Below are 55,413 nucleotides of genomic sequence, written 5' to 3'. Positions count from 1 at the left end.
GATCGTGCCCAGCGACGGCAGGGTCGAGCGGTCCGGCCACGTTTCCGGCTGCCACAGCGATGACCGCAGGAACGCCTTCGCGCAGTGCATGTACAGCTCTTCCACTTCGACGACCACGGCCAGCCGGGGCCGCTTCCCCTGCACCACCAGCGAGTCGAAGAACGGCGCGTCCGACACCAGCTTCGCGCGGCCGTTCACCCGCAGCGTCTCGTTCATGCCCGGCACCAGGAACAGCAGCCCCGCGTGCGGGTTGTCGACGATGTTGCGGAAGCTGTCGATCAGCTTGTTGCCCGGCCGGTCGGCGAGGACCAGCGTCTTCTCGTCGAGCACCAGCACCGAGCCCGCCGGGTCGCCCCGCGGGGAGACGTCGCAGCTGCCGTCCGGTGCCGAGGTCGCCAGCAGCACGAACGGCGAGTGCGCGATCAGGTTCCGCGCGTGCTCGTCGATCCGGTCGATGACCTTCTGCTGCGTCAGCTCGGCGGCCTCGCCGATCACCGCCCGCAGTGCCTCGTGCGAGTCGACGACTGTCCCCTCGATGATCCCCATGCGCCCAACCTAGCGCGCACCACCGGCGATCCGGCCCACGATGGCGGCGCGCGCGGCCTCCGAGGACTTCCGCACCACCAGGTCCGTCGAATAGCCGTGCTTCACGAAGACGCCGTCGAGCTGGAACGTGCCGTAGCCGTGGGCCTGGGTGAACAGCTGCTCCATCAGCTCCAGCGCGGTCGCCGGGTCCGGCGCGACCGCCAGGCAGCGCAGCAGGAACTCGTCGGTCAGCCGCCGGGTCTGGTCGTGCAGGCCGGTGTGCTGCGGGCCGTGGAGGCCCTCGGCGTAGATCACGTTCATCCCGGCCCGGCGCTCGATGAGGTAGCGCGTGTACGCGCCCGCCGCCGCGGCCAGGGCGTCCACCGGGTCTTCGTGGGCACCGGCCGCGGCGGTGACGCGGTCGGCCAGCTGGCAGGCGACGTTGCCCGCCACCTCGGCCAGCAGGCTCTCCCGGGAGGCGAAGTGCCGGTAGGGCGCGCCGGGACTGACCTTCGCCCGCCGCGCGACTTCCGCCACCGAGAAGCCTTCGAGGCCGTGCTCGGCGATCAGGTCCAGGGAGACGCGCACGAGCTCGCCGCGGAGGTCGCCGTGGTGGTACTTGCCGCCCATGACCTGGCTCATATCTTTCGCTCGGAATATGTAAGAGACCTCTTACGTAGGCATGTATGAGACCTCTTACCGACGGTACTTGAACTTGGAGGGTTCCATGAGCACGACCACGCACGCCATCGCCGTCCCGGCGCCGGGCGCGCCGCTGGCGCCGACCACGATCGAGCGCCGTGACCTGCGTCCCGACGACGTGCTGATCGACATCGCCTACGCCGGCATCTGCCACAGCGACATCCACCAGGCCAAGGAGGACTGGGGCCAGGCGATCTTCCCGATGGTCCCGGGCCACGAGATCGCCGGCGTCGTCGCCGCGGTCGGCTCCGACGTCACGAAGTACCAGGTGGGCGACCGCGTCGGCGTCGGCTGCATGGTCGACTCCTGCGGCGAGTGCGAGTACTGCCTGGCCGGCACCGAGCAGTTCTGCGTCAAGGGCAACATCCAGACCTACAACGGCGTCGGCTTCGACGGCGAGAACACCTACGGCGGCTACAGCAACCAGATCGTCGTGAAGGACGCCTTCGTCTGCCGCATCCCGGAGGGCATCGAGCTCGACGTCGCCGCGCCGCTGCTGTGCGCGGGCATCACCACCTACTCGCCGCTGCACCACTGGGGCGCCGGCCCCGGCAAGAAGGTCGCCGTGATCGGCCTCGGCGGGCTCGGCCACATGGCCGTCAAGATCGCCGCCGCGATGGGCGCCGAGGTGACCGTGCTGAGCCAGAGCCTCAAGAAGCAGGAGGACGGCCTGAAGCTCGGCGCGAAGGACTACTACGCCACCAGCGACGAGTCGACGTTCGACGTCCTGCGCGGCAAGTTCGACATCATCCTCAACACCGTGTCGGCCAAGCTGCCGGTGGACGCCTACCTCGGCCTGCTGCGCGTCGGCGGCGCGATGGTGAACGTCGGCGCGCCCGGCGAGCCGCTGGCCTACAACGCCTTCTCGCTGCTCGGCGGCAACAAGGTGCTGGCCGGCTCCATGATCGGCGGCATCGCCGAGACCCAGGAGATGCTGGACTTCTGCGCGGAGCACGGCATCGGCGCGGAGATCGAGACCATCTCCGCGGACAAGGTCAACGAGGCCTACGAGCGCGTCGAGAACTCCGACGTGCGCTACCGCTTCGTCATCGACGCCAAGACCATCGGCGCCTGAGGAACAGCACGGCAACCGGTCAGAACACCACTGTCCGGTTGCCGTGCACCAGCACCCGGTTCTCCAGGTGCCAGCGCAGGCCGCGAGCGAGGGTGACTTTTTCGATGTCACGGCCCTTCCGGACCATGTCCTCGACCGAATCGCCGTGGCCGACGCGGATGACGTCCTGCTCGATGATCGGGCCGGCGTCGAGGTCCGCCGTCACGTAGTGGCAGGTCGCGCCGACCAGCTTCACACCGCGGGTGTGGGCCTGGTGGTACGGCTTCGCGCCGATGAACGACGGCAGGAAGCTGTGGTGGATGTTGATCGCCCGGCCGGCCCACTCGCGGCACAGGTCCGCGGGCAGGATCTGCATGAACCGGGCCAGCACCACCGCGTGCGGGTCGTGCTCGTCGACCAGCTTCCGGACCTGCTCGAACGCCGCCGCCTTGTCGCCGGGCGGGAACGGCACGTGGTGGAACGGGATGCCGTGCGCCCGCGTGATGTCGCCGAGGCTCTCGTGGTTGCCGATCACCGCCGCGATGTCGACGTCGAGCTCCCCGGAGGCGACGCGGCCGAGCAGGTCGTACAGGCAGTGCCCGGCCTTCGAAACGAGGATCACCGCGCGGCGCCGCTCGCCGGTGTCGCTGACCTGCCAGCTCGACTCGGCGGACAGGTCCGCGGCCACCTCCGCGAACCGGGTGCGCAGCCCGGCGGCGTCGAAGGGCAGCGAGTCGGCCCGGACCACCTGGCGGGTGAAGAACCAGCCCGTGTCCGGGTCGGTGTGGTAGGCCGCCTCGACGATCCAGCCGCCGTGCTCGGCGAGGAACCCGGAGATCCGGGCGATGATGCCGGTGCGGTCGGGGCAGCCGAAGGTGATGACGTAGCGGCGTTCGGGAGCGGTCACCCGGACATTCTCCCTTGCGCTGGTCAGAGGGCCGGGAGCCGGGCGGGGTACCCGCGGCCGCACCCGGCCGGACCCGGCAGCACGACGGCGCAGACGATTTCGCCGGCACCCTGGGTGAACTCCGGGGGGAGACGGGTCTTCGGAGCTTCTTCGAGGGCGGATTCGGCGTCGAGGCGGTGGATCGCCGTGGCGTGGGCCAGCCGCGGGGTCCACGACGATTCCGGGTTGCGTGCCAGGGCTTCGCGCAGGGCGAGGCGCTGGCCGTCCCACCACCCCAGGACGTCTTCCCAATCCGCCGGCGGCACCGGCGGCACGGGCCGCTCCAGCACCAGGCCGATCGCCGCGCAGTGCACGGAAGCGATGTGCGTCACCAGGTCATGGACAGTCCAGTTCGGACAGTTCGGCACCGGTGCCGCCGGGCCGGCCGCCAGCGCCGCCCGCTTGAGCCCGTCGGCGTGGACGTCGATCGCTTCGAGCATGGGCCGACCGTAGCCGCCGCCCGGCCTCGATGGCGAACACCAAACCCAGGCCCAGGCTGAAGGACAGCAGCAGGCCCTTGGCCGGCTCGTCGGCGAAGGCCGCTCCGCCCGCGAGGCCGATCAGCACGCTGTAGACCGCCCAAATCGCCGCGCCGGCGGCGTCGAGCGGCACGAACCGGCGCAGCGGGTAGCCGAGGCTGCCGTTGGCCAGCGCGCTGGCGACACGGCCGCCGGGCAGGTAGCGGGCCGCGACGATCAGCAGCCCGCCGTTGCGGCGCACCTGGTCGAGGGCCCATTCGTAGCGACGGCGTCCCTCGGGCCCGCGCTGCAGCCGCGCGAGGGCCTGCGGCCCGGCGGCCCGCCCGACGGCGTACCCGAGGCAGTCGCCCGCCCACGCGCCCCCGGCCGCGACGGCGGCGAGCAGCACGAGCCGCGCCGGATCGGGCCCGAACAGGACGGCGACGGTGACGACGGTGGTCTCGCTGGGCATGAAGGGCAGCAGCGCGTCCAATCCGGACACCGCGAAGACGAGCACCCACAGCCACGGCGAGCCGAGCGCATCGCGCAGCAGCTCGGTGACGTGCCCCAGGAGTTCCACGGCTCAATGGTGATCACCGAAGGTCACCTGTGGGTGACGCAGCGGGGGTGACCCGGTGAACGTTCAGGCGGGGGCGACCGCATCCCACGGCACGGTCAGCTCGCCGAGGCGGATCCGGGACGGCGGGCCCAGCACCGGCCAGCTCCGCGCGGCCAGCAGCCGGACCGTCTCCAGCCAGCGGGACCGCACGCCGAACGCCTGGTGCGGCGCGGCCGTCGCCCAGCAGGCGTCCAGCTCGGACAGCAGCGAGTGGACGCGCTCACCGGGGACGTTCCGGTGGATCAGCGCCTTCGGCAGCCGCTCGGCGATCGTCGACGGCTTCTCCAGGCCCGCCAGCCGCATCGAGAGGGTCAGCGACACCGGCCCGGCCCGGGAGACGAGCACCCACGTCGACAGCCGGCCGATCTCGTCGCACGTGCCCTCCACCAGGAGGCCCTCGGCGGGCATCGAACCCAGCATCAGGCCCCACGCGCCGGGCACCTCGTCCTCCGCGTACTGCCGCAGCACGTTGAACGCCCGCACCAGCACCGGCCGCGTCCCGGCCAGCTCGAAGCCACCCCGGCGGAAGTCCAGCAGGGGCGGCGACGCGGCGGGCAACGCGGCGGCCACCCGCACCGGATCCAGCTCCAGGCCCAGCACGCGGACGTCGGGGCGGACCCGGCGCAGCCAGCGCGCCAGCTCGACCGTCGTCACCGGGGAAGCGCCGTAGCCGAGGTCGACGACCAGCGGCGAGGAAGCCGCCCGCAGCAGCCGGGACGTGGCCGGCGCGGACGCGATCCAGCGGTCGACCCGGCGCAGGCGGTTGGGGTTGGTGGTGCCACGGGTCGGCGCGCCGACCGGGGTCAGTTTGCTTCGGTGAGCCACTTCGCCGTGAATTCGGCTTCGCGCTCCAGCAGCTTCGTGACCTGCTCGGCGATCACGCTCTCCAGCTTCCCGCCGAACAGCGGGATCCGGACGGTCACCTCGCCGCTGGTCCGGTGCACGGTCGTGCCGCCGTTGGCCAGCAGCGCCGTCCGCGCGCTGATCTCGCCGGGGACGCCGCCGACCTCGACGGTCGCGTTGCCCTGGTGGCCGGTGCCGTCGTTGCTCACGCGCCAGGTCTGCGTGCGCGTCACCAGCAGGTCGCCCTTGTGCAGCGTCCGCACCGCCTGCGGCAGCTTGTCCGCGCTGATGCCCTGCCGCAGCTGGTAGCGCAGGTCCGTGCCGGACACCTCGTACGACAGCAGGGCCGCGTTGTCCCCGCCGAGCTGTTCCAGGCGGGCCCGCAGCGCGTCCTCGCCGGCGACGGCCGCGTACGTGGACGCGACGTCGGCGGCGAACTCAGCACGGTGCTCGATCCGGGATCCCATGGACCGAACAGTACCGTCAGGCGGGTGGACACCCGTACTTCCGAACTCCCGAAGCTCGCCGCGTACACCACGCTGCGCCTCGGCGGCCCGGCCCGCCGGTTCGTCAGCGCCGTGACCGGCGAAGACCTCGTCGCGGCGGTCCGCGAGGCCGACGCCGCGGGCGAGCCGGTGCTGCTGCTCGGCGGCGGCTCCAACCTGGTGGTGGCCGACGCGGGGTTCGACGGCACGCTCGTCGCGGTGGCGAACACCGGCTGGCGCCGTGACGGCGACCACGTCGAGGTCCAAGCCGGCCAGAACTGGGACGCCTTCGTCGCCGGCCTCGTCGAAGCGGGCCTCGGTGGCCTCGAGTGCCTGTCCGGCATCCCCGGCAGCGTCGGCGCGACGCCGATCCAGAACGTCGGCGCGTACGGCTGCGAGGTCGCCGAGTCGATCGTCTCGGTCGAGCTCTACGACCGCGTGACGCGCGAAGTGCGCACGCTCAAGGCCGACGAACTCGGCTTCGCCTACCGCACCAGCATCCTCAAGGGGACCGACACCGGTGTCGTCCTCTCGGTCCGCTTCGAGGTCCGCGAAGACGGCCTGTCCGCGCCCATCCGCTACGCCGAGCTGGCGCGCACGCTCGGCGTTGAGATCGGCGCCCGCGTCCCGGCCGCCGAAGCGCGCGAAGCCGTCCTCAAGCTGCGTCGCGGCAAGGGCATGGTGCTCGACCCGGACGACCACGACACGTGGAGCGCCGGCTCGTTCTTCACCAACCCGATCGTCCCTTCGGCCGACGCCGAAGCCGTCCTCGCGCGGATCACGGAGGTCGTCGGCGCGGAGGTGCCGCAGTACCCGGCCGACGGCGGCGTCAAGCTGTCCGCGGCCTGGCTGATCGAACGCGCCGGCTTCGCCAAGGGGCACCCCGGGCCGGGCCACCGCGTCTCGCTGTCGACCAAGCACACCCTGGCGCTCACCAACCGCGGCGACGCGACGACGGCGGACCTGCTCGCCCTCGCCCGTGAGGTCCGCGACGGCGTCCAGGAGCGCTTCGGTGTCCGGCTGCACCCTGAACCTTTGCTGATCAACTGCGTGATTTGAGCCGAATCGGGCAACCCGTCCGTGTCTGGGACGTCTTTGTCGACAAAGGCGGCGTCACCTGAGCGGTCGGGCTTTCCCGGCCGGCGGGTAACGTCAACCGGGCTACCAGCGCTAAAGGGCGTGTGCCCGCTGGTCGGCGGGGGATTTCGGGAGGTTGCGGTGATCGAACGGCGTACGGTCTTCAAGGCTGCTCTGGCGGCTGGGGCCGCACTGGTCGCCGCGGCGTGCTCGAGTGAGAACGGCGGCAACGCGCTGCCCACCGGGGCGGCAGGCGCCGACGGCGAGGGCGGCACACAGCCCGTGGCGAAGATCACGGCCGAGCCCGCCGCCGACGCCAAGGACGCCCCGGTCCTCAAGCCCGTCGTGCTGAAGGTCGCCGACGGCAAGCTGACCGAGTGCAAGCTCGGCGCCGAGGGCGGCAAGGATGTCAAGGGCGACCTCTCGCCGGACGGCCTCACCTGGACCAGCTCCGAGCCGCTCGGCTACGGCAAGACCTACACCTACGCGGCCAAGGCCACCGGCTCCGACGGCAAGCCGGTCGAGTTCAAGGGCAGCTTCACCACGGTCAACCCGGCCAAGCAGGTCCGCGCCACGCTCAACCCGGCCGACAACCAGACGGTCGGCGTGGCCATGCCGATCAGCGTCAAGTTCGCGTCGCCCGTCAAGGACCGCAAGGCGGTCGAGAAGGCCCTGTCCGTGAAGACGGACAAGGAGGTCGAAGGCGCCTGGGGCTGGCTGTCCGACAGCCAGGTCGACTACCGGCCGAAGGAGTACTGGCCGCAGAACATCACCGTGCACGTCGAGGCGAAGCTCTACGGCGTCGAGCTCGGCGGTGGCGCGTACGGCAAGGCCGACGTCACGACGAAGTTCAAGATCGGCCGCAACCAGGTGGTCAAGGTCAACACCCCCGAACACCAGATGCACGTCTACCGCGGCGGCTCGCAGGTCAAGAGCTACCCGTGCGCGAACGGCCTGGACGCCGAGGTCGACCGCAACACCCCGAACGGCACCTACATCATCATGAGCAAGGAGCCGACGGCCGTCTTCGACAACGCCCGCTACGGCTACACGAACGTCAACAAGAAGTGGGCCTGCCGGTTCTCCAACCACGGCGAGTACATCCACGAGAACCAGGACAACGCGGCCAACATCGGCAAGAACAACAACTCCCACGGCTGCGTCAACCTGCTGGAAGCCGACGCCAAGGACTACTTCGACTCCGCGCTGGTCGGCGACCCGGTCGAGATCACCGGCTCGAAGCTCGGGCCGCCGATGGCCTCGGACGTCAAGGACTGGAACTACAGCTGGGCGGCCTGGCAAGGGCTGGGTGCGAAGTAACCCGTGCGCACCGAAGTCGTCGGGCACGGCGGAGTCCGCCTCGGCCTGCGGGTCGCAGGAGCCGAAAACAGCAGGCCGATCGTGTTCGTGCACGGCTGGGCGCAGTCGGGCGGCTGCTGGGCCGCGCAGCTCGCCGATCCGGCGCTGACCGAGCGGTTCCGCCTGGTCGCGATGGACCTGCGGGGACACGGCGCCTCCGACGTCCCGGCTTCGGGGTACGACGACCCGCAGGTCTGGGCCGACGACCTCGCCGCGGTGCTCGACTTCGCCGGCCCGGACGCGATCGTCGTCGCCTGGTCCTACGGCGGCCTGGTGCTGACCGACCACATCCGCGTGCACGGCACCGCACGGCTGCGCGGGCTCGTGCTCGTCGGCGCGATCACCGAACTCGGCCGCGACCGGCCGGGTGGGCGCGTCGGCACGCTGATGCGCGAGCACATGCGGGCGATGCTTTCCGACGATCCGGACATCGCGGTGCCGGCGCTCACCGCGTTCAGCCGCGGGATGATGGCCGGCCCGGTGCCCGGCGCGCAGGTCCAAGCCCTGCTCGGCGCCTCTCTCAGCGTGCCCCCGTCGGTCCGCTCGGCGCTGGTCCGCCGGGACGTCGACAGCGAAGAAGTGCTGGTCAGCATCGACAAACCCACCCTGGTCGTGCACGGCACGGCCGACCGCGTGATCGAGCCCTCGGCGGCCGAACACGCCCTCGGGAAGATTCCGGGTGCCGTCGGGCGTTGGTTCGTTGACGGGGGGCACGCGCCCTTCGCCGAGTCCGCGGCCGAGTTCGACGCGGTGCTCCGGCAGTTCGCCGAGGAACGCTGAAGTACGCAGGAGACGTGACCAGGTGACCAGCAACATCCGGAGGTTCCGGGCTGTGCCGCGCCGGATCGCGGTGCTGTCCGTGCACACTTCCCCGCTCGAACAACCCGGGACAGGCGACGCCGGCGGATTGAACGTCTACGTCAGCCAGACCGCGACCGAGATGGCCCGCCGCGGCGTGGAGGTCGAGGTGTTCACCCGCGCGACCGCCTCCGGCCAGCCGCCGGTGGCCGAGCTGGCGCCCGGGGTGACCGTGCGGCACGTGCAGGCCGGCCCGTTCGAGCCGCTGGGCCGCGACGAGCTGCCCGCCCAGCTGTGCGCGTTCACCTCCGGCGTGCTGCGGACCGAGGCGTTCCACGAACCCGGCCACTACGACCTCATCCACTCGCACTACTGGCTCTCGGGCCAGGTCGGCTGGCTCGCCCGCGACCGGTGGTCGGTCCCGCTCGTGCACACCGCGCACACACTGGCGAAGGTCAAGAACGCCGCGCTCGCCGAGGGTGACAAGCCCGAGCCGCGCACCCGCGTGATCGGCGAGGAGCAGGTGGTCGCCGAGGCCGACCGGCTGGTCGCCAACACCGCGGTCGAGGCGCGGCAGCTCATCGAGCTCTACGGCGCCGAGCCGGAGGCGGTGCACGCCGTACCGCCGGGCGTCGACCTCGAACGCTTCACGCCGGGCTCGCAGCACGAGGCCCGCGTCGCCCTCGGCCTGGCCGACGACGACGTCGTGCTCGCTTTCGCCGGGCGGATCCAGCCGCTGAAGGCGCCGGACGTGCTGCTGCACGCCGCGGCCGCGATGCTGCGCCGGCGGCCCGAGCTGGCCGCCCGCCTGGTCGTGCTCGTCGTCGGCGGGCCGTCCGGGACCGGGCTGGAGCAGCCGCAGGCCCTGCGTGAGCTGGCCGTTTCGCTGGGCATCGAGCCGCAGGTCCGGTTCCTGCCGCCGCAGCCGGGCGAGGCGCTCGCCCGGGTGTTCCGCGCGGCCGACGTCGTCGCGGTGCCGAGCTACAACGAGTCGTTCGGCCTGGTCGCGCTGGAGGCGCAGGCCTGCGGGACGCCGGTGGTCGCGGCCGAGGTCGGCGGGCTGCCGGTGGCGGTGCCGCACGGCGTCTCCGGGCTGCTGGTGCCCGGGCACGGCGCCGACGAGTGGGCGGACGCGCTGGCCGCGGTCGCGCTGCGCCCCGACCGGCGGGCCGAACTCGCCGCCAACGCCGTCGTGCACGCGCGCCGGTTCTCCTGGCGCCGCACCACGGACGCGCTGCTGGACATCTATGCTCAGGCCACCAGCGCGTTCACCCGCGCGCTGGACCTGCGCACGGAGGTGGCGGTGTGAGCCTGGACGAGCTGATCCAGTCTACTTTGGACTCCGCGGAGCTGAAGTACGACAAGCGGGGTCCTGGCAAGTACTTCGTCACGCTGCCGGGCACGAAGAAGCTGCAGACGAACGCGTGGCTGGTCGACGGCGACCACGCGTTCTCCGTGGAAGCCTTCGTCTGCCGCCGTCCCGACGAGTCCCATGAGGACGTTTACCGGTTCCTGTTGCAGCGCAACGCCAAGCTCTACGGCGTGCACTACACAGTGGACAGTCTAGGGGACATCTACCTGGTCGGCCGGTTCGGCCGGGACACGCTGACCGCCGACGAGCTCGACAAGGTCCTCGGCCAGGTGCTCGAAGCGGCCGACGGCGACTTCAACACGCTGCTGGAGCTGGGCTTCGCGACGTCGATCAGGCGCGAGTGGGACTGGCGCGTCTCCCGCGGCGAGTCGCTGGCCAACCTCCAGGCGTTCAAGCACCTCGCCGCGCCCGGGCAGCCGCACGAACCGGGCTTGACCGAGTCGTGACCAGCGCCGTGCAACGGCGCTGAACCGCGCATCCGTCTCCTCGCCAGGCGAAACTGGAGGGAGACGCAGGATGCGGATTCGATGGAGAGCCGGGCTGGCGGTCGCGGCGGTGGCGTTCGCGCTGGCCGGGTGCTCGGCGGCGGGAAACGGCGCATCGTCCACGGCGGACAGTGCCGGGACGGGCCCGGTCCCGGCCGCGCCACAGCAGGGCAACGGCAAAGCCGGCTCGGAAAAGGTGGCCCCGCCGCAGGCCGGGGCCACCGATCGCAAGCTTTCGCGCAGCGCCCGGCTCGAACTGACCGCCACCAAGGTCACCGACGTCGTCGCGCAGGCCCGCGGGATCGCGCAGGGCGCCGGCGGCTACACCGGGCAGGAGAGCACCGGCGACGAGTCGGCGACGCTCAGTCTCGCGGTACCCGCGGACAAGCTCGACGGCGTGCTCGACCAGCTCTCGCACCTGGGCACGCGCCTGGTGAAGCGCGAGCTGAACACCCAGGACGTGACCGAGCAGGTCGTCGACGTCGAAGCGCGGCTGGCGACGCAGCGGGCGTCGGTGGAGCGGATCCGCGCGCTGCTCGGGCGGGCGGCTTCGGTGTCGGAGATCGCGTCGGTCGAGAGCGAGCTGACCAGCCGCGAGGCGACGCTCGAATCCCTGGAGCAGCAGCGGAACTCGCTCGCGGGCAGCGTCGCGATGGCGACCGTCGCGATGACCGTCCGCAGCGTCGCCGCGCCGCCCCCGCCCGGCGAAGACCACAGCGGGTTCTTCGGCGGGCTGGCCGGCGGCTGGCACGCGTTCCTGATCTTCGGCGGCGCCCTGCTGACCGTGCTGGGCGCGATCGCGCCGTTCCTGCTGTTCCTCGTGCCGCTGGGCTGGCTCGGCTGGTGGCTGCACCGCCGTCGCCGGATCGCGGCGCCGGAGCCGGGCGAGAGCTGAGCGGAACAGGCGGGACGGCTCGAGGGAGGGGGGAGTCGCGATCTCGAGCCGCCCCGCTGAAGTTCCCGCCGATCAGGACCCGGTGACGAGGGGGGTGCCAACGGGGCCGGGCGGGCCGCGGCTCGGCAGGGGGGAGACGAGCCGCGGTCGATGCCCGAATCCGGCCGGGGAGTGCGTGGAATCCGGCCGCTCGGGACGTAGTCAACCTGTCAGATCCCGCCCGGTAATCACAAGACTACTGGCTAGCCCGTTCGAGTGAATTTACCGGTGAGCGATAACAGTGTGCAGTCTGCGACCGGAATTTTGCGCGTTGTTGGCGAACGGACTTGTCGAAGAGTGAAGTGTTACTCCGGGGTAACACACTCTGGGTAGGACAGAGGTCACCAGTCGGCTCCGCGGTCCGTTCTGGCAGGCTAGGGCCATGGGCGAGATTGGGACGTTGGTGCTGCTGCGGCACGGGCAGAGCACGTGGAACGCGGAAAACCTGTTCACCGGCTGGGTGGACGTACCGCTTTCGGAGCAGGGCGAGGGCGAAGCCCGCCAGGGCGGTCAGCTCCTGGCCGGCGCCGGTCTGCTGCCGGACGTGGTGCACACCTCGCTGCTGCGCCGCGCGATCTCCACCGCGAACATCGCGCTGGACGCCGCCGACCGGCACTGGATCCCGGTGAAGCGCGACTGGCGCCTCAACGAGCGCCACTACGGCGCGCTGCAGGGCAAGAACAAGAAGCAGACCCTCGAGGAGTTCGGCGAGGAGCAGTTCATGCTCTGGCGCCGCTCGTACGACACCCCGCCGCCGGCGATCGACCCGAAGGACGAGTGGAGCCAGGCCGGCGACGCCCGGTACGCGAACCTCGGCGACAACGCGCCGCTGACCGAGTGCCTCAAGGACGTCGTCGAGCGGCTCCTGCCGTACTGGGAGTCCGAGATCGTGCCGGACCTGCGCGCGGGCAAGACCGTCCTGGTCGCCGCGCACGGCAACTCGCTGCGCGCGCTGGTCAAGCACCTCGACGGCATCTCCGACGCCGACATCGCGGGCCTGAACATCCCGACCGGCATCCCGCTGCGCTACGACCTCACCGAGGACCTGCAGCCGCTGAAGCCGGGCGGCGAGTACCTCGACCCGGAAGCCGCCAAGGAAGCCGCCGCCGCGGTGGCCAACCAGGGCCGCTGACCGAAGTCCGTGAAGGCCACCTCGGAATCCTCGGAGGTGGCCTTCACGGCGTTCAGGGTGCGGTGACCGGGTGGACGGCGGTCGCCTTCCAGGTGCCCCCGGTGCGGACGACGTCGAGCTCGGCCGTCAAGGGGCGGCTGGAGGTCTTGCCCGTCGCGTCGGTGACCTGCAGCGTCGTGAAGAACAGCACGATCCCGCGCTCCCCGGTGAGCGCGAGAACCCCGGCCATCGGTTGCGGGCCGAGCACGGTCTTCGTGCCGCTGCGGCGGACCGTGTCGACGAAGTAGGTCTTCTTCGCGAGGTAGGCGGTCAGCAGCGGGTCGGCCACCACCGCTTCGGCGCGCGCGTAGCTGCCTTCCGGGTCGGCGCTGTCGGCGGTGAACAGCCCGGCCGCCGCCGCGCGGGCGCCCGCCAGCGCCGCGTCGCGCGTCCCGCCCGCGCTGCCGTCGTCCGGCTGCGGCGCCGGCGCGGGCTGAGCCGGGTTCACCGCGATGTCCGACAGCCGCCAGTGCCCGCCGTCCCGGATCGCGGTGAACGCGACCGTGGCCACGCCCTTCGACGTGCCGCTGTCCTGGTCGAGCACGGCCAGGTCCCGGATACGGTCGCCGGTGAACTCCAGGGCCGCCGCCTCGCGCACCCGCGTGACCAGGTGCACCGGCTGCGGGCCCTTCCGGATCTGGTCGAACAACCGCGCCAGCTGGTCCTTCGCCGCGCCGGTGACGTTCGCCGCGACGGCCTGGTCGAAGGCGCCCGGGTTGCCGGAGTCGTAGCTGAACACCGCCTCGGCGGCCGCCTTCACCGCGTCGAGGGCCGCACCCGTCCGCTGGGCGTCGACCAGCGCGAGGTTGCCGCCGACCGGCACCGCCGTGCCGGTCACCGCGCACGCGGACGTCAGCAGGACCAGCGCCGGCAGCGCTCGCCTCACAGGAGCCCGGCTTCGCGGGCGCGGGCCCCGGCCTGGAACCGCGACGACGCCCCGAGGAGCTCCATCAGCTCCGCCACCCGCCGCCGGTAGGTGCGCAGGCCGACGCCGAGGGCGCGGGCCGCCGTCTCGTCCTTGCAGCCGGACGCCAGCTGCTCCAGGATCTCCCGCGCGCCCAGCTCGGTGAAGCGTGCCTGGTAGGACTCCAGCTCCGTCGCGCCGTGCCAGGCCGCTTCGAACAGCGATTGGATGCCCTGGACCAGGGCCGGGCTGCTGATCACGGTGTAGCCGCGGACCCCGCCGACGTGGTCGCCGGCCACGATCGCGATCCGGCGGTCGAGCAGGATCGTCTCGTTGATCTCGCGTTCGGTGATCCGGATCCGGGCGCCGTGTTCGGCCATGAACCGCAGGTGTTCGGCCAGCGCGGGGTCGAGCAGCACGCCGGGCTGGTAGATCTTGCGCACGGTCATCCCGCGCACGGACTGCTCGCGCTCGGTCGCGCTCGGGTGCGCCACCGACCACGTGTGCAGGTCCCGGGCGGCGCAGGAAATTTCCGTGGCGCTGTCGAACAGGTGCGCCGTCCGCTCGAACAGCTCGGCTTCACCGCGCACCATGACGACGTCAGTCACCTTCTCCACGCATTCCAGTGTGGCAGCAAACTGCCAAACCCGGAGGTCACCAGCGCTCCGCCGGAAGGCTGGAGGCATGACCACGAACACCGCCACCCCCGCCGCCGCGGCGGGCACCTGGAAGCTCGGCTCCTTCGAAGTCAACCGCCTCGGGTTCGGCACCATGCGCCTGATGTCCACTTCGGACGGTGGCATCCGCGCCCGCGAGACGTCGCTCGCCGTGCTCCGGCGCGCCGTCGAGCTGGGTGTCAACCACTTCGACACCGCCGCCTTCTACTTCGCCGGGCCGCGCTCGGCCAACGAACTGCTCAACAGCGCGCTGGCGCCCTACGACGACCTCGTCATCACCACCAAGGTCGGTCCCGGCCGCGACTTCACGGGCGAGTTCTACACCGCCCGGCCCGAGCAGCTGCGCGCCCAGGTCGAGCAGAACCTGCGCGAGCTGGGCCTCGACCACCTCGACGTCGTCAACTACCGGATCGGCCAGGCCCTCGACCGCGGCACCGGCTCGCTCGCCGACGGGTTCGGCGCGCTCGCCGAACTGCGCGAAGCCGGGTTGATCCGCGAGCTGGGCATCTCCAACGTCGGCCCGGAGCACCTCACCGAGGCGCTGGCCATCGCGCCGGTCGTCTGCGTCCAGAACCAGTACGGCCTGACCGCCCGCCGCGAGGACGACGAACTCGTCCGGATGTGCGCCGAGCGCGGGATCGCGTTCGTGCCGTTCTTCGCCGTCGCGAGCGGCACCGGCGAGGACGAACGGGTGGCTGAAGTCGCCCGCCGCCACGACGCCACCCCGGCGCAGGTGCGGCTCGCGTGGACCCTCCACCAAGGACCGCACGTGCTCGCCATCCCGGGCACCGGCGATGTCGGGCACCTCGAACAGAACGTCGCCGCGGCCGCGCTCGAGCTCACCGGCGAAGACCTGGCAGCCCTGGGGTGATTTCACCCGGAATGTCTCGCCGCGGAATCGATCGGGTGAACGCCGCCTGAAGCCCCGGCGAACATGTCCTCCGCAGGTGTCGCGGTGCTCACGACAAGGCGGACAACGCTAGGCCGAAGGGCCACTTCTCAGCTTACGATCGGCCCGTGACCACGCCTGTTTCACTCGCACTGGCCATCGGCGCACTGGTGGCCGGTGCGGTGGTCGGCTACTTCCTCGCGCGGGCGCGGTCCCGCCGCGAGGTGGCCCGGCCGCCGGGCCCGACCGTCGCGGAGCTCCTCGAACGGCTGGTCCGCTCCTCGGCCAACGGCATCGTCGTGCTCAACCGCTTCGGCGACATGGTGCTGCACAACCCGCGTGCCTACGAGCTGGGACTGGTGCGCGTCAACCAAGCCGACCCGCGCGCCCGCAAGGCCGCCGAGCAGGTCGTCGAGACCGACGAGCCGCTGGAAATCGACCTGTCCCCGATCGAAGCGCGCGGCCGCCAGCCGGAGGCGGTGCTCGGCCAGGTCCGGCCGCTCGGCGACGGCTTCACCGTCGTCGAGGCCGTCGACCACTCCGAAGCCATCCGGCTGGAGGCCGTGCGCCGCGACTTCGTCGCCAACGTCAGCCACGAGCTCAAGACGCCGGTCGGCGCGATCGCGCTGCTCACCGAAGCCGTGCTCGACGCCGCCGAGGACGTCGAGGAGGTCCGCCGCTTCGGCGGCAAGATCCTGCGCGAGTCCACGCGCCTGGGCCAGCTCGTCACCGAGCTGATCGCGCTGTCGCGCCTGCAGGGCGCCGAACGGCTGCCCGACCTCAACGTCGTCGAGGTCGACGCGGTCGTCCGCGAGGCGCTCGGCCGCACGACGCTCTCGGCCGAGTCGGCCGACATCCGGATCACCACCGACACCCCCAGCGGCCTGCTCATCGAGGGCGACCGGACGCTGCTGGTCACCGCGCTGTCGAACCTGCTGGAGAACGCCGTCGCGTACTCGCCGGCCGGCAGCCCGGTCTCCATCAGCAGGCGGCTGGCCGACGGGATGGTCGAAATCGCCGTCACCGACCGCGGCATCGGCATCCCCGAGGACGAGCAGACGCGCGTGTTCGAGCGCTTCTACCGCGCCGACAAGGCCCGCTCGCGGGCCACCGGCGGCACCGGCCTCGGGCTGGCGATCGTCAAGCACGTCGCAGCCAACCACGGCGGCTCCGTCGGGCTGTGGAGCCGTCCGGGCACCGGTTCGACGTTCACCCTGCGCATCCCCGCGCACGTCAGCCCCGAACCGGCCCCCGAGCCGGCCCGGGCGGCCAAGACCTCGCCGGCACCGCGGCAGGAGAAGACCCCCGAGCGCACCCCGAGGCTCGTGGTTACCGGGCAGGACAGCCCAGATCATGGAGGAAACCTGTGACCAGGGTTCTCATCGTCGAGGACGAGGAGTCGTTCGCCGACCCCCTCGCCTTCCTGCTGCGCAAGGAAGGGTTCACCGCGGCCGTGGCCGGCACCGGCCAGGCGGCGCTGGAGGAGTTCGACCGCAACGGCGCCGACATCGTGCTGCTCGACCTCATGCTGCCCGGGATGAGCGGCACCGACGTCTGCAAGCAGCTGCGCCAGCGCTCGGCCGTGCCGGTCATCATGGTGACCGCGCGCGACAGCGAGATCGACAAGGTCGTCGGCCTGGAGCTGGGCGCGGACGACTACGTCACCAAGCCGTACTCGGCCCGTGAGCTCATCGCCCGGGTCCGCGCGGTGCTGCGCCGCGGCGGCGAGCCGGGCTCGGAGGGCGAACTGGCCCCGCTGGTGCTGTCGGCCGGCCCGGTCCGGATGGACGTCGAGCGGCACGTCGTGACCGTGGACGGCGCCGAGGTGTCGCTCCCGCTGAAGGAGTTCGACCTGCTGGAGTACCTGCTCCGCAACGTCGGCCGGGTGCTGACCCGCGGCCAGCTGATCGACCGGGTGTGGGGCGCGGACTACGTGGGCGACACGAAGACGCTCGACGTCCACGTGAAGCGGCTGCGGTCCAAGATCGAACCGGACCCGGGCTCGCCGCGGCACCTGGTGACGGTGCGCGGGCTGGGCTACAAGTTCGAGACGTAAGTCCTGTTTGGTGGGGTATCGCCCGGGTATCGCCCCTCGTGGAGGCGCGCCGGGGCGGTACCGCACCGAGTGTTGTTGGTTACATGTTCGAGACCTGGCGCTCGGCCCGGTACCGTGGACACCCGTGCGCCTAGGGGTACTCGACGTCGGTTCCAACACCGTCCACCTGCTCGTGGTCGACGCCCACCGGGGCGCCCACCCGACGCCGATGCATTCCGAAAAGGCCGTGCTGCGCCTCGCCGAGCGGATCACCAGGGCCGGCGAGCTGAGCCGGGCCGGTGCCGACGAGCTCTGCACCGCCGTCCAGTCCGCGAAGGAAGCCGCCGCGCGGCTCGGCTGCGAAGAAGTCATGGCCTTCGCCACCTCCGCCGTCCGCGAGGCGAAGAACTCCGCCAGGGTGCTCGCCCGGGTGGCCGAGGAAACCGGCGTCGACCTGCAGGTCCTCTCCGGCACGGACGAAGCCCGCCTGACCTTCCTCGCCGTCCGCCGGTGGTACGGCTGGTCGGCCGGGCAGCTGCTGGTGCTCGACATCGGCGGTGGCTCCCTCGAAATCGCGATGGGCCGCGACGAGGAACCCGTGCTCGCCGAATCGCTGCCGCTGGGGGCCGGCCGGACCACGCGGACCCGCTTCCGGCACGACCCGCCGACGCGCTCGGAGCTCGTCGCGACGTCCGCGTGGCTGGACGACCAGCTCACCGACCTCACGCGCAAGGTCACCAAATGGGGTGAACCCGATCGGGTCGTCGCCACGTCGAAGACGTTCCGCTCGCTCGCCCGGCTGACCGGCGCCGCCCCCTCGGCGGCAGGCCCGCGTGTGCGACGTACCCTCACGGACACCGCATTGCGCCAGCTCCTGGCCTTCATCTCGCGGATGCCCTCGGCCGACCTCGCCCAGCTCGAGGGCGTCAGTTCGAGCCGGGCGCACCAGCTGGTGGCGGGCGCGCTCGTCGCGCAGGCCACGATGCGGGCGCTCGGTGTCCACGAACTCGAGATCTGCCCGTGGGCGCTGCGAGAGGGTGTCATCCTGCGGCGGCTGGACCATTCCAACGGCGCGGATGAGACTGGAGCCGCCCTCGTGGGGCGCTTCGGCGCACAGGAGGACCGGTGAAAGCACACGGCTGGACTTCGCACGCAGAGGATGGGCACGGTGGAGAGGTGACGGACATGCAGAGGACGGCGTACAGCGCGCGCTGCGCCACCGAGCTGCCGTCGGGTACCTCTCCGCGAGGTGCCGAGGACCCGGAGCGCGCAGGGGATTACCAGGTATGACGGACCAGACCGGAGGCGACCAGCCGCAGAAGACCGTGGCTGAGCTGCTCGCCCAGCACGGTGCCCAGGTCGACGGCGGACGCCGTCGCCGTCGGCGTGCCGCCGATGACGACGACGAGCCCGGCACCCCGGAAGCCCCGCCCGGCGCGACCGGCTCGCACCGGCGTCCCGGCGTGAGCGACACCGGCCCGCAGGCGATCATCGACCGGGTGGCCGCGGAGGGCACGCCCCCGCCGCCGCCCCCGGCGGCGCCCGCTCGCCCGGCCGGCCGTCGGCGCGCCGAGCCGCCGCCCCCGCCGCCGCCCGCGCCCCGCGCGGTGCCCCAGGACTCCCAGCCGCTGCCGCGGCCGGTGCCGCCGCCCCCGGCGCGGCCCGCCCCCGGCGGTGCCGAGTCCGGCCAGTACGCGCGCCCGGTCCCGCAGGAGTCCGGGCAGTTCACCCGGCCGCCGCAGGAGTCCGGGAAGTTCGCGCGCCCGCCGGAGCCGGCGCAGCCGCCCGCGCCGCCGCAGCCTTCTCAGCAGCTGCCCGTGCCGCCGCGCGGCGCGCCCCGGCGCCAGCCGCCGCCCCCGCAGCCGTCCCAGCAGCTGCCGGTCCCGCCGGCGGCCGAGGAGACCCGCGCGGCCGTCCCGCCGGTCCGGCGCCGTCCCGGCCCGCCGCAGCCCTCGCAGCAGCTGCCGACGCCGCCGCAGCCGTCCCAGCAGCTCCCGGTGCCACCGGCGCCCGGCGGGCCGCTCTCGGCCCGGCTCGACGGCCTCAACGGCACCCCGGACGCCGACATCGACGTCCCGCCGCCCCCGCCGCCGATGCCCAGCGGCACGTTCGCGACCCCGCCCGCCGCCCCCGGCCGGCCGCGCCGCGCCCCGTCGCGCCGCCCCGAGCCGAAGCGCGAGGACCACACCGAGCAGTTCTCGGCGATCCCCGACGACGAGCCGCCGGCCCCGCCGGTGCCGCCGAAGGGCAAGAAGCCCGAGCCGCCGGAGCCGTCCTCGCCCGCCGGGCTGGCGAACTGGCGCAAGCGGCGCCAGAAGGAGCAGATGGAGGACACCGAGATCGGCGTGATGCCGGCGGTGCCCACCGACACCCCGGACGACGGCTACCCCGAGGACGACTTCGAGCCCGACGGTTTCGCCCCGGAAGGCAGCGGCTACCAGGCCGCTTACGACGCGGGGCCGCCGACCGGCGCGTACCCGCCACCGATGCCGTTCGCGCCCGGCGACCGCGCCTCGCGGGCGCCGATCCCGGACGACCTCGAGCCGTACGAGCGCGAGTTCGCCGACGACTACCCCGCCGACGGCCCGGATTTCGAGCAGGACGACTACGCCTACGAGCAGGGCGAAGGCTACGAGGACGACGAGTACGACGACGTCCCCGAGCCGGTCGCCGAGCCGGAGCCCGCGGCCTCGCCCGGCAAGCAGTGGCTGGCGCTGGCCGGCCAGCTGGCGATGGGCGTGGTCGGCGGCGCCGCCGTCTGGCTGGGCTTCAACTGGCTGTGGGTGAACATCCCGGCCGCCGCGCTGGTCGCCGCGTTGCTCGTGGTCGTCGCGCTGGTCTGGATCGTGCGGAAGATCCGCCGCGCCGAAGACCTGCAGACCACCGTGCTCGCGGTGCTGGTGGGCCTGGTGGTGACGGTCTCGCCGGCCGCGCTGCTGCTCGTCGGGCGCTGACGCGAGCACCGCAGGACCCTGCGGCCTTCGTAAGCGCGCAGCGCGGCGAAGGCTACGGCCGCGTCCGGGGCGGACAAACCCCGTGATCCGCGTCGCGTTGGCGGCCCGGCGGCGCCGGGCACCGTCGGTGACGAGGCAGGATGGCGCGCGTGACAGACGAGCAGCCGGTCCCGGTGGGCCTCAGCACGGCGTCGGTGTGGCCCCTCAAGGCGGGCACGGCCTTCGAGCTGGCCGCCGAGCTCGGCTACGACGGCGTCGAGGTGATGGTCTGGGCCGACCCGGTCAGCCAGGACGTCACGGCGCTGCGGCGGCTGTCACGGCGCATCGGCGTGCCCGTGCTGTCGATCCATTCGCCGTCGCTGCTGATCACCCAGCGGATCTGGTCGCCGGACCCGGTCGTGCGGCTGCGGATGTCCGTCGACGCCGCCCACGAGCTCGGGGCGCGCACGGTGGTGGTGCACCCGCCGTTCCGCTGGCAGCGCCGCTACGGCGACGCATTCGGCGATCTGGTCCGGGAACTGGAGGACTCGAGCGGCGTCGAAATCGCGGTCGAAAACATGTTCAAGGTGCGGCCGCCCGGTGGTTCGAAGAATTCCCGCGTCTCCGCGTTCCGGCCGTCGATCGACCCGACCGACGTCGGGTTCCGGCACTACACGCTCGACCTGTCCCACACAGCGGCAGCCGAGATGGACGCGCTGGCCCTCGCGCAGCGGATGGGGGACGGCCTCTCGCACGTCCATCTGGCCGACGGCACCGGCGTCCCGAAGGACGAACACCTGGTGCCCGGGCGCGGTGGCCAGCCCTGCGCCGAGCTGCTCGAGAAGCTGGTCAGCAACGGTTTTGCCGGCCAGATCGTGCTGGAGATCAACACCCGCCACGCCGTCACGCCCGCCACGCGCGTGCGCGATCTGGCGGAGGCGTTGTTGTTCGCGCGGTTCCACCTCGGGCAATAACTGAGCACGTTCCGACAGGACACCGCTACTCCCGAGTGCATTTCCGCCGGTCCAACCCGTAAAGTTCGGACCGTGAAACCGTCGCTCTCGTTGCTCGTCACCTACCGGAATTCCCGAAACGGCGCGGACCCTTCGTGAGCGGAATCGACGGCACCGCCGTGTCCTTCGACACGGCGAGTGCGGCGCGGTCGCTGGGGGACGGCACCTTCACCGCGGTGCTGCGTGCGGAATGGGCCATCGGCTCGCACCCGCACGGGGGTTTCCTGCTGGCCCTGCTGGCCAGGGCGGCGGTTTCGGCCCTCCACGAGCGCGGCGAGCCGCACGCGGAGCCGCTCGTGGTCAGCGCGGAGTTCCTGCACGCGCCCGCGCTCGGCCCGGTCCTGCTGCGCACGGACGTCCGCAAGGTCGGCCGCCGCGCGACGGTCGTCGAGGTCCGCCTGGAACAGCGCGGCCGCAGCTGCGTCGAGGCCCGCGTGACGACGGGACGGCTCCCGATGCGGCGCCCGGAGTGGACGGACGTGCCGTCGATGCCGGCCGAGCCGCCGCCGGGTGCGCTGGCGATGGCCGAGAGCACGGAGGGCCCGTTCAACTTGGCCAAGGGCTGCGAGGTCCGGCTGGATCCGGCGACCGCCGGGTACCTGGCCGGCCGCACCGGCGAGCCGCCCCGGATGCGGCTGTGGGTCCGGCCGCGGCACAGCCTGGTGGACCCGTACTTCACGCTGCTGGCGTCGGACGTGAACCCGCCGGTCGTGATGAACCTCGGCCGCATCGGCTGGGCCCCGACGGTCCAGCTGACGGCGCTGCTGCGGACGAGGCCGGCACCGGGCTGGCTGCGGGTGGTGGTGGAGTCGCGGTCGGTCCACGAGTCGTGGTTCGACTCGGACGCGACAGTGATCGACGCCCAGGGGAGGCTGGTGTGCCAGGCCCGCCAGCTGGGCCTGGCCCCGGCCCCGGGCGGCTGACGGGGACACACCCGAACCGACCGTCCCGGTACGCGAACCGGCCGTCGGGGTACGCGCGCGCCCCGGCACCGGGCCGCTGAGCGCCGTTTGGCACGCTTTACGGCATGACGGTCATCGCGGTGCTGGGTGCGGGCAAGATCGGTGAGGCGTTGCTCTCGGGGCTGCTGCACGGCGGCCACGAACCCGGCGACCTCCTCTTCACCGAGCGGTACCCCGCCCGCGTCGAAGAGCTGACCACCCGTTACGGCATCCGCGGCGTCGAGGTCGAGGAAGCCGCGAAGCGCGCCGACGTGCTGGTCGTCGCCGTCAAGCCGCAGGACATCGAGCCCGTGCTCGACGAGCTCGCGCCGCTGCTCGGGCCGTCGTCGCTCGTCGTTTCCCTCTGCGCCGGGCTGCCCACCGCGCTCTACGAACGGCGGCTCGCCGAGGGCGTGCCCGTCGTGCGGGTGATGCCGAACACGCCGATGCTGGTCAACGAGGCCATGAGCGCCATCTCCGCCGGCCGGTACGCCACGGCCGAGCACCTGGCCGTGGTGCGGGACCTGCTCTCGCACGTCGGGCAGGTCGTCGAGGTGCCCGAGACGCAGCAGGACGCCGTCACCGCGCTGTCCGGGTCCGGGCCCGCCTACTTCTTCTACCTGGTCGAGGCCATGATCGACGCCGGGATCCTGCTCGGCCTGCCGCGGGCGCTGGCCGGGCAGCTGATCATCCAGTCGGCCGTCGGCGCCGCGAAGATGCTCGCCGAATCCGACGAGCACCCCGTGCTGCTGCGCGAGGCCGTGACCTCACCGGCTGGGACCACCATCAACGCCATCCGCGAGCTGGAGAAGCACGGCGTCCGCGCGGCGCTGCTGGCCGCCATCGAGGCCGCGAAGGACCGTTCGGTGGAGCTCGGCAAGGCTCACGAAGGCTGACGCGGCCGCCAGTCCGCCGCCCACGCGTCGAGCTGGACCAGCGTCCCGAACAGCGAACGGCCCTGGCCGGTGAGCGAGTAGCCCTCGGCGTGGCCGACCAGGTCGGCCTCGCCCAGTTCGCGCAGCCGGGTGGCCAGCACACTGGACGACACCCCGTCGCAGCGCTGCTGGAGCGCGCGGAACGTCAGCGTCACGTCGTCGCGCAGCTCCCACAGGATCCGCAGCGTCCAGCGTCTGCCGAGCAGGTCGAGCAGCGCCATGATCGGGCGGCCCGTCGTCGAACCGCCGACCGGGTGGCCGGGCAGTGGCGTCGTCATTGCTTTCCTTTCCGAAGCGCCGATGTTAGCGTGCCGGGCATGCCTCTGAAATCGAAGCAGCCGCGGATCGCTCCCCTGGAGCCGCCGTTCGACGCCGAGACGGCCGAAGCGCTCGACCGGCTCGGGCCGCCGATCGCGCTCTTCCGCGTCTGGGCTCGGCGCCCGGAGCTGGCCAGGGGGGTCGCGGACTGGGGGCGGTACTACTTCTCGCGGCAGTCGGCGCTGACCGTGCGGCAGCGCGAGCTGGTCATCGACCGCACGACCGCGCTGTGCGGCGCCGACTACGAGTGGGGCCTGCACATCGCGACCTTCGCCCGGAAGGCCGGTTTCGACGCCGCGCAGGTCCGCTCGCTCGGCGTCGGCAGCCCGGTCGACTCGTGCTGGGACGCCGGCGACCGCGCCGTGCTGCAAGCCGTCGACGAACTCCACGCCACCCACGACCTCTCCGACGGCACCTGGGCGGCCCTGGAAGACGCCGTCGGCCAGGACGGCGTGCTCGACCTGCTGCTCGTCTGCGGGTGGTACCACGCCATTTCGTTCACCGTCCGCGCCTTGCGGCTGCCCCTCGAACCGGGCACCGCGCGCCCGGATTCGCCGTAACGGGCGATTCCCGGGGTCTTGCACGCGCGGCCGCTTGTGCGTTAGCGCTGGTAGGAGCCCATCTCGGTGACAGGCGTCGCATTAGTCCCACCAGTCCCGCTACTCTCGATAGAGCACGTGCGTGTCGATACCACAGGTGGGGAAGCCTCGTGGCGCGACACGTGTCGAAGGACGCGGTAAACATGTCTCCGAACAAAAAGGAGGATTTGCCCGCCGTCGGGCAGGTCCAGTTCCTGACGGTCGCCGAAGTGGCCACGCTGATGCGGGTCTCCAAGATGACCGTCTACCGTCTCGTGCACTCGGGTGAGCTGCCCGCCGTCAGGGTCGGGAAGTCCTTCCGGGTGCCGGAAAAAGCAGTGCACGAGTACCTGCAGGGTGCCTATTACGACGTGGGTTGAGCCGACCGCCGGGCACGCCGTGGCCAGCGGCGCGCAGCGCTACGACGTGCCCGCCGACCGGCCCGTCACGGGTGACGGGTAACCTGGAAAACCGCTCGTGCCTGTGCGCTCCACCCGTTGGACGCTGCGCCGGGCAGCGTGACCGACGACGACCTAAGGAGCGCCCATGGGCTCTGTGATCAAGAAGCGCCGCAAGCGCATGTCGAAGAAGAAGCACCGCAAGCTGCTTCGCCGTACGCGCGTCCAGCGTCGTAAGGCCGGCAAGTAAGCCTGCCGAGTGTGACCGTGGCCCGTCCAGTCTCTGGACGGGCCACGTCCATGTGGTGGGCAGGTCCGCCCGTTCGAGTGAGGCGTTCGTCGCTTTCCGGCGAAACCGGTGTTAATAGCACGTGAGATGGGCCGGAGCTACCACTGAAGAGCGGTAACATCTCAACGGCGTCCGCGCGATGCTGCCAGTGAGTGCAGGTTCGCGCGCCTCGGGTGACCGTCCACCCCCCACATGCCCTACGCCGCAGGGAGTCGCATGCCGTCGAACATCGTGCTCGTCACCGGGGTCGCCGGGGAACTGGGCGGGAAACTGCTCGCCCGGCTGGGCAACAACCCCGACTTCGAACGGGTCATCGGTGTCGACACGGTCCCGCCGGACAAGGCGGTCCTGCAGCGCATGGGCCACGCGGAGTTCGTCCGCGCGGACATCAGGAACCCGTTGATCGCCAAGGTGATCAGCACCGCCCGGGTCGACACGGTGGTGCACGCGTCCTGCACCGCGCACCCGGCCGGGCCGGGCCGCCGCACGGCGATCAAGGAAGTCAACGTCATCGGCACCATGCGGCTGCTCGCCGCGTGCCAGCGCTCGCCGCTGGTCCGGAAGCTGGTGGTCAAATCGACGGCGGCGGTCTACGGCGCCGGCGCCCGCTCGCAGGCGGTGTTCACCGAGGACTCCGAGCTCATCCCCACGTCGACCAGCGGGTACGCGAAGGACGCCGTCGAGATGGAGGGGTACGTCCGCGGGCTGATGCGCCGCCGCCCGGACATCACCACGACGCTGTTCCGCTTCGCCAACATCATCGGCCCCGAGACCGACACCGTCCTCGCCCGCTACTTCGCGCTGCCGGTGGTGCCGACGGTCTTCGGCTACGACGCGCGCATCCAGCTGCTGCACTCCGCGGACGCGCTGTCCGTGCTGGAGCGGGCGAGCCTGACCGACAAGCCCGGCGTGTTCAACGTCGGGGCGGAGGGGGTACTCACCCTTTCGCAGGCGATCCGGCGAGCCGGCCGGGTCGAGCTGCCGATGCCGCGGAGCGTGGTGCCGTCGGTCGGAAAGGTCCTGCGCGGCGCCCGCGTCGTGGATTTCTCCGCCGACCAGGTCCGGTTGCTGAACTTCGGCCGGGTCGTCGACATCGCCAAACTGAAGAACGAGTTCGGGTACACCCCGCGGTGGACCACACGTGAGGCGTTCGACGACTACATCGCCGGACGCGGGCTCCGCCCGGTGCTCGACGGCGGCAAGCTGGCCGGCCTGGCCGGCAAGGTGTTTGTTGCCGCGGCGACTGGGCAGAGCCGGTGAGCAGGCCACACGACTACTTCGGAAGCGAGGCGGGAACGGTGGGCGGTGCCGAGGCGCAGGTCATCCCCCTGCACGGACCGGGCCGGGAGAAGCCGGAAGCGCCGGAGGCCCAGCGGGACCTCCGCGAGCGGGAGGAGGCGCCGGTCGTCGCCTTCCCCGGCGGCGTCGACCGGCAGGCGCCCGAAGAGCCGCTTTCGGACGCCGCGCGGTCGGCGCTCGGCTTCATCCGCGACCGGCTGACCGGTGACTACACGGTCGACGAGTTCGGCTTCGACGCCGAGCTGACCGAGGCGGTCTTCCTGCCGCCGCTGCGCGCGCTGTACAAGAAGTGGTTCCGCGTCGACACCTACGGCGTCGAGAACCTCCCGGCGGCCGGCGGTGCGCTGCTGGTGTCCAACCACTCGGGCACGATCCCGCTCGATTCCCTGATGACGGCGGTGGCGGTCCACGACGAGACCGGCGGTCGTCACCTGCGCGGCCTCGGCGCCGACCTGGTGTTCCAGGTGCCGCTGGTGGGGTCGTTCGCCCGCAAGTCGGGCCAGACGCTGGCCTGCCACGCGGACGCCGAACGCCTGCTGCGCAAGGGCGAGCTGGTCGGGGTGTGGCCGGAGGGCTTCAAGGGCGTCGGCAAGCCGTTCGCTTCGCGCTACAAGCTGCAGCGCTTCGGCCGCGGCGGCTTCGTGTCGGCCGCGCTGAAAGCGGGCGTGCCGATCATCCCGGTGTCGGTCATCGGCGCGGAGGAGATCTACCCGAAGCTGGGCGACATCAAGGTGCTGGCCCGCATGCTGGGCCTCCCGTACTTCCCGGTGACGCCGTTCTTCCCGATGCTGGGCCTGCTGGGGGCGGTCCCGCTGCCGACGAAGTGGAGCATCGAGTTCGGTGCGCCGATCCCGACGGACTCGTACGGTCCGGACGCCGTGGACGACCCGATGCTGGTGTTCCAGCTGACCGACCAGGTGCGGGAGTCGATCCAGCAGACGCTGTACCAGCGGCTTTCGCAGCGGAAGTCGGTCTTCCGCGGCTGAGCCGCCGATGTCAGTTGCTCGCGTGGGCGGTGTTGTCCAGCCAGTGCCGGGCCAGGCCGGAGTCACCCTCGACGGTGATCTCCTCCACGGGAATCCGGCGGGTCAACGTCAGCAGCAGAATCGCGGCCGGGCCGGTGATCGTCACGTCGGCTCGGCGGGTTGCGGGCTGCCACGTTGCTCCCTCGGGCCGTCGCTCGACGAACCACGCACCCGCTGTGTCGGTGGCCAGCCACTGCAGGGTTTGGCCGGTGCCGCGAAGGGCGAGCGCCGATTCGGGCCGCTGCATCCCCCACGTCGGCGACGTGAGCATCGTGAGATGGTTGGTGATCAGCGCGGCTGCGACGTCGGGGTCGATGTCGGCGGGCCGGTCCGCCGCGGCGGCCGCGTCGAAACCGTGGACGACCGCCTCGTTGAGCATGGAGGCCAGCCAGAACCGCGTCCCGGACCGCTCGTCTCCGGCGGCGTTGAACACCGCCGCGTCGAGCGCGTCGCCGGAACACGCGGCCGCGACCCGGCTCGCCGACTCCGACAACCACGCCTGCCACGCACGCGGGTCGGCGGGGAGCACCGCCAGTTCAGTGGGCAGCTCGGCAGGGTTGGTGATGCGCCGCTCGATGATCTCCGCGACCCAGTGCTGGGTCTGGCCCACGTGCCGGACCAGGTCGGTGACCGTCCACTCCGGAGCCGTCGGCACGCCGGCATCGGGGCCGGCGGCCGCGGCGGCCTCCGCCAAGCGCCGGGTGTGGTCGACGATCGCTCGCCGGGTGCGTTCCGCGTTCAACTCGGTCATCACGTCGTCCTCGGTGTCCAGGGGGCGCCCCCCGTGGGTGCCTGCGCCCAAGCGTCGAACGACCGTGGCGAGGATCGACACGCTCCGGGAAAAAGCTTCCGGAAGCCGGGCTCAGCGGCGGCGGTAAGCCATCCCGGCCGCCACGGCGCCCGCCAGCGCCCCGGCGCCCAGCACCGAAGGCACGCCGATCTTCGCCGCCTTGCGACCGGTCCGGAAGTCGCGGATCTCCCAGCCGCGGGCGCGGGCCACGTCCCGCAGGCCGCCGTCCGGGTTGACCGCTACCGCCGTGCCCACCGCCGACAGCATCGGGATGTCGTTGGCCGAGTCCGAATACGCCGTGCAGCGCTTGAGGTTCAGGCCCTCGCGGGACGCCAGCGCCCGCACCGCGTGCGCCTTCGCCCGGCCGTGCAGGAGGTCGCCGACCAGGCGGCCCGTGTACACGCCGTCGCGGGTTTCCGCGACCGTGCCCAGTGCGCCCGTGAGGCCGAGGCGGCGGGAGATGATCGCCGCCAGCTCGATCGGGGTGGCCGTCACCAGCCAGACCCGCTGGCCCGCGTCGAGGTGCATCTGGGCCAGCGCGCGCGTGCCGGACCAGATCTTGTCCGCCATCAGCTCGTCGTAGATCTCTTCGCTGATCGACGTCAGCTCCGCCACCGTGCGGCCGGCCACAAAGGACAGTGCGCGCTCGCGGTGGGTCTTGATGTCCTCTTTGTTCTCCCGGCCGCCGAGGCGGAACTTGATCTGGCCCCACACGAACCCGGCCAGGTCCGCCGACGTGAAGAACTTGCGCGCCGCGAGGCCGCGGGCGAAGTAGAAGATCGACGCGCCCATCATCATCGTGTTGTCGACGTCGAAGAACGCGGCGGCCGTGAGGTCCGGCGGGGCGGGGGGTACGGCGGGTTCGGTGGCCACGCGGGCGTGGGCAGCCGCGGCCGACGCCTCGCCCGCGAGCGCGGCGAGCCGTTCCAGCTCCTGACTCTTATCCCTGCCACGCCAAGCTGACACGCACACCGCCTCCACGTTCGCGCACGTCCGGGTCCTTCGCACAGGGTAGCGAGCCGCCCACCGCGCCGTCGCAGGTGTGGCCCGGACCTCAGCCGATGACGATCGGCGGCAGACCGGGCAGCAACGGCGGGATCGAAACCAGCGGCGGCGGGGTCGTCGTGGTCGTCGTCGCCGGCGGCCGCGGGGACGTCGTCGGCACCTGGCCGTAGACCGGGGGCGGCGTCACCCCGCCGGTCGGCGCGGGGATGCCCGGGGTCGCCGCGGCGTCCGACGGCGGCAGCTGCGTGCCCGTTGGCGTCGGCGACGTGCTGTCGGCCGACGAAGGCGAAACCGGGACCGACGTCGGCTGGCTGCCGGCGGCCGGGGCGGGCCGCTGCGTGCACTGGCCGGTCGCCGGCAGCGGGCCCAGCTCGTCGGACGTGCCGGTGGTGATCTGGTAGCAGTTCATCCGCGCCACCAGGCCGCTCGTGCGCTCCTGGACCTTGCCCAGCAGGTCGCGGACGTTGCCGAACACCGGCGCCGCGTCCGCCGGGAGCGGCTGCGTAGCCAGCCGCGCCGCCTGGTTGCGTGCCCACAGCCGGACGTCGGAGAGCGCCTGGGCCCCGCTGCCGTCACTGGTCGCCACGGCGGACATCTCGGCGACGCCGGCCCGCAGGTCGGCGGCGAAGTCGTCGTAGGCGGTCCGGTAGGCGGCCTCGCTCCCGCCTTCGGCGGCCAGTTCGCTGAGCTCGGTGATGCGGTTGGTGGCGAACTCGAGGTGCTTGCGCGCCTTCTCCTGGTCGCCGAACGTCAGGCCCAGCGCGGTCGACTCGCCCGCGCGCTTGACGCCGTACAGCGGGTCACCGGGCAGCGCGGTGCGCGAGAGCACCATCGTCAGCCCGGCGAGGACGAGGAACAGGAAGAGCGCGGCGGCCACCAGGTCGGCGGTCCGCGGCCGCCACCTCCGACGTGGGGTGATGGCCGCCGCCGTCTCGAGGCGGCCCGCGATCTCCGCGCGGATCCGCTGCCGCGTCTCCAGGTCCGGTGCCCCGGCCGCACCGAGCTCGCGCAGCGCGCCGACGAGCGCCAATTCGCCGGCGAACTCGTCGTCCCGGCGCACCGGCGACGGTTCCAGGGCACGCGCGAACCGCTCGCTCTCGGCTCGCTCACGCGCAAACCTCACGGCGCTGTTCTTCCTCTCGGGGCCACGGCCGGCCTGACACCGGTCTGCGTGGGGTAACGATCCAGAAGCCGCGAGGGTTACCGGTTTCGGCCGACGAACGGAAAAGTTCGCGGGTTCAGCGCAATCCGGTGGGCAGAAGTTGTGCCAAACGGCGTACCGCGCGGTGCTGCAGCGCCTTGATGGCGCCTTCGTTGCGGTTCATGATCTCGGCCGTCTCGGCCACCGACAGGCCCTGCAGGAACCGCAGGACGATGCATTCCCGCTGGTCGTCGCCCAGTTCCGCGACGCAGCGCAGCAGCTCGGTGCGGGTGGCGCGGCTGATCGCCTCCTGCTCGGGGCCCGCCTGCGCGGTCGCGCCGACGCTGAACGGCGCCGAGCCCGGCTCGGTCACCTCGTCGGTGACCACCTCGAGCTTGAACCGGCTCGACTTCACGTGGTCGAGCACGAGGTTGCGGGCGATGGTGACGAACCAGGCGCCGACGTCACGTCCCTGGTAGCTCACCGACGTGATCCGGCGCAGCGCACGCAGGAACGTCTCGCTGGTGACGTCTTCGGCGAGGTCGCGGTCGCCGAGCCGGAACAGCACGTAGCGGTAGACCACGTCGACGTACCGGTCGTAGAGCCGGCCGAAGGCGGACGAGTCGCCGTCCTGCGCGGCCCGCACCAGCTCCCACGCCTCGGCCTTCGCCGCCTCGGCGCGCTCGTCGTCGGACGCCTGCCGGCTCAGCGGTACCGCCGAGGAGCGTCCGAAGACGCGCTCGGCGAACATGAAGACGGGCCCGCGGCTCACGGCGGTCGGGAAGGTCATCGGGCGGCACCTCCGGCGGCGAAGCTGGCCCTGCGGGCCACGGTACCCCCGGAACACCGGCGAGCAGGGGCCTGCCGGCTCGCGTGCCCCACGACCTCGTGGGCAGGCAAGTTCGTCACGGCGACTCCCTCTCTCCGGTCGCCCCGGTGATCAACAAAACCGGTGCGACGCAGTGCAGCATACGTGTTGTTACCGCTAAGTAGGTAGTGGTTCCGGGGTTGCGCAGACGCGACGCTCGCGGTCGTCACCCATGACGTCGCTTCAGATGACAGACTTGCAACGGTTCGATTCGGGCGAGGAGAGGCGGGTCGCGGGTGAGCGCCGGAACGGAGACGCAAGCAGGGGTCGGCGGGCTGCTCACGCGGGCCGCGGCCACGTGGCCGGACCACCCGGCCGTGCGCGAGACCGGCACCGGGCGCGGCCTGAGCTACCGGGAGCTGGCTGCGGCCGCCCAGGTCCAGGCGGGGCGGCTGGCGGCGGCCGGCGTCGAGCCGGGGGACCGGGTCGGGCTGCGGCTGCCGACGTCAGTGGACTTCGCGGTGGCCTTCTTCGGCGCGCTGCGGGCGGGGGCCGTCGTCGTGCCGCTGTCGCCGCAGGTGCCCGGGCCGGAACTGGGGAAGCTGCTGGCGCACAGCGGGACGAAGGTCGTCGTCCAGCGCGACGCGGACGACGAGCTGCCGGACGGCGTGAGCGGTGTCACGCCGCCGGATACCCCGGACGGAGTAGTCGAATCCGTCGAATCCGGCCGCGCCGGGGAGGACATCGCGGTCATTTCGTACACCTCCGGCACCACCGGCCCGCCGCGCGGGGTGATGCTGTCGCACCGCGCGCTGCTGGCGAACCTCGAGCAGATCAGCGCGGTCGAAGGCGTCCTCGAACACGACGACCGCGTGCTGATCACCATCCCGCTCTTCCACGTCTACGGCCTCGGGCCCGGCCTGCTGCAGGCCGTCGCCACCGGCGCGACCGCGATCCTCTCCGAGCGGTTCGAAGCCCAGCGCACGCTGGACGACTGCGCCGAACACGGCGTCACGTCGATCACCGGCGTCCCGACGATGTACGGCGAGTTCGCCGCGCTCGGCGCCGACGAGCTCCGCCGCGGGCTGGCCACCGTGCGGCGGATGACGTCGGGCGCCGCGCCGCTGCACCCGAAGGTGCTGACCGCCATCCGCGAGGCCACCGGCCTCGACGTCTATGAGGGCTACGGCCTCACCGAATGCGCGCCGGTCGTGACGTCGACGCTGGTCACCGGCTACCCGAAGCCCGGCTCGGTCGGCCGCCCGCTGCCCGGGATCGAGCTGCGGCTGGTCGACAGCGACGGCACCGACCAGGCCGTGCCGCTCGACCCGGACGACGTCGGCGACGTCTTCGAGGCCGTCGGCGAGACCGGGCTGGTGTCGATCCGCGGCGCCAACCTCTTCTCCGGCTACTGGCCCGACGGCGACCACGGGCCCGACGCCGAGGGCTGGTTCCGCACCGGCGACGTCGGCTACCTCGACACCGACGGCGACCTGCACCTGGTCGACCGGGCCAACGACCTGATCATCGTCAACGGCTTCAACGTCTTCCCGCGCGAGGTCGAGGAGGTCATCGGGCAGCTGCCGGAGGTGGCCGAGGCCGCCGTCGTGGGGGTCGTGGACGAGCGCAGCGGCGAAGCGGTGAAGGCGTTCGTCGTCCCGGCGGCCGGCGCGGCGCTGTCCGAGCAACAGGTCGTCGGCCACTGCGCGGCCCACTTGGCCGGGTACAAGGTGCCGCACCTGGTCGAGTTCGCCGAGTCGCTGCCGCACTCGGCCACCGGCAAGCTGCGCCGCGTGCGGCTGCGGTAGGAAGGACGCCATGGCGCACGAAGTGACGGTCATGGGCCGGGACGGCTGCCACCTCTGCGAGGTCGCGGAGACCGAGGTCGCCCGGATCTGCGGCGAGCTGGGCGTTCCGTGGAAGGCCGAGGACGTCGACACCGACCCGGAGTGGCGCGCGGAGTACGGCGACCGCGTCCCGGTGATCCTGGTCGACGGCGCCGAGCACGGCTACTGGCGCGTCGAAGAGGACCGGCTCCGGCGGGCTCTGCAGCCGTAACACGTCCGTAAGCCACATCGGGCAGCCACTTCACGCGCTCGCTCCGAAGATGGAGGCGTGAGCACTCTGCAGGAAGCCCCGCCCGAAGCACCCCGGCGGCTTTCGCTGCCCGTCGCGACCCTCATCGGACTGCTCGCGCTGGCCGCGGCCCTCGGCGTCGGGCACCTCGTCGCCGGCTTCGTCGGGTACACGGCGTCGCCGTTCATCGCGGTGGCCAACTACGTCATCGACCACAGCCCGACCGCGATCGTGAAGTGGGCCGAACGGACGCTGGGCACCTGGGACAAGCCGGTGCTGAAGCTCGGGCTGGCCGTGGTGCTGGTCCTGTTCGCGCTGCTGGCCGGGCAGCTTTCGCGCCGGACGCCCCGGGCCGGGCAGGTGCTGGTCTTCCTGCTCGGCGCGGCCGGGATCGCGGCGGTGTACGCGCGCAGCGACCTCGGGCAGATTTCGCTGCTCGCGCCGGTCGCCGCCCTGGTCGCCGGGCTCGCGGTGTTCAGCTGGCTGCACCGGCTCGCGCTGCCGCCGGACGCGGTGCACGACCGGGGCTTCGACCGGCGGAAGTTCCTGCGCGCCGGGGTCGGTGTGGTCGCGGGCTCGGGCGTCGCGGCCGTCGTCGGGCAGGTCGCCGGGACCAGCGCGGACGCCGAGGACTCGCGGGCCGCCGTCGGGCCGCTCGTCCCCGCCCGCACCGCGCCGCCGTTGCCCGCGGACGCCGACTTCGCCAAGCTCGGCTCGCCGCCGTTCATCACGCCGAGCGCGGACTTCTACCGCATCGACACCGCCTTGGTCGTGCCGCAGCTGCGCACCGAGGACTGGAGCCTGAAGATCCACGGGATGGTGGACCGCGAGGTGACGTTCTCCTACGCCGACATCCGCAACCGGCCGCTGGTCGAGCGCCGGGTGACGCTGACGTGTGTGTCCAACGAGGTCGGCGGCCCGCTGATCTCGAACGCGACCTGGCTCGGCGTCGACCTGGTCGACCTGCTCGACGAAGCCGGCGTGCAGGCGGGCGCGCAGCAGATGTTCGCCACCAGCGTCGACGGCTGGACGTGCGGCACCCCGGTGGAGGTCGCGCTGGACCGGACCCGCGGCGCGATGCTGGCGATCGGGATGAACGGCCAGCCGCTGCCGGTCGAGCACGGCTTCCCGGCGCGGATCGTCATCCCCGGCCTGTACGGCTACGTGTCCGCGACGAAGTGGGTCCAGTCCCTGGAATTCACCCGGTGGGACGACCGGCAGGCGTACTGGCTCAGCCGGGGGTGGGCGGAGCAGGCGCCGATCAAGACCGAATCGCGGATCGACACGCCACGCGGGTTCTCGAGCGTCACGGCGGGCAAGGTCCGGCTGGCCGGCACGGCGTGGGCGCAGCACACCGGCATCGCCAAGGTCGAGGTCCGGCTGGACCAGGGCGAATGGCGGGAAGCCACGCTGTCGACCGAGGTGAGCAAGGACACCTGGCGGATGTGGTGGATCGAGCTCGACGTGCCGAAGGGCACGCACCAGGCGTCCGTGCGGGCGACCGACCAGGACGGCTACACGCAGACGGAAAACCGCGCCGACCCGGTCCCGGACGGCGCCACCGGCTGGCATTCGGTGACCCTCGACGCCCACTGACGGCCCGCCGCGGCGATCGGCCCGCCGGTGCCGCTCACAGCGTCCGGCCGCCCGTTCGCCGCGTCGCGAGCGGAGCCGCCGACCGGCGCTCGCGCGCCTGGCTGTCGGCGCCGGGGCCGGAAGTGCCTGGCGGACAAGGATTCTGACGCGGTGTCATGATCGTGCGGCCGCCGGAACCGCCTCCGACCTGTGACTTTGTGCGTGCGTTCACAAGTGGTCTACCGTAGGGCCATCGCCCCCGGGCGTCCGGCATCGAACCGGACACCGAGACCTGGGTCAAGACACAGTTCGGTACGGCCGTGGCGATGGCCGCCGGGTGCACAGCGGGCAGGAGACGACGGCGTGGTGACACAGCGGGGGAGGCGCGACGCGGCGGACTCCCCGGGCCGGGCGCCGCGACGGCCCCGCCGTCCGGCCACGCCGGACGCCGACAACGCCCCGACCGCCGAAATGCCCGCGGTGCCCGCCGGCGAGCCCGGCCGCAACGGGGACGCCCCCGAGGCCGTCCGGGCGAAGTCCATTCCCGAAGCCGCGGTCGCCCGGCTCGCCGTCTATCTGCGCGTGTTGTCTGGAATGTCCGAACAGGGCGCGACGACTGTTTCGAGCGAAGAGCTGTCGCAAGCCGCTGGAGTGAATTCCGCCAAACTGCGCAAAGACCTCTCCTACCTGGGCTCCTACGGCACCCGCGGAGTCGGCTACGAGGTCGGTGTCCTGGTCAGTCAGATCGAGCGCATCCTCGGCCTGACCCGGCAGCACAAGGTCGCCGTGGTCGGGATCGGCAACCTGGGCCACGCGCTGGCCAACTACGGCGGCTTCCCGGGACGCGGTTTCCCGGTCGAGGCGCTGTTCGACCTGGACCCGGACCTGATCGGCGTGCCGGTCGGCGGGCTGCCGGTGTCGCACATGGACGACATCCCCCGGATCTGCGCCGAACGGGGGATTTCGATCGGCGTGATCGCCACCCCGCCGACTGCCGCGCAATCGGTGTGCGACCGCCTGGTCGCGGGCGGTGTCCAGTGCATCCTCAACTTCGCACCCGTCGTGTTGCAGGTTCCGGCTCACATTGAGGTCCGGAAAGTGGATTTGGCCGTGGAGCTGCAGATACTCTCGTTCCATGTGGCCCGCCGAGCGGACGACGCCGCCGGGAATCAGGGCAATTCCGGAATACCGGGTGCGGTGACGCCCTCCGAGAACGGGAACGGCAGGCGGAACGGCACGGGCCCGGACGGCGGACGGGGAATGGTGGTGCGCTCATGAGCGTCTTGGCGGTCGGTCTTTCGCATCGGAGTGCGGAGCTGAGCACGCTCGAGCGCGTGGCGGTGCCCGCGCCCGAGGTCGGCAAGGTCCTGGACGAACTGCAGCAGGCCGAGCACGTCAGTGAGGTCATGCTCGTCTCGACCTGCAACCGGATCGAGGTCTACGCGGTCGTCGAGACCTTCCACGGCGGCCTCAACGACGTCTCCGAGGTGCTCGCCCGCCAGGCCGGGATGGAACCCGCCGAGCTCTACGACAGCCTGTACGTGCACTACGCCGGCGCCGCCGTCGAGCACCTCTTCTCGGTCACCTCGGGCCTGGACTCGATGGTCGTCGGCGAGACGCAGATCCTCGGCCAGATCCGGTCCGCCTACGCCACCGCCCGCGAAGCCGGCACGGTCGGCCGCACGTTGCACGAGCTGATCCAGACCACGCTGCGCGTCGGCAAGCGCGTGCACACCGAGACCGGGCTCGACACCCTCGGCGCGTCCGTCGTCTCCGAAGCCCTCGCCGCGGCCGGCGACGTCACCGGCAAGCACGCCGTCATCGTCGGCGCCGGCTCGATGGGCGCGCTGAGCGCGTCGCAGCTGCGCAAGGCCGGGATCGGCGAGATCACCGTGGCCAACCGCACCGACGCCCGCGCCCGCCGGCTCGCCGCGAACGTCACCGAGCAGGGCGTGCCGGCCCGCGCGATCCCGCTGGCGGGCGTCGCCGATGCGGTGCGGGACGCCGACATCGTGATCTGCTGCACCGGCGCGCAGGACGCCGTCTTCGCGCCCGGGCACGTGCTGCCCCGCGGCGGCCGCGCCCTGGTCGTCTGCGACCTGGGCCTGCCCCGCGACGTCGACCCCGAGGTCGGCGAGCTGGCGGACGTCCGGGTCGTCGACCTGGCCACCATCCAGCGCCGGATGCGCGAAGCCGGGACCCCGACCACCGAGCGCCAGACCGCCAAGGCGACCGGGATCGTCCTCGACGAGGTGCGCGACTACCTCGCCGGGCAGCGCAGCGCCGAAGTGACGCCGACGGTGACCGCATTGCGCCGCCGCGCGGCCGAGGTCGTCGACGCCGAGCTGCTGCGGCTGGACAACCGCCTGCCCGAGCTCGACGCCGGGGTCCGCGAGGAGGTCGGCCGCACGGTCCGCCGGGTGGTCGACAAGCTGCTGCACGCGCCGACGGTGCGGGTCAAGCAGCTGGCCGCCGAGACGGCCGAGACCGACTACGCGAACGCGTTGCGCGAACTGTTCTGCCTCGACCCGCAGGCGCCCGCCGCGGTGGCGAGCCCGAAGCCCCCCTCAGAGAAGAAGTAGTGGTGACCAGAGTCATTCGCATGGGCACGCGCGGTTCGAAGCTCGCGCTCACCCAGACCGGGACCGTCGCCGACGCCCTGCGCGCCACCGGCGTCGAGGTCGAGATCGTCAAGGTGACCACGCCCGGCGACAAGTCGCTGGCGCCGATCGCGACCATCGGCGTCGGCGTGTTCACCTCCGCGCTGCGCGAAGCCTTGCTGCGCAACGAAGTCGACGTCATCGTCCACTCCTACAAGGACCTGCCGACGGCCCCGGAACCCGGCATCACACTGGCCGCGGTGCCGCCGCGCGAGGACCCGCGGGACGCGTTGATCGCGCGTGACGGGCTCACGCTGGGTGAACTGCCGCCGGGTTCGACGGTGGGCACGGGGGCCGCCCGGCGCACCGCGCAGCTGCGCGCGCTGGGTCTCGGTTTGGAAATCGTGCCGATTCGCGGCAATATCGACACCCGCATGCGCAAGGTGACCGACGGCGAGCTCGATGCCGTGGTGCTGGCGCGTGCCGGACTGGCCAGGGTCGGACTGGTCGAGGCGATCACCGAGACCCTCGACCCGATCCAGATGCTGCCCGCGCCCGCCCAGGGCGCGCTGGCGGTGGAGTGCCGGACCGCCGACGTGGAACTGGAGCAGCTGCTGCGGTCCACTTTGGACGACGAGGGCACGCGGGCCGCGGTGACGGCCGAGCGGGCCCTGCTGGCCGCGCTCGAGGCGGGGTGCAGTGCGCCGGTGGGCGCGCTCGCCGAGATCGTCGAAGATCTCGACGCCGAGGGCAAGGTCGTGGAACGGATCTCGCTGCGCGGCACCGCCGCGGCCGAGGGCGAGAACGGCGCGGTGGACATGGTCCGGGCCTCCGCGCTGGCCGACAAGGACCAGGCCGCCCAGCTGGGCAAGGACCTGGCCGCCGAGCTGCTGGACCTGGGAGCCGGAGCCTTCTCCGGACCCGCTCAGTAGCGCTCTCGCGAGCGCTTTCAAGACGTAGGAGACCTGCGGCCACGCGATCGGGCACGGCCGCCGCAAGAGGAGAAACGCACAGATGACCCCCGCGCGAAAGACCACCGGGCGCGTAGCGTTCGTGGGCTCCGGCCCCGGCGACGCCGGCCTGCTCACGGTCCGTGCCCAGGAGCTGCTGACCAAGGCCGAGGTCGTGGTGACCGACCCCGACGTGCCGCAGGCCGTGCTGGCCATGGCCGCCGAGGGCGCCGAAGTCCGGCCCGCCGTCGGCGAGGCCGCCGAGGTCGCCAAGGACCTGACCACCGAGGCGAAGGCCGGCCGGCTGGTGCTGCGCCTGGTCGCGGGCGACCCGCTGACCACCCCGGCCGTGGTGGCCGAGGTCCAGGCGGTTGCCCGCACGAGCGCCGTGTTCGACGTCATCCCGGGTGTCTCCCCGGCCGCGGCCGTCCCGGCGTACGCGGGCGTCGCGCTGGGCGGCACGCACACCGAGGTCGACGTCCGCGGCGACGTCGACTGGGCGGCCCTGGCCGCCGCGCCCGGCCCGCTGGTGCTGCACGCGACGTCGGCGCACCTGGCCGAAGCCGCGTCGGCGCTGACCGGCAACGGCGTCCCGGCCTCGACCCCGGTCGCGGTCACCGCGAACGGCACCATCAACACCCAGCGCACCCTCGACACCACGCTCGAGAAGCTGGCCAACGACGCCGGCGAGCTCGTCGGGCCGCTGATCGTCACGATCGGCCAGGCCGCGGGGCACCGCTCGAAGCTGTCGTGGTGGGAGTCGCGCGCGCTCTACGGCTGGAAGGTCCTGGTGCCGCGCACCAAGGAGCAGGCCGGCGAGATGGCCGAGCGCCTGCGCGGCCACGGCGCGACGTCGCACGAGGTGCCGACCATCTCGGTCGAGCCGCCCCGCAGCCCGGCGCAGATGGAGCGTTCGGTCAAGGGCCTGGTCGACGGCCGCTACCAGTGGATCGTCTTCACCTCCACCAACGCGGTCCGCGCGGTGTGGGAGAAGTTCGAGGAGTTCGGCCTCGACGCTCGCGCGTTCTCCGGCGTGAAGATCGCCTGTGTGGGTGAATCGACCGCGGCGAAGGTGCGCTCGTTCGGCATCATCCCGGAGCTGATCCCCTCGGGCGAGCAGTCCTCGGAGGGCCTGCTGGCCGAGTTCCCGCCGTACGACGACGTGCTGGACCCGGTCGACCGCGTGCTGCTCCCGCGGGCCGACATCGCCACCGAGACGCTGTCGGCGGGCCTGCGCGAGCGCGGCTGGGAGATCGACGACGTGACGGCCTACCGGACCGTCCGGGCGGCCCCGCCGCCCGCCGAGACCCGCGAGATGATCAAGACCGGCGGCTTCGACGCGGTCTGCTTCACCTCGTCCTCGACCGTGCGCAACCTGGTCGGCATCGCCGGCAAGCCGCACACCCGCACGCTGGTCGCGTGCATCGGCCCGAAGACCGCCGAGACCGCGGTGGAGTTCGGGCTCCGGGTCGACGTCCAGCCGGAGAAGGCCGACGTCCCGCACCTGGTGGACGCGCTGGCCGAGCACGCGGCCCGGCTGCGGGCGGAAGGTGCGCTGCCGCCGCCGCGGAAGGCGAAGCGGGCCCGCCGCTCCTGAGGTTTTCCACGTCGAAGGCCGCCCCGGTTCGCCGGGGCGGCCTTCACGGCGTTTCGGCGGTGATCCAGACAAGGCGCGGACGGACGTGCGGGCTGGTGCGGAATCCGCGCAGGGCGTGTTCGGGGCTGGACAGGCTCATGCGGAGCCGGCCTTCGACGCCGATGACGTCGGCCCGGTCCTCGAACGCCAGCCCCCAGCCCGCGATCCTCGCGTCCACTCGCTCGCCGTATTCCTGGACGACGGCGAACAAGCGGGGCGCTTCGGCGCGGGCCATCTCGGTGACCAGCGCGGAAAACTCCGGTTCGCCGCACAACGGCGGAAGCGCTGACGGATCGTCGATGGTGGCGGGCGGAGTGAGCGGTGTCATGCACCGAGGCTAGAGTGTTGAGTGAAAATTTTGAATTAACACACGGTCATTCGATCGAGTGAACCGCGGTGTTCACGGCCGCGATGGCGGATTCGGCGGCGGATTTTGTCGGGGGTGCCCGGCACACTGTGCCTGCTCATTGACCGAGGAGGGGGAGCAGCGTGGTCGAGACGGCAAGCCCGACCGTGTGGCGGCGCTGGCTGGCGTTCGAGCTGGTCCGGCTCCGCAAGGAGGCCGGGCTGGAGCAGAAGGACGTGGCGAAGGCGCTGCGCTGCACGGTCGCCAAGGTGTCGTACTACGAGACCGCGGAACGGCCGGTGGTCCTGCGCGATCTCGACGAGGTCCTGCTGCCGTTGTTCAAGGTGCCGAAGAGCCAGTGGCCGGACTACCTCGACGCGGCGCGGCACTCCCGGACCAAGGGCTGGTGGGAGAGCTACAGCTCCGAGACGGTGCCGAGCTGGTTCTCGCTCTACCTCGGCCTGGAGCAGGGTGCGAACCAGGTGCAGACCTACGAGGCGCAGGCCGTGCCGGGACTGCTGCAGACCAGTGAGTACGTGCAGGCATTGCTTCGTCGCGACACGGCTGAACGTACCGATCAGGAAATCGACCGGATGGCTTCAGTACGGCTTGCTCGGCGAGCTGTCCTGCAACGCGAGCCAGATCCGTTGCGGTTGTGGGCGGTGCTGGACGAGGCTGTCCTTCGTCGGCTGGTCGGCGGCCGTGAGGTCATGCGCGGGCAGCTGGAGCACCTGGTGACGATGGCCGGCAAACCGAAGGTCACCATTCAAGTCCTGCCGTTCGAGCGAGGTGCTCATCCTGGCGTGATGGGCCCGTTCACGGTGATATCTTTTCCCTGGCCAGGCGATCCTGGCGTCGCGTATGTGGAGCACCGGGCCGGAGGGTTCTACCTCGAGCAGTCTCACGAGCTCGAAGCGCACAAGGTGGCGTTCGCGCACCTCAGCGCGCTGGCTTTGACCCCGGACGAGTCGGTCGCCTTCATCGAGCGGTTAGCGGAGGAGTATCGATGAGCTTCGAGGGCCTTGTCGGCGCGGTGTGGCGCAAGTCGAGCTTCAGTGGCACCAACGGCGGCAACTGTGTCGAGGTCGCGTCGCTGCGGGATGGTTCGGTGGCCGTGCGCAACAGCAAGGCGCCGGAGGCGGGCACGGTGTTCTTCACCCGCGAGGAAATGGCCGCCTGGGTGAAGGGCTGCCGCGCGGGGGAGTTCGACGACCTGACCTGACGGCGAAGCCGCCCACCGACCGGAAGCGGCCGCTCAGCACCCTTGCGGAACTCCGGCAAAAGCCGCGGGAGTAACTTGGTAAGGGTGTTCCCCGAGCATCGTCCCCGCAGGCTTCGCACCACCCCGGCCATGCGCAGGCTGGTGGGCGAAACGACGCTGCGGCCACGCCAGCTGATCCTCCCGATGTTCGTCGCCGAAGGGCTCGATCAGCCGCGGCCGATCGCGAGCATGCCCGGCGTCGTCCAGCACACCCGTGACACGCTGCGGAAGGCCGCCGTCGACGCGGTCAACGCCGGTGTCGGCGGGCTCATGCTGTTCGGCATCCCCGCCACGCGGGACGCCGAGGGCTCCGGGGCCGTCGACGAAAAGGGCATCCTCAACGTCGCCCTGCGCGATCTGCGCCAGGAGCTCGGCGACGCCACCGTGCTGATGGCCGACACCTGCCTCGACGAGTTCACCGACCACGGCCACTGCGGCGTCCTCGACGCCGACGGCGGCGTCGACAACGACGCCACCCTGCGCATCTACGCGCAGATGGCCATCGCGCAGGTCGAAGCCGGGGCGCACGTGCTCGGGCCGTCCGGGATGATGGACGGCCAGATCGGCGTCATCCGCCGGGCGCTCGACGAGGTCGGGCACAAGGAGGCGGCGATCCTCGCCTACTCCGCGAAGTACGCCAGCGCGTTCTACGGCCCCTTCCGGGAGGCCGTCGACTCGCAGCTCAAGGGCGACCGCAAGACCTACCAGCAGGACCCGGGCAACGGCCGCGAGGCGCTGCGCGAGATCGAGCTGGACCTCGCCGAGGGCGCGGACATGATCATGGTCAAGCCCGCGCTGGCCTACCTGGACGTCATCAAGGCGGCCGCGGACATCTCCCCGGTGCCGGTGGCGGCGTACAACATCTCGGGCGAGTACGCGATGGTCGAAGCCGCTGCGGCGAACGGCTGGCTCGAGCGCGAGCGGACCGTCCTCGAAGTGCTGACGTCGATCCGCCGCGCGGGCGCCGACATGATCCTCACCTACTGGGCCGCGGAGGCCGCTGCCTGGCTGGACTGAGGTTAGAGTCTGCGCGTGGAAGACAAAGAGGACCTCACCGGTCTGACCGACGACGAACGGCGCAAGCTCGGCCGGTCACCCGATCCGGTGCTGCCCGGCGCGCAAGCCCCGAAGGCCAAGCCGCCGCGTCCGGTGGCCGTGTCGTTCTGGCTGTGGCTCGCCGGCGGTGTGGTGCTGATCCTCGGGAGCGTCCAGCTGCTGGCCGGCAAGTCCGTGGTCATCGACCGGTACGTCAAGGGGACGACCGACCCGAAGATCACGCCGCAGATGATCGCGGACGGCGTCACGGCGATGCTGTGGTTCCTCCTCGTCGGGTCGGTGGTGTTCGCCCTGCTGTTCCTGCTCTTCGCCTACAAGGCCCGCGAAGGCACCCGCTCGGCCCGGACGGTGCTCACCGTCCTGCCGATCGTGATGGTGCTGCTGCTGTTCACCTTCGCGCCGGCCCTGCCGTACCTGACGCTCGTCGCGGTGCTGCTGTTCGTCATCGCGCTGGTGCTGCTGTACCTGCCGTCGGTGGCGGGCTACTTCCCCAAGGTCGGCAAGAAGCCGTGAGGCTCTACGCCGAGTCCGGCGTGAGCTGGGCGGCGATCGGCTGGGGCCCGGTGTTCGCGGTGGTGGGCGCGCTCGCCGAGCTCGTCACCGGCGGGCCGGTGCACGTCGTGGGCTGGCTGCTGGTCGGGCTCGGGCTGTGCGTGATCACGATGCCGTGGGTGTACGCGCGCCGCCGGTTCCTGTCGCTGGAGGTGACGACCGAGCAGCTGCGCCAGGGCCGGGAGAAGGTGCCGGCCGCGCAGATCGCCGACGTGACGGACGTCGGGACGCCGGTCGGCGCGCGCGTGCTCGGGGGCGGCTGGTCGGTGCCGCGGAAGTACGACTCGCTGCCGGTGAAGCTCGCCGACGGCACGGTCGTGCTCGCCTGGGCGAAGGACGTCGAGGCCCTGCGGGACGCGCTGGACCGGCTCGTCCGGGCGACCGGTGGCCAAGCATGAGAAAATCGCCGGTGTGATCGACCTTCCGCAGCCCACCGGGGCCGAGCTCTGGCCGCCGGAAGAACCCGGCCCGCGTGCGCGGCTGCACAAACCGTGGCGGACGCTCGTCGCCGTCGTGGAGGTGCTGCTCGCCGGGCTCGCCGGCTGGGCCGCCTACGCGTGCTGGCACAGCAGCGTCGCCACCGTCGTCACGCGGACCGAAGACGGCGCCGTGCTCGAGTCGCACCGGTACTTCGGCGGGCTGCTCGCCGCGGCCATCGGGCTCGGCACCGTGGCCGCGTTGCTGCTGGTCGACGCGGTGCGTCAGCTGTTGCTCGCGATCCGTGCGCGCAGCGCCAAGCCGCGGGGCTGATACACAGCTGACGCACAGGGAACCAACAGTCAATTACTAAGCACCGGCACCATGGTTGCCGCATGACGCGCGTGCGTGCCTCGAAGGCATGGGTGATCAACGGTGCTCTGGTCGTGCTGCTGGCCGGCGCGGGATTCGGGATATACCAGGCATTCAGCCCGGCCCCGAGCTCGGCGCAGGCCCAGAGCCGCAGCACCCCGGTCCGCCGGGCGACGGTCACCGAGACGGTCTCCGCCGCCGGCACCCTCGCCAGCAGCTACACCGGCGCGGCGAACTTCGCGACGGCCGGCAAGGTCACCTCGATCGACGTGAAGGTCGGTGACGTCGTCAGCGCCGGGCAGAAGCTCGCCACCGTCGACGGCACGCAGGCAGCGAAGCAGCTTCAGGTCGCGAAGGCGAACCTCGCGGTCGCGCAGGACAACCTGGACACCGCCGAGACGGCCGAGGCCAGCCCGGCCACCGGGCAGAACGGCCAGAACGCCCAGACGAGCGCGGCCAACACCGTCACTTCGGCGCAGGCGAAGCTCGACCAGGCGCAGCTCGACGTCCAGACCGCGCAGCAGGCGCTCGACAACACGGTCCTGTACGCGCCGGGCGCCGGTACGGTCACCGCGATCAACGGCGCGGTCGGGCAGCAGTCCTCGAGCGGCTCGTCCGCCAGTTCGCAGGCGTCCACCGGCAGCGGCCAGGGCGGCCAGGGTTCGGCCAACTCCAGTGCCGCCGCGTCGAGCAGCAGCAGCTCCGGCAGCGGGTTCATCACCATCACGAACATGACCGGCCTGGTCGTCAACACCTCCGTCGCGGAGATCGACGTCAGCAAGGTCAAGGCGGGCCAGAAGGCCACGGTGACGCTCAACGCGCTGCCGGACAAGCCGGTCCAGGCCACCGTGTCGAGCGTCAACCTCACCCCGACCACGAGCGGCAGCGTCGTCTCCTACGGCGCCCAGCTGGCCCTGACCAGCCCGCCGGACGGGCTGCGGCCCGGCCAGTCGGCGAGCGTCGTGATCACCGTCGCCGAGGCGGACAACGCGCTGAGCGTGCCGGCCGCGGCGGTGCAGACCGCGGGCGGCACCAACCTCGTCACCGTGAAGGAGAACGGCCAGAACGTGACGCGCCAGGTGCAGGTCGGCCTTCGCGGCGAGTCGACGGTCCAGATCACCTCCGGGCTCACCGAGGGTGAGAACGTCGTGCTCACCGCGACGGCGGCGACCGGCTCCACCGGCGGGAACGGCCGCACGGGCGGCACCGGCGGGTTCCCTGGCGGGGGCACCGGCGGGTTCCCGGGCGGCGGCCAGCGCGGCACGGGCACCGGCGCCGGCGGCGGCTTCGGCGGGCGCGGATGAACCCGGTGATCGCGGTCTCCGGGCTGCGCAAGACCTACGGGTCCGGCGAGACGGCGGTGCACGCGCTGCGCGGCGTCGACCTCACCGTGTGGCCCGGCGAGTACGTCGCGATCATGGGCGCGTCCGGCTCGGGGAAGTCGACGCTGCTGAACATGCTCGGCTGCCTGGACGTGCCGACGTCCGGCCGGTACCTGCTGGACGGGTTCGGTGTCGGGAAGCTGAACGAACGGCAGCTGGCGTTGCTGCGCAACCGGAAGATCGGGTTCATTTTCCAGTCCTTCAACCTGGTGCCCCGGACGTCCGCGTTGTCCAATGTGGAGCTTCCGCTGGTCTACAGTGGACTGCGGCGGGCCGAGCGGCGCCGTCGCGCGCTCGCCGCTCTGGAGATGGTGGGGCTGTCCGACCGGGCCAAGCACCTGCCCAGCGAGCTCTCCGGCGGCCAGATCCAGCGCGTCGCGGTGGCGCGGGCGCTGGTCACCGGCCCGGCGATGCTGCTGGCCGACGAACCGACCGGCAACCTCGACCGGCGCAGCACCGAGGACGTCCTCGGCGTGTTCGACCGGCTCAACTCCCTCGGCCGCACCATCGTCGTCATCACGCACGAGGACGAGGTCGCCGCACACGCGCATCGCGTGGTCCGCGTCGACGACGGCCTGATCGTGTCGGACGAGGTCACGCGCGCGGTGGGGGCGGTCTCGTGAACCTGCTCGAAATCCTGCGGTTCGCCGTCCGCGGCCTGACCGCGAACAAGCTGCGCTCGGCGCTCACGACCCTCGGCATCACCATCGGCGTCGCCGCGGTGATCCTGCTGGTCGCGGTGGGCAACGGCGCGTCGGCGGCCATCGCGGCCAGCATCCAGGGCCTCGGCACCAACGTCGTCAACGTCTCCCCGGCGCGCGGCGGCGGGCAGGGCGCGACGGCCCGGCCGCTGACCGTCCAGGACGCGCACGCCCTGGTCGACCCGGTCGGCGCCCCGGACGTCAAGGCCGCGTCGCCGGTGGTGAACACGACGGCGACCGCGACCTACGGGCAGACGTCGTACGACATCTCCAGCGTCGCCGGCACCGAGCCGGCGTACTTCACCACGACCAACCGCGAACTCGCCCAGGGGCAGCTGTTCACCAGCGAAGACGTCACGGCCGCGCGGAAGGTCGTCGTGCTCGGCCCGACGACGGCGGAGTCGATCTTCGGCACCGCCACCGACCCGGTCGGCAAGAACGTGCTGCTGAACAGCATCCAGTTCACCGTGATCGGGGTCCTGCAGGCCAAGGGCAGCACCGGGCTGCAGAACGCCGACGACGTCGCCATCGCGCCGATCTCGGCCGTGCAGAACTCGCTGGCCGGGTACGGCAGCCTCAACCAGATCGCCGTCCAGGCCACCAGCGCCGACTCCGTCTCGCTGGCCCAGTCGGAGATCACCGCGATCCTCAACGCCCGCCACGGCATCCGGCTCGGCGGCACCCCGGACTACCAGGTCCAGAACTCGGAGCAGCTGCTCGCGACCCGGACGTCGGCGACCCAGACGTTCACCGTGCTGCTGGCGGCGGTCGCGGCGATCTCGCTGCTGGTCGGTGGCATCGGCGTCACGAACATCATGCTGGTGACGGTGACCGAGCGGATCCGCGAAATCGGCATCCGCAAGGCGATCGGCGCCCCGCGTTCGGCCATCCTCGGCCAGTTCCTCGCCGAGGCGACCATGCTCAGCCTGTTCGGCGGGCTGCTCGGCGTCGCGATCGGGCTGGTCGGCAGCCGGTTCACCATCTCCGGGATCAAGCCCGTCGTGGTGCCGTCCTCGATCCTGCTCGCCTTCGCGGTGTCCGCCCTGATCGGGCTGTTCTTCGGCAGCTTCCCGGCGAACCGGGCCGCCAAGCTGAGGCCCATCGACGCCCTGCGTCACGAATAAGGAGTCCTGATGTCTTCGTCCACCGAACCGGCACTTTCACGTGAAAGTGCCGCCGCGGAGGAGATCGTGGCCAGCCCGGCCGTCGATGGCGACCTGAATGCGGAGATGCGCCGGGCCGCGAAGCCGTTTTCGCGCACCACGGTGGTGCTCGCCGGGCTCGTCGTGCTCGCGATCGCGTTCGGCGGTGGTGCCTGGACCCACGCGGCGTTCGGCTCCTCGACCCCGACGACGCCCGCTCGCCAGGCCGCCGGCAACCAGGGGGGACCGCAAGCGGGCACCGGGCAGCAGGGTGGCGGGTTCCGCGGGGGCCGCGGCACCACGGGCACGATCGACCACATCGACGGCACCACGGTGTACGTGAAGACCGCGCAGGGCACCGACGTCAAGGTGTCCACATCGGACTCGACCACGGTCGGGGTGACGCAGGCCGGCAAGCTGGCGGACCTCAAGCCGGGGGCGACGGTGGTCGTCCAGGGCCAGGCGGGCGACGACGGCACCGTGGCCGCGCAGGCCATCACCCAGCAGGCCGCGCGCTAGTTCAGCACCAGGACCGCGGTGTTGAGGGCCGTCGCGTAGAGGAGCCAGCCCAGGTAGGGCACCAGGAGCGCGGCGGCGGCCTTCGACCGGCGGCCGAAGAGGACGATCGTCACGACCACGGTGACGTCCAGCAGCAGGATGTCGGCCAGCGCGAGCCCGGCGGCGCCGCCCTCGAAGAACAGCGGCGTCCAGAGCAGGTTGAACAGCAGGCCGACGCCGTACGCGGCGAACCCGCGGGTCTCGCCGTCGGTGCGCCAGTACAGCCAGCCGGCCACCGCGATCATGACGTACAACACGGTCCACACCGGACCGAACAGGGCCGCGGGCGGCGCCCACGGCGGCTGCTCGAGCTGCGCGTAGACCTCCTTCGCCCGCGTCGCGGCCAGGCCACCGACCACGGCCACCACGGCGACGACACCCAGGAACCCGGCCAGCACGAGCCACGGGTTGCGGTGCGGCACGCGTTCGGTCACCGGCTGTTCCCCTCCCGGGCGGCTGCCCATCATCCTAGGTGGGTTTGCCACACTGGGCAGGTGAGCACTGGAACCGAGCAGTCCAAGGCATGGTTCGACCGCGCGAAGACGGCCATCCCGGGCGGGGTGAACTCGCCGGTCCGGGCGTTCAACTCGGTCGGCGGCACCCCGCGGTTCATGGTCCGCGGCGAGGGCCCGCACCTGTGGGACGCCGACGGCAACCGCTACGTCGACCTGGTCTCGTCCTGGGGCCCGATGATCCTGGGCCACGCGCACCCGGCGGTCGTCGAGGCGGCCCGCGCGGCGGCGACGTCCGGGCTCTCGTTCGGCACGCCGACGATCGGCGAGGTCGAGCTGGCCGAGGAGATCATCAACCGCGTCGGGCCGGTCGAGCAGGTCCGGCTGGTCAACTCGGGCACCGAGGCCACGATGAGCGCGATCCGGCTGGCCAGGGGGTTCACCGGCCGGACGAAGATCGTGAAGTTCGCCGGGTGTTACCACGGTCACGTCGACGCGCTGCTCGCGCAGGCCGGCTCCGGCGTCGCGACGCTGGGGCTGCCGACGTCGCCGGGCGTCACCGGCGCCCAGGCCGCGGACACGCTGGTGCTGCCCTACAACGACCTCGACGCGGTCCGCAAGTCCTTTGTGGACAACCCGGGCGAGATCGCCGCGGTGATCACCGAGGCCGCGGCCGGGAACATGGGCGCGGTCGCGCCGGATGACGGCTTCAACGCGGGGCTGCGTGAGCTCGCCCACGAGCACGGCGCGCTGCTGATCATGGACGAGGTGATGACCGGGTTCCGCGTCTCGCACGCGGGCTGGTTCGGCCTCGAAGGCGTGGCCGGCGACCTCTACACGTTCGGCAAGGTGATGTCCGGCGGCCTGCCGGCGGCGGCCTTCGGCGGTCGCGCCGACGTGATGGCCAAGCTGGCCCCGGGCGGCCCGGTCTACCAGGCCGGGACGCTGTCCGGGAACCCGGTGGCGGTGGCCGCGGGCCTCGCGACGCTGCGCGCGGCCGACCACGCCGTGTACGCGGCGCTGGACGCCAACGCGAAGCGCCTCGGCAACCTCTTCCGCATCGCTCTGAGCGAAGCGGGGGTCGCGCACAACGTCCAGTACGCGGGCAACCTGGTGAGCGTGTTCTTCGGTGAGACGCCGGTCCGCGACTACGCGGGCGCGCAGGCGTCGGAGACGTGGCGCTTCCCGCCGTTCTTCCACGCGTTGCTCGACGGAGGCGTGTACGCGCCCCCGAGCGCGTACGAGGCGTGGTTCGTCAACGCGGCGATGGACGACGAAGCGTTCGCGGTGATCGAAGCGGCTCTGCCCGCGGCGGCGCGCGCGGCGGCTGGGGCCGTCCAGTGACCACCGTCGTCCACATGCTGCGTCACGGCGAAGTGCACAACCCGGCGAAGATCCTGTACGGCCGTCTGCCGGGTTACCGGCTCTCGGAGCGCGGGCAGCGGCAGGCGCTGACGGTCGCCGAAGCCGTCGCGGGGCACGACCTCGTGCACGTCGTCGCGTCGCCGCTGCAGCGGGCGCAGGAGACGGCGGCCCCGATCGCCGCCGCCCACCGGCTCGACATCGCGACCGATTCCGGGCTGATCGAGGCGGGCAACCAGTTCGAGGGCCTGCACGTGGCGGTCGGCGACGGCGCGCTGCGGGAGCCGAAGCACTGGCCGAAGCTGGTGAACCCGTTCAAGCCGTCGTGGGGCGAGCCGTACATCGAGATCGCCCACCGGATGCTGGGCGCGGTCCACCGGGCGCGCGAGGCGGCTGTCGGTCATGAAGCTCTGTGCGTGTCCCACCAGCTGCCGATCTGGACGTTGCGGCGGTTCCTCGAGGGCAAGCGCCTATGGCACGACCCGCGCCGCCGCCAGTGCTCGCTGGCGTCCCTGACGTCGCTGGTCTTCGACGGCGACGAGCTGCGCGAGATCGTCTACAGCGAGCCCGCGGGCGCGACCGACCCGAAGGTCACCGGGGCATGAAACGGCTGGTCGTGGGCCTGGTCGCGGCGCTCGCCCTGGCGGGGTGCAGCGCGGGCAAGGACGCGGTGGTCCAGGGCAGCAGCTTCAGTTTCGTCTCCCCGGGCGGCAAGATCGACATCACGTACGACGCGGCCGACCGGCAGACGGCCCCGGTCCTGGCCGGCGAGGACCTGATGAACGAGGGCAAGCAGCTCTCGCTGGCGGACTTCCCGGGCAAGGTCGTGGTGCTCAACCTGTGGGGCCAGTGGTGCGGCCCGTGCCGCACGGAGGCCCCGGAGATGGAGACGGTGGCCAAGCAGGGCGTCCAGGTGGTGGGCATCGACGTCCGCGACCCGGCCCGCGAGGTGGCCCAGGACTTCGTCCGCGACCGGCAGCTGACGTACCCGTCGATCTACGACCCGGACGGCCGGGTCCTCCTGAAGCTGAGCGGCTACCCGCGGAACATCATCCCGTCGACGATCATCCTGGACAAGCAGCATCGGGTGGCGGCGGTGTTCCTGCGGCCGGTGCTGGCCCAGGACCTGCTGCCGGTGGCCCAGCGGCTGACTGCGGAAGCCTGACGCCGAGGTTTCTGCCGCGGCTGGGTCGTGAGTGGTACGGCTGGTCAGAACCCGCCGTACCACTCACGACATCCCGGTGACCGGCCGGGACCTAGGTCCCGACCTGCTGTGACCGACGTCCTGTGAAGCGGCCCCGGCGTTCTCACCAGGACCTCACTGCCTACCCTCAACGGAGTGAACTCCGTGACCGAGCTGGCGATCTCCGGACCGCTGCTGCTCGCTGCCGGGGTCGCTCTGCTCGCCGGGGCCATCTCCTTCGCCTCGCCCTGCGTCGTGCCGCTCGTGCCGGGGTACCTCGCCTACCTTGCCGCGCTCGTCGGGGCCGATGCGCCCGCCGTCAGCGCCGATGAAGAGCGCAAGAACGGGCGGTGGGCCGTTGTCGGGGCCGCGCTTCTCTTCGTGCTCGGGTTCACCGTCGTCTTCGTCGCCACCCTGGGCACCCTCGTCTGGCTGGCCGCCACGCTCACCCTCAACCAGGACCTCCTGCAGCGCTTCGGCGGGGTCCTGACCATCGCCATGGCGTTCGTCTTCCTCGGCTGGATCCCCGGCCTGCAGCGCGACGTCCGCTCGCACCACGTGCCGCGCGGCGGGATCTGGAGCGCTCCGCTGCTCGGGGCCATCTTCGGGCTCGGCTGGACGCCGTGCATCGGCCCGACGCTGTCCGCCGTCATGACGCTGGCCAGCGCCACCGGCGGGGCCGCGGCACGCGGGTACCTGCTGATCGCCGTCTACTGCCTCGGGCTCGGGCTGCCGTTCCTGCTCATCGCGCTCGGCGCGCGGTGGGCCGTGCGCGCCACCGACTGGGTGCGCCGGCACGGCCGTCAGGTGCAGATCTTCGGCGGCGTGCTGCTGCTGATCGTCGGGATCCTGCTGGTCACCGGCGTCTGGGGGGACCTGATGGGCTGGCTCCGCAACGAATTCGCCCTCGACCTGAGGCTGCCGCTGTGACGACCACGGAAGCACCCCCCAAGACCCCGCAACCCCCGACGTCCGCGAGGCGCACCTTCGCCTTCCTGCGCAACACCTGGCGCGGCCTGACGTCGATGCGGACCGCGCTCGTCCTGCTCTTCCTCCTCGCCCTGGCCGCCCTGCCGGGTGCGCTGCTGCCGCAGCGGAAGCTCAACGCGCCCAAGGTCGACGACTACATCGCCGCCCACGGCTGGTGGGGGACGCTGCTCGACAAGCTCGAGTTCTACGACGTCTACTCCAGCATCTGGTTCTCGGCGATCTACCTGCTGCTGATGGTCTCGCTCGTCGGGTGCCTCACCCCGCGCAGCTTCGAGTACGTCAAGGCGATGCGCGCCAAGCCCGTGCTGACCCCGCGCAACCTGGCCCGGATGCCGCACTACCGGCTCGGCCGCGGCAAGGCTGACGTGTCAGACGCTGCCGCCGAGATCGCCGCCGTCCACAAGCAGCTCTCCGGCTGGCGGCGGGTCGAGCGCGAAGAGGACGGCGGCGTCCGCACGATCTCCGCCGAGCGCGGCTTCCTGCGCGAGACCGGCAACCTGCTCTTCCACTTCAGCATGCTCGGCCTGATCGTCTTCTTCGCCCTCGGCAAGCTCTACGGCTACGAGGGCCAGGTCATCGTCCAGGCCGACGGCGACAGCTTCTGCAACGCCGGCATCTACAACTACGACTCGTTCAACGCGGGCCTGCGCGTCGACGGCACCGACCTGAACCCGTTCTGCGTGAAGGTCAACGACTTCACCGCGCGCTACACCGCGTCGGGCCAGCCCGACTACTACCACTCGAACATCGAGTACCAGTCCGGCCAGGACCTGGAGACGGGCACCTGGCGGCCGTACGGCCTCGAGGTCAACTCGCCGCTGCGGACCGCCGGCGACCGCGTCTACTTGCTCGGGCACGGCTACTCGCCGAAGTTCACCGTCACCTTCCCGGACGGCACGCAGCGCACCCAGAACACCCAGTGGCGCACGGTCGACCCGAGCACGATGCTCGCCGAGGGCGCCACGAAGTTCGACCAGCCCGGCATCACCGACGAGGTCCAGCGGCGGACCCGGCAGCTGGCCATCACCGGCCTGTTCGCCCCGACGGCGTTCCTGCACGGCAACGTCCTGACGTCGTCGGCGCCCGAGGCGAACGACCCCGCCGTCGCCGTCGACGTCCTGCGCGGCGACCTCGGTCTCGACGCCGGGCGCGGCCAGTCCGTCTTCTCGGTCGACCAGTCGCTCGTCGACGACGGCAGGCTGAAGAAGGTCGCCCGCCAGAACCTGAAGGTCGGCCAGGAGCTCAAGCTCGACGACGGCACGAGGGTCCGCTTCGACGGCGTCGGCCAGTGGGTCTCGCTGCAGGTCTCCCACGACCCGACGCAGGGCTTCGTGCTCGGCTTCGCCATCGCGATGTTCGTCGGGCTGGGCGCGTCCCTGCTGGTCAAGCGGCGCCGGCTGTGGGTGCGGGTGAAACCGGGGACCGAAGACCAGCCGGGTACCGTGATCGAGGTCGCCGGGCTGGCGCGCACCGACCAGGCCGGGTACGGCGAAGAGTTCCACCGGGTCAGTGAACGCCTGATCAGTGGGCAGAAGGGCTGAGGCATGCCGATCGACGAGACGCTGTCCACCTACAGCGACTGGCTCTACACCACCGCCGCGGCGATCTACGTCGTCGCGCTGATGTTCACCCTGGTCGAGCAGGGCTTCGGCGCCAAGGGGCGGCTCGCCACCGAGCGCGCCAAGCTGCGGGCGCGGGAGCTCGTCGGGGCCGGCGGGCCGCCGGTCGAGGACGTCCCGGCCGCGCGGCGCGAGGTCGGCCGCCCGGAGCGGATCGGCCGGATGGGCGCGTCGCTGCTCGTGCTCGGCGCGCTGCTGCAGCTGACGGCGATCGTGCTGCGCGGGCTCGCCGTGCACCGCGCGCCGTGGGGCAACATGTACGAGTACGGCATGGCGGTCACCTTCATCGCGGTGGTCACCTGGATCGTCGTGATGTGGAAGTTCCCGGTCCGCCACCTCACCGGCTTCCTGCTGCTGCCCGTCGTGATCCTGATGTTCATCAACGGGACGCTGCTGTACACGACCGCGGCGCCGGTGCAGCCCGCGCTGCAGTCGTACTGGCTGGTCATCCACGTCTCGGCGGCCATCATCGGCTCCGGCGTCTTCCTCGTGCCGGGCGTCGCCAGCGTGCTCTACCTGTTCCGCGCGGCCCACGAGAAGGACGCCACGAAGTTCGCCCGGTTCGCCTCGAAGCTGCCGGCGGCCGAGGTCCTCGACCGGATCGCCTACCGGACCACCATCTTCGCCTTCCCGGTGTTCACCTTCGGCGTGCTCTGCGGCGCGGTCTGGGCCGAGTCGGCGTGGGGCCGGTTCTGGGGCTGGGACCCCAAGGAGACCTGCGCGTTCATCGCCTGGGTCGTCTACGCGGCCTACCTGCACTCGCGCGCGACCGCGGGCTGGCGCGGCGCCCGGGCGGCGGTCATCAACATCGTCGGGTTCGCCGCGATGATCTTCAACCTGTTCTTCGTGAACCTCGTCTCCGTCGGCCTGCACTCCTACGCCGGGGTGGGCTGAGCATCCCGCGCGTCCGCCGACTACCGTCGACACGGGGGACTGAAGTGTCAGGCGGAGCGCGCGGAGGTTTTCACCGGTGACCGGACCCAGCGAAGAATCGGCTCCTGGCCACCCCGAACAGGCCGCTGCGCCGCCGCAGCCGAGCCTGTTCGCCGACGACCGGACGGATTCACACCCGCACCCCGAGACGTCGGGGGCGTTCGACGTGCAGCCGACGCAGGCGGTGGCGCCGCCCAACCCGGCGGTTTCGGGCCCGCACCAGGTGCCCAACCCCGCCGTGTCGGGGCCGCACCAGGTGCCCTACGGCTACGACCAGAACCTGCCGCCGCTGCAGCCGCAGTACGACCCGGCCCGGCAGTACGCCCAGGCCCAGTACCCGCAGCAACAGCAGCAGGCGTCCGGCCTGCCGCAGCCCCAGGGCGGCCGCCACGCGGCGCCGCAGCAGCCGGGGCACGGGCACGACCTGTCGACCGCGCACCTGGTCAAGCAGACCAAGCGGCCCCCGCAGTCCGGCTGGCGCAAGGCGCTCTACGTCGGCACCGGGAAGCTGGTCAACCCGGGGGAGAGCCCGGCGGACACCCGGCGCCGCGAGCTCATCGCGCGCGTCAACCAGCCGCTGCGCGGGTGCTACAAGATCGCGATGCTGTCGCTGAAGGGCGGCGTCGGCAAGACCACGGTGACGACCACGCTGGGCTCGACGTTCGCGTCCCTGCGCGGTGACCGCGTCGTCGCCGTCGACGCCAACCCGGACCGCGGCACGCTGTCGCAGAAGATCCCGCTGGAGACGACCGCGACGGTCCGCCACCTGCTGCGCGATGCCGCCCGCATCACGCGCTACAGCGACGTCCGGTCCTACACGTCCCAGGGCTCGAGCCGGCTGGAGATTCTGGCCAGCGAGCAGGACCCGGCCGTGTCGGAGGCGTTCTCCGAGGACGACTACCGGCGCACGGTCAACCTGCTGGAGCACTTCTACAACATCGTGCTCACCGACTGCGGGACCGGCCTGATGCACTCGGCGATGAAGGGCGTCCTGGACGTCGCGGACGCGCTGGTCGTGGTCTCGTCCGGCTCGGTCGACGGCGCCCGCAGCGCCTCGGCGACGCTGGACTGGCTCGAAGCCCACGGCTACGGCGAGCTGGTCAAGCGCTCGGTGGCGGTGATCAACTCGGTCCGGCCCAAGGGCGGCTCGGTCGACCTCGACAAGCTGTCGGCGCACTTCGGCGCGAAGGTCCGGGCGGTCTGCAAGGTGCCGTTCGACCCGCACCTGGAGGAAGGCGCCGAGATCGAGCTGGACCGCCTGTCCGGCGACACCCGCCTGGCCCTGCTGGAACTGGCCGCCACGGTCGCCGACGGCTTCGCCACCCCGCTCTCGCAGGGCTACCGCTGACCGGGTCGTGGGGGGGGGGGGGGGGGGTGACAGGGCCACACACCACCCCCCCCCCCCCGGGGGGGAGGCGGGGGGGGGGGGGGTGCGGGGGGCGGC

The 55,413-nt window shown here is 71.9% G+C and carries 61 protein-coding genes (1 of these 61 only partly in view); 45 read left to right on the top strand and 16 right to left on the bottom strand.

Annotation, left to right across the window (positions count from 1 at the left end; all coding sequences use genetic code 11):
- Positions 1–546: the 5' portion of a pyridoxamine 5'-phosphate oxidase family protein gene (locus tag AB0M93_RS46925; RefSeq protein WP_364287430.1), read on the bottom strand. Its footprint begins 84 nt before the window's first position; the window shows 546 of its 630 coding nt (coding positions 1–546); the start codon lies at positions 544–546; the stop codon falls past the left edge of the window.
- Positions 547–555: 9 nt separating this feature from the next.
- Positions 556–1,167, bottom strand: coding sequence for a helix-turn-helix domain-containing protein (locus tag AB0M93_RS46920; protein ID WP_364287427.1), 612 nt, complete (start codon positions 1,165–1,167; stop codon positions 556–558).
- Between the two features lie 85 nt (positions 1,168–1,252).
- On the opposite strand from AB0M93_RS46920, the gene AB0M93_RS46915 reads away from it, so the two are divergent.
- The gene (locus AB0M93_RS46915) at positions 1,253–2,302 is read left to right on the top strand and encodes an NAD(P)-dependent alcohol dehydrogenase (protein WP_364287424.1); all 1,050 of its coding nucleotides are present in this window, start codon (positions 1,253–1,255) and stop codon (positions 2,300–2,302) included.
- Positions 2,303–2,321: 19 nt separating this feature from the next.
- Here the strand turns inward: AB0M93_RS46915 and purU are convergent, their stop codons facing one another.
- The 5 genes from purU to AB0M93_RS46890 all read right to left on the bottom strand — a co-directional run bounded on the left by purU (position 2,322) and on the right by AB0M93_RS46890 (position 5,614).
- The gene (gene purU / locus AB0M93_RS46910) at positions 2,322–3,188 is read right to left on the bottom strand and encodes a formyltetrahydrofolate deformylase (RefSeq protein ID WP_364287421.1); all 867 of its coding nucleotides are present in this window, start codon (positions 3,186–3,188) and stop codon (positions 2,322–2,324) included.
- 23 nt (positions 3,189–3,211) lie between these two features.
- On the bottom strand, positions 3,212–3,667 hold the full coding sequence (locus AB0M93_RS46905) for a maleylpyruvate isomerase N-terminal domain-containing protein (RefSeq protein WP_364287418.1): 456 nt from the start codon (positions 3,665–3,667) through the stop codon (positions 3,212–3,214).
- Positions 3,564–4,265, bottom strand: a complete 702-nt coding sequence (locus AB0M93_RS46900; protein ID WP_364287415.1) for a VTT domain-containing protein — start codon at positions 4,263–4,265, stop codon at positions 3,564–3,566. Before AB0M93_RS46900 ends, AB0M93_RS46905 begins: the two co-directional genes overlap by 104 nt.
- Before the next feature lie 63 nt (positions 4,266–4,328).
- Entirely contained in the window at positions 4,329–5,129 is an 801-nt protein-coding gene (locus AB0M93_RS46895; RefSeq protein WP_364287412.1) for a class I SAM-dependent methyltransferase, read from the bottom strand.
- Positions 5,108–5,614 carry a DUF2505 domain-containing protein gene (locus tag AB0M93_RS46890; RefSeq protein ID WP_364287409.1) on the bottom strand — a complete coding sequence of 169 codons (507 nt, stop codon included), beginning with the start codon at positions 5,612–5,614 and terminating at the stop codon, positions 5,108–5,110. Before AB0M93_RS46890 ends, AB0M93_RS46895 begins: the two co-directional genes overlap by 22 nt.
- A gap of 24 nt (positions 5,615–5,638) precedes the next feature.
- Here AB0M93_RS46890 and AB0M93_RS46885 point away from each other — a divergent pair, with 24 nt between their 5' ends.
- From AB0M93_RS46885 to AB0M93_RS46855, 7 genes are all read left to right on the top strand, one after another.
- Positions 5,639–6,691, top strand: coding sequence for a UDP-N-acetylmuramate dehydrogenase (locus tag AB0M93_RS46885; protein WP_364287406.1), 1,053 nt, complete (start codon positions 5,639–5,641; stop codon positions 6,689–6,691).
- Between the two features lie 159 nt (positions 6,692–6,850).
- On the top strand, positions 6,851–8,029 hold the full coding sequence (locus tag AB0M93_RS46880) for an Ig-like domain-containing protein (RefSeq protein WP_364287403.1): 1,179 nt from the start codon (positions 6,851–6,853) through the stop codon (positions 8,027–8,029).
- Between the two features lie 3 nt (positions 8,030–8,032).
- Positions 8,033–8,848, top strand: a complete 816-nt coding sequence (locus AB0M93_RS46875) for an alpha/beta hydrolase (RefSeq protein ID WP_364287400.1) — start codon at positions 8,033–8,035, stop codon at positions 8,846–8,848.
- A gap of 22 nt (positions 8,849–8,870) precedes the next feature.
- Positions 8,871–10,175, top strand: coding sequence for a D-inositol-3-phosphate glycosyltransferase (gene mshA, locus AB0M93_RS46870; protein WP_364287397.1), 1,305 nt, complete (start codon positions 8,871–8,873; stop codon positions 10,173–10,175).
- Entirely contained in the window at positions 10,172–10,684 is a 513-nt protein-coding gene (locus AB0M93_RS46865) for a YbjN domain-containing protein (protein WP_364287394.1), read from the top strand. Before mshA ends, AB0M93_RS46865 begins: the two co-directional genes overlap by 4 nt.
- Before the next feature lie 70 nt (positions 10,685–10,754).
- Positions 10,755–11,618: a DUF4349 domain-containing protein gene (locus AB0M93_RS46860; RefSeq protein WP_364287391.1), complete on the top strand. Its 864-nt coding sequence runs from the start codon at positions 10,755–10,757 to the stop codon at positions 11,616–11,618.
- Positions 11,619–12,039: 421 nt separating this feature from the next.
- On the top strand, positions 12,040–12,789 hold the full coding sequence (locus AB0M93_RS46855) for a phosphoglyceromutase (RefSeq protein WP_364287388.1): 750 nt from the start codon (positions 12,040–12,042) through the stop codon (positions 12,787–12,789).
- Between the two features lie 52 nt (positions 12,790–12,841).
- Here the strand turns inward: AB0M93_RS46855 and AB0M93_RS46850 are convergent, their stop codons facing one another.
- Together AB0M93_RS46850 and AB0M93_RS46845 are read right to left on the bottom strand one after the other, a co-directional pair.
- On the bottom strand, positions 12,842–13,714 hold the full coding sequence (locus AB0M93_RS46850) for a hypothetical protein (RefSeq protein WP_364287385.1): 873 nt from the start codon (positions 13,712–13,714) through the stop codon (positions 12,842–12,844).
- Positions 13,711–14,349 (bottom strand): DNA-binding response regulator, encoded by a 639-nt coding sequence (locus AB0M93_RS46845; protein ID WP_364287382.1) that lies wholly within the window; start codon positions 14,347–14,349, stop codon positions 13,711–13,713. Before AB0M93_RS46845 ends, AB0M93_RS46850 begins: the two co-directional genes overlap by 4 nt.
- A 67-nt stretch (positions 14,350–14,416) precedes the next feature.
- Between AB0M93_RS46845 and AB0M93_RS46840 the strand changes: the two genes are divergently transcribed.
- From AB0M93_RS46840 to proC, 8 genes are all read left to right on the top strand, one after another.
- Entirely contained in the window at positions 14,417–15,280 is an 864-nt protein-coding gene (locus tag AB0M93_RS46840; protein WP_364287379.1) for an aldo/keto reductase, read from the top strand.
- A gap of 146 nt (positions 15,281–15,426) precedes the next feature.
- On the top strand, positions 15,427–16,668 hold the full coding sequence (locus AB0M93_RS46835) for an ATP-binding protein (RefSeq protein WP_364287376.1): 1,242 nt from the start codon (positions 15,427–15,429) through the stop codon (positions 16,666–16,668).
- Positions 16,665–17,354, top strand: a complete 690-nt coding sequence (locus AB0M93_RS46830) for a response regulator transcription factor (RefSeq protein ID WP_003062718.1) — start codon at positions 16,665–16,667, stop codon at positions 17,352–17,354. Before AB0M93_RS46835 ends, AB0M93_RS46830 begins: the two co-directional genes overlap by 4 nt.
- 124 nt (positions 17,355–17,478) lie before the next feature.
- Positions 17,479–18,462 (top strand): Ppx/GppA phosphatase family protein, encoded by a 984-nt coding sequence (locus AB0M93_RS46825; protein ID WP_364287373.1) that lies wholly within the window; start codon positions 17,479–17,481, stop codon positions 18,460–18,462.
- A 157-nt stretch (positions 18,463–18,619) separates the two neighbouring features.
- Positions 18,620–20,287, top strand: coding sequence for a hypothetical protein (locus tag AB0M93_RS46820; RefSeq protein WP_364287370.1), 1,668 nt, complete (start codon positions 18,620–18,622; stop codon positions 20,285–20,287).
- Between the two features lie 140 nt (positions 20,288–20,427).
- Complete coding sequence (locus tag AB0M93_RS46815; protein WP_364287367.1) at positions 20,428–21,240, top strand: sugar phosphate isomerase/epimerase family protein; 813 nt, start codon at positions 20,428–20,430, stop codon at positions 21,238–21,240.
- 143 nt (positions 21,241–21,383) lie between these two features.
- Complete coding sequence (locus tag AB0M93_RS46810) at positions 21,384–22,202, top strand: thioesterase family protein (RefSeq protein WP_364287460.1); 819 nt, start codon at positions 21,384–21,386, stop codon at positions 22,200–22,202.
- Positions 22,203–22,306: 104 nt separating this feature from the next.
- A complete protein-coding gene (proC, locus tag AB0M93_RS46805; RefSeq protein ID WP_364287364.1) occupies positions 22,307–23,116 on the top strand; it encodes a pyrroline-5-carboxylate reductase in 810 nt (269 codons plus the stop codon).
- On the opposite strand, the gene AB0M93_RS46800 is transcribed toward proC, so the two are convergent.
- Complete coding sequence (locus AB0M93_RS46800) at positions 23,104–23,433, bottom strand: helix-turn-helix domain-containing protein (RefSeq protein ID WP_364287361.1); 330 nt, start codon at positions 23,431–23,433, stop codon at positions 23,104–23,106. The two genes, proC and AB0M93_RS46800, sit on opposite strands and share 13 nt — an antisense overlap.
- A 39-nt stretch (positions 23,434–23,472) precedes the next feature.
- On the opposite strand from AB0M93_RS46800, the gene AB0M93_RS46795 reads away from it, so the two are divergent.
- From AB0M93_RS46795 to AB0M93_RS46775, 5 genes are all read left to right on the top strand, one after another.
- The gene (locus AB0M93_RS46795) at positions 23,473–24,033 is read left to right on the top strand and encodes a carboxymuconolactone decarboxylase family protein (RefSeq protein WP_364287358.1); all 561 of its coding nucleotides are present in this window, start codon (positions 23,473–23,475) and stop codon (positions 24,031–24,033) included.
- Positions 24,034–24,215: 182 nt separating this feature from the next.
- Positions 24,216–24,431, top strand: coding sequence for a helix-turn-helix domain-containing protein (locus AB0M93_RS46790; protein WP_013222402.1), 216 nt, complete (start codon positions 24,216–24,218; stop codon positions 24,429–24,431).
- A gap of 166 nt (positions 24,432–24,597) precedes the next feature.
- A complete protein-coding gene (locus AB0M93_RS46785) occupies positions 24,598–24,699 on the top strand; it encodes an AURKAIP1/COX24 domain-containing protein (RefSeq protein ID WP_007030867.1) in 102 nt (33 codons plus the stop codon).
- A gap of 255 nt (positions 24,700–24,954) precedes the next feature.
- Positions 24,955–25,998 (top strand): NAD-dependent epimerase/dehydratase family protein, encoded by a 1,044-nt coding sequence (locus AB0M93_RS46780; protein WP_364287355.1) that lies wholly within the window; start codon positions 24,955–24,957, stop codon positions 25,996–25,998.
- The gene (locus AB0M93_RS46775; RefSeq protein WP_364287352.1) at positions 25,995–27,023 is read left to right on the top strand and encodes a lysophospholipid acyltransferase family protein; all 1,029 of its coding nucleotides are present in this window, start codon (positions 25,995–25,997) and stop codon (positions 27,021–27,023) included. The genes AB0M93_RS46780 and AB0M93_RS46775 overlap by 4 nt, the downstream gene beginning before the upstream one ends.
- A gap of 10 nt (positions 27,024–27,033) precedes the next feature.
- On the opposite strand, the gene AB0M93_RS46770 is transcribed toward AB0M93_RS46775, so the two are convergent.
- The 4 genes from AB0M93_RS46770 to AB0M93_RS46755 all read right to left on the bottom strand — a co-directional run bounded on the left by AB0M93_RS46770 (position 27,034) and on the right by AB0M93_RS46755 (position 30,788).
- Positions 27,034–27,813: a maleylpyruvate isomerase family mycothiol-dependent enzyme gene (locus AB0M93_RS46770; RefSeq protein ID WP_364287349.1), complete on the bottom strand. Its 780-nt coding sequence runs from the start codon at positions 27,811–27,813 to the stop codon at positions 27,034–27,036.
- A gap of 111 nt (positions 27,814–27,924) precedes the next feature.
- Positions 27,925–28,818 (bottom strand): HAD-IB family hydrolase, encoded by an 894-nt coding sequence (locus tag AB0M93_RS46765; protein WP_364287346.1) that lies wholly within the window; start codon positions 28,816–28,818, stop codon positions 27,925–27,927.
- An 88-nt stretch (positions 28,819–28,906) separates the two neighbouring features.
- Positions 28,907–29,980, bottom strand: a complete 1,074-nt coding sequence (locus AB0M93_RS46760) for a DUF5667 domain-containing protein (protein ID WP_364287343.1) — start codon at positions 29,978–29,980, stop codon at positions 28,907–28,909.
- Positions 29,981–30,095: 115 nt separating this feature from the next.
- Positions 30,096–30,788 carry a sigma-70 family RNA polymerase sigma factor gene (locus AB0M93_RS46755; protein ID WP_364287340.1) on the bottom strand — a complete coding sequence of 231 codons (693 nt, stop codon included), beginning with the start codon at positions 30,786–30,788 and terminating at the stop codon, positions 30,096–30,098.
- A gap of 314 nt (positions 30,789–31,102) precedes the next feature.
- Here AB0M93_RS46755 and AB0M93_RS46750 point away from each other — a divergent pair, with 314 nt between their 5' ends.
- The 7 genes from AB0M93_RS46750 (at position 31,103) to AB0M93_RS46720 (ending at position 39,604) form a co-directional block, all read left to right on the top strand.
- On the top strand, positions 31,103–32,614 hold the full coding sequence (locus tag AB0M93_RS46750) for a long-chain fatty acid--CoA ligase (RefSeq protein ID WP_364287337.1): 1,512 nt from the start codon (positions 31,103–31,105) through the stop codon (positions 32,612–32,614).
- A gap of 10 nt (positions 32,615–32,624) precedes the next feature.
- Positions 32,625–32,864, top strand: a complete 240-nt coding sequence (locus AB0M93_RS46745) for a glutaredoxin family protein (protein WP_364287334.1) — start codon at positions 32,625–32,627, stop codon at positions 32,862–32,864.
- Between the two features lie 57 nt (positions 32,865–32,921).
- The gene (locus AB0M93_RS46740) at positions 32,922–34,478 is read left to right on the top strand and encodes a molybdopterin-dependent oxidoreductase (protein ID WP_364287331.1); all 1,557 of its coding nucleotides are present in this window, start codon (positions 32,922–32,924) and stop codon (positions 34,476–34,478) included.
- Between the two features lie 342 nt (positions 34,479–34,820).
- Positions 34,821–35,735 (top strand): redox-sensing transcriptional repressor Rex, encoded by a 915-nt coding sequence (locus AB0M93_RS46735; protein ID WP_364287328.1) that lies wholly within the window; start codon positions 34,821–34,823, stop codon positions 35,733–35,735.
- Positions 35,732–37,039: a glutamyl-tRNA reductase gene (locus AB0M93_RS46730; RefSeq protein ID WP_364287325.1), complete on the top strand. Its 1,308-nt coding sequence runs from the start codon at positions 35,732–35,734 to the stop codon at positions 37,037–37,039. The genes AB0M93_RS46735 and AB0M93_RS46730 overlap by 4 nt, the downstream gene beginning before the upstream one ends.
- A gap of 20 nt (positions 37,040–37,059) precedes the next feature.
- Positions 37,060–37,989 carry a hydroxymethylbilane synthase gene (gene hemC, locus AB0M93_RS46725; protein WP_364287457.1) on the top strand — a complete coding sequence of 310 codons (930 nt, stop codon included), beginning with the start codon at positions 37,060–37,062 and terminating at the stop codon, positions 37,987–37,989.
- Between the two features lie 82 nt (positions 37,990–38,071).
- The gene (locus AB0M93_RS46720) at positions 38,072–39,604 is read left to right on the top strand and encodes a bifunctional uroporphyrinogen-III C-methyltransferase/uroporphyrinogen-III synthase (RefSeq protein WP_364287322.1); all 1,533 of its coding nucleotides are present in this window, start codon (positions 38,072–38,074) and stop codon (positions 39,602–39,604) included.
- Positions 39,605–39,647: 43 nt separating this feature from the next.
- Here the strand turns inward: AB0M93_RS46720 and AB0M93_RS46715 are convergent, their stop codons facing one another.
- Positions 39,648–39,971: a hypothetical protein gene (locus AB0M93_RS46715; protein ID WP_364287319.1), complete on the bottom strand. Its 324-nt coding sequence runs from the start codon at positions 39,969–39,971 to the stop codon at positions 39,648–39,650.
- Positions 39,972–40,132: 161 nt separating this feature from the next.
- On the opposite strand from AB0M93_RS46715, the gene AB0M93_RS46710 reads away from it, so the two are divergent.
- The 10 genes from AB0M93_RS46710 (at position 40,133) to AB0M93_RS46665 (ending at position 47,391) form a co-directional block, all read left to right on the top strand.
- A complete protein-coding gene (locus tag AB0M93_RS46710) occupies positions 40,133–40,999 on the top strand; it encodes a helix-turn-helix transcriptional regulator (RefSeq protein WP_364287316.1) in 867 nt (288 codons plus the stop codon).
- Entirely contained in the window at positions 40,996–41,211 is a 216-nt protein-coding gene (locus AB0M93_RS46705; protein WP_364287313.1) for a DUF397 domain-containing protein, read from the top strand. Before AB0M93_RS46710 ends, AB0M93_RS46705 begins: the two co-directional genes overlap by 4 nt.
- Before the next feature lie 84 nt (positions 41,212–41,295).
- Positions 41,296–42,267: a porphobilinogen synthase gene (hemB, locus tag AB0M93_RS46700; RefSeq protein WP_364287310.1), complete on the top strand. Its 972-nt coding sequence runs from the start codon at positions 41,296–41,298 to the stop codon at positions 42,265–42,267.
- Positions 42,268–42,282: 15 nt separating this feature from the next.
- Positions 42,283–42,819 carry a hypothetical protein gene (locus AB0M93_RS46695; protein ID WP_364287307.1) on the top strand — a complete coding sequence of 179 codons (537 nt, stop codon included), beginning with the start codon at positions 42,283–42,285 and terminating at the stop codon, positions 42,817–42,819.
- Positions 42,816–43,256, top strand: a complete 441-nt coding sequence (locus AB0M93_RS46690) for a hypothetical protein (RefSeq protein WP_364287304.1) — start codon at positions 42,816–42,818, stop codon at positions 43,254–43,256. The genes AB0M93_RS46695 and AB0M93_RS46690 overlap by 4 nt, the downstream gene beginning before the upstream one ends.
- A gap of 13 nt (positions 43,257–43,269) precedes the next feature.
- On the top strand, positions 43,270–43,608 hold the full coding sequence (locus AB0M93_RS46685; protein WP_364287301.1) for a hypothetical protein: 339 nt from the start codon (positions 43,270–43,272) through the stop codon (positions 43,606–43,608).
- A 62-nt stretch (positions 43,609–43,670) separates the two neighbouring features.
- Positions 43,671–44,951 carry an HlyD family efflux transporter periplasmic adaptor subunit gene (locus AB0M93_RS46680; protein ID WP_364287298.1) on the top strand — a complete coding sequence of 427 codons (1,281 nt, stop codon included), beginning with the start codon at positions 43,671–43,673 and terminating at the stop codon, positions 44,949–44,951.
- Entirely contained in the window at positions 44,948–45,652 is a 705-nt protein-coding gene (locus AB0M93_RS46675) for an ABC transporter ATP-binding protein (protein WP_364287295.1), read from the top strand. Before AB0M93_RS46680 ends, AB0M93_RS46675 begins: the two co-directional genes overlap by 4 nt.
- Complete coding sequence (locus AB0M93_RS46670) at positions 45,649–46,854, top strand: ABC transporter permease (RefSeq protein WP_364287292.1); 1,206 nt, start codon at positions 45,649–45,651, stop codon at positions 46,852–46,854. The genes AB0M93_RS46675 and AB0M93_RS46670 overlap by 4 nt, the downstream gene beginning before the upstream one ends.
- Before the next feature lie 9 nt (positions 46,855–46,863).
- Positions 46,864–47,391: a hypothetical protein gene (locus AB0M93_RS46665; protein WP_364287289.1), complete on the top strand. Its 528-nt coding sequence runs from the start codon at positions 46,864–46,866 to the stop codon at positions 47,389–47,391.
- Here the strand turns inward: AB0M93_RS46665 and AB0M93_RS46660 are convergent.
- On the bottom strand, positions 47,388–47,864 hold the full coding sequence (locus AB0M93_RS46660) for a TspO/MBR family protein (RefSeq protein WP_364287286.1): 477 nt from the start codon (positions 47,862–47,864) through the stop codon (positions 47,388–47,390). The genes AB0M93_RS46665 and AB0M93_RS46660 overlap by 4 nt on opposite strands.
- A 60-nt stretch (positions 47,865–47,924) precedes the next feature.
- Here AB0M93_RS46660 and hemL point away from each other — a divergent pair, with 60 nt between their 5' ends.
- From hemL to AB0M93_RS46625, 7 genes are all read left to right on the top strand, one after another.
- Complete coding sequence (hemL, locus tag AB0M93_RS46655) at positions 47,925–49,226, top strand: glutamate-1-semialdehyde 2,1-aminomutase (protein WP_364287283.1); 1,302 nt, start codon at positions 47,925–47,927, stop codon at positions 49,224–49,226.
- Positions 49,223–49,849 (top strand): histidine phosphatase family protein, encoded by a 627-nt coding sequence (locus AB0M93_RS46650; protein ID WP_364287280.1) that lies wholly within the window; start codon positions 49,223–49,225, stop codon positions 49,847–49,849. Before hemL ends, AB0M93_RS46650 begins: the two co-directional genes overlap by 4 nt.
- Positions 49,846–50,409, top strand: a complete 564-nt coding sequence (locus AB0M93_RS46645; RefSeq protein ID WP_364287277.1) for a redoxin domain-containing protein — start codon at positions 49,846–49,848, stop codon at positions 50,407–50,409. The genes AB0M93_RS46650 and AB0M93_RS46645 overlap by 4 nt, the downstream gene beginning before the upstream one ends.
- Positions 50,410–50,583: 174 nt before the next feature.
- On the top strand, positions 50,584–51,357 hold the full coding sequence (locus tag AB0M93_RS46640) for a cytochrome c biogenesis CcdA family protein (protein ID WP_364287274.1): 774 nt from the start codon (positions 50,584–50,586) through the stop codon (positions 51,355–51,357).
- Positions 51,354–52,958: a cytochrome c biogenesis protein ResB gene (locus AB0M93_RS46635; protein WP_364287271.1), complete on the top strand. Its 1,605-nt coding sequence runs from the start codon at positions 51,354–51,356 to the stop codon at positions 52,956–52,958. Before AB0M93_RS46640 ends, AB0M93_RS46635 begins: the two co-directional genes overlap by 4 nt.
- 3 nt (positions 52,959–52,961) lie before the next feature.
- Positions 52,962–53,930 (top strand): c-type cytochrome biogenesis protein CcsB, encoded by a 969-nt coding sequence (gene ccsB / locus AB0M93_RS46630; protein ID WP_364287268.1) that lies wholly within the window; start codon positions 52,962–52,964, stop codon positions 53,928–53,930.
- A 76-nt stretch (positions 53,931–54,006) separates the two neighbouring features.
- Positions 54,007–55,317, top strand: coding sequence for a MinD/ParA family protein (locus AB0M93_RS46625; RefSeq protein WP_364287265.1), 1,311 nt, complete (start codon positions 54,007–54,009; stop codon positions 55,315–55,317).
- Positions 55,318–55,413: the final 96 nt, after the last annotated feature.

The sequence above is a fragment of the Amycolatopsis sp. NPDC051102 genome, from assembly GCF_040682815.1.
GTDB lineage: Bacteria > Actinomycetota > Actinomycetes > Mycobacteriales > Pseudonocardiaceae > Amycolatopsis.
Note: the sequence above shows the minus strand (reverse complement) of the source record. Positions and strands in the feature narration are given on the sequence as shown.

Bases quoted from the DNA above. Each gene is read 5' to 3' on its own strand.
- AB0M93_RS46785 (WP_007030867.1), top strand. From the start codon at position 24,598: ATGGGCTCTGTGATCAAGAAGCGCCGCAAGCGCATGTCGAAGAAGAAG.
- AB0M93_RS46680 (WP_364287298.1), top strand. From the start codon at position 43,671: ATGACGCGCGTGCGTGCCTCGAAGGCATGGGTGATCAACGGTGCTCTG.
- AB0M93_RS46705 (WP_364287313.1), top strand. From the start codon at position 40,996: ATGAGCTTCGAGGGCCTTGTCGGCGCGGTGTGGCGCAAGTCGAGCTTC.
- AB0M93_RS46675 (WP_364287295.1), top strand. From the start codon at position 44,948: ATGAACCCGGTGATCGCGGTCTCCGGGCTGCGCAAGACCTACGGGTCC.
- AB0M93_RS46860 (WP_364287391.1), top strand. From the start codon at position 10,755: ATGCGGATTCGATGGAGAGCCGGGCTGGCGGTCGCGGCGGTGGCGTTC.
- AB0M93_RS46745 (WP_364287334.1), top strand. From the start codon at position 32,625: ATGGCGCACGAAGTGACGGTCATGGGCCGGGACGGCTGCCACCTCTGC.
- AB0M93_RS46890 (WP_364287409.1), bottom strand. From the start codon at position 5,614: ATGGGATCCCGGATCGAGCACCGTGCTGAGTTCGCCGCCGACGTCGCG.
- AB0M93_RS46905 (WP_364287418.1), bottom strand. From the start codon at position 3,667: ATGCTCGAAGCGATCGACGTCCACGCCGACGGGCTCAAGCGGGCGGCG.
- AB0M93_RS46715 (WP_364287319.1), bottom strand. From the start codon at position 39,971: ATGACACCGCTCACTCCGCCCGCCACCATCGACGATCCGTCAGCGCTT.
- AB0M93_RS46720 (WP_364287322.1), top strand. From the start codon at position 38,072: ATGACCCCCGCGCGAAAGACCACCGGGCGCGTAGCGTTCGTGGGCTCC.
- AB0M93_RS46815 (WP_364287367.1), top strand. From the start codon at position 20,428: ATGGCGCGCGTGACAGACGAGCAGCCGGTCCCGGTGGGCCTCAGCACG.
- AB0M93_RS46915 (WP_364287424.1), top strand. From the start codon at position 1,253: ATGAGCACGACCACGCACGCCATCGCCGTCCCGGCGCCGGGCGCGCCG.
- AB0M93_RS46800 (WP_364287361.1), bottom strand. From the start codon at position 23,433: ATGACGACGCCACTGCCCGGCCACCCGGTCGGCGGTTCGACGACGGGC.
- AB0M93_RS46645 (WP_364287277.1), top strand. From the start codon at position 49,846: ATGAAACGGCTGGTCGTGGGCCTGGTCGCGGCGCTCGCCCTGGCGGGG.
- AB0M93_RS46855 (WP_364287388.1), top strand. From the start codon at position 12,040: ATGGGCGAGATTGGGACGTTGGTGCTGCTGCGGCACGGGCAGAGCACG.
- AB0M93_RS46920 (WP_364287427.1), bottom strand. From the start codon at position 1,167: ATGAGCCAGGTCATGGGCGGCAAGTACCACCACGGCGACCTCCGCGGC.
- AB0M93_RS46770 (WP_364287349.1), bottom strand. From the start codon at position 27,813: ATGACCGAGTTGAACGCGGAACGCACCCGGCGAGCGATCGTCGACCAC.
- proC (WP_364287364.1), top strand. From the start codon at position 22,307: ATGACGGTCATCGCGGTGCTGGGTGCGGGCAAGATCGGTGAGGCGTTG.
- AB0M93_RS46665 (WP_364287289.1), top strand. From the start codon at position 46,864: ATGTCTTCGTCCACCGAACCGGCACTTTCACGTGAAAGTGCCGCCGCG.
- hemC (WP_364287457.1), top strand. From the start codon at position 37,060: ATGGGCACGCGCGGTTCGAAGCTCGCGCTCACCCAGACCGGGACCGTC.
- AB0M93_RS46790 (WP_013222402.1), top strand. From the start codon at position 24,216: ATGTCTCCGAACAAAAAGGAGGATTTGCCCGCCGTCGGGCAGGTCCAG.
- AB0M93_RS46780 (WP_364287355.1), top strand. From the start codon at position 24,955: ATGCCGTCGAACATCGTGCTCGTCACCGGGGTCGCCGGGGAACTGGGC.
- AB0M93_RS46755 (WP_364287340.1), bottom strand. From the start codon at position 30,788: ATGACCTTCCCGACCGCCGTGAGCCGCGGGCCCGTCTTCATGTTCGCC.
- ccsB (WP_364287268.1), top strand. From the start codon at position 52,962: ATGCCGATCGACGAGACGCTGTCCACCTACAGCGACTGGCTCTACACC.
- AB0M93_RS46795 (WP_364287358.1), top strand. From the start codon at position 23,473: ATGCCTCTGAAATCGAAGCAGCCGCGGATCGCTCCCCTGGAGCCGCCG.
- AB0M93_RS46820 (WP_364287370.1), top strand. From the start codon at position 18,620: ATGACGGACCAGACCGGAGGCGACCAGCCGCAGAAGACCGTGGCTGAG.
- AB0M93_RS46840 (WP_364287379.1), top strand. From the start codon at position 14,417: ATGACCACGAACACCGCCACCCCCGCCGCCGCGGCGGGCACCTGGAAG.
- AB0M93_RS46730 (WP_364287325.1), top strand. From the start codon at position 35,732: ATGAGCGTCTTGGCGGTCGGTCTTTCGCATCGGAGTGCGGAGCTGAGC.